Annotated in this window: 49 protein-coding genes and 1 pseudogene (1 of these 50 running past the window's edge); 34 read left to right on the top strand and 16 right to left on the bottom strand. The window is 58.4% G+C overall.

Annotation, left to right across the window (positions count from 1 at the left end; translation table 11 throughout):
* Nucleotides 1–367 precede the first annotated feature (367 nt).
* From BR00_RS10080 to BR00_RS10065, 4 genes are read right to left on the bottom strand one after another with little or no spacing between them, the layout of a single operon-like run.
* The gene (locus BR00_RS10080; protein WP_496477469.1) at nt 368–1,585 is read right to left on the bottom strand and encodes an RtcB family protein; all 1,218 of its coding nucleotides are present in this window, start codon (nt 1,583–1,585) and stop codon (nt 368–370) included.
* A gap of 1 nt (nt 1,586) precedes the next feature.
* Nucleotides 1,587–2,210: a TetR/AcrR family transcriptional regulator gene (locus BR00_RS10075; protein WP_496477468.1), complete on the bottom strand. Its 624-nt coding sequence runs from the start codon at nt 2,208–2,210 to the stop codon at nt 1,587–1,589.
* Complete coding sequence (locus tag BR00_RS10070; RefSeq protein ID WP_496477467.1) at nt 2,207–2,980, bottom strand: exodeoxyribonuclease III; 774 nt, start codon at nt 2,978–2,980, stop codon at nt 2,207–2,209. Before BR00_RS10070 ends, BR00_RS10075 begins: the two co-directional genes overlap by 4 nt.
* Nucleotides 2,977–3,657: a metallophosphoesterase family protein gene (locus tag BR00_RS10065; RefSeq protein WP_496477466.1), complete on the bottom strand. Its 681-nt coding sequence runs from the start codon at nt 3,655–3,657 to the stop codon at nt 2,977–2,979. Before BR00_RS10065 ends, BR00_RS10070 begins: the two co-directional genes overlap by 4 nt.
* Nucleotides 3,658–3,741: 84 nt before the next feature.
* Between BR00_RS10065 and BR00_RS10060 the strand changes: the two genes are divergently transcribed.
* Together BR00_RS10060 and BR00_RS10055 are read left to right on the top strand one after the other, a co-directional pair.
* A complete protein-coding gene (locus BR00_RS10060) occupies nt 3,742–4,401 on the top strand; it encodes a 5-formyltetrahydrofolate cyclo-ligase (protein ID WP_496477465.1) in 660 nt (219 codons plus the stop codon).
* Nucleotides 4,320–5,075 carry a purine nucleoside phosphorylase YfiH/LACC1 family protein gene (locus BR00_RS10055; protein ID WP_496477464.1) on the top strand — a complete coding sequence of 252 codons (756 nt, stop codon included), beginning with the start codon at nt 4,320–4,322 and terminating at the stop codon, nt 5,073–5,075. Before BR00_RS10060 ends, BR00_RS10055 begins: the two co-directional genes overlap by 82 nt.
* 71 nt (nt 5,076–5,146) lie before the next feature.
* Here BR00_RS10055 and amrA read toward each other — a convergent pair whose 3' ends face one another.
* Genes amrA through BR00_RS10035 form a run of 4 tightly spaced genes read right to left on the bottom strand, consistent with a single transcriptional unit; the run spans nt 5,147 to nt 10,605 of the window.
* Complete coding sequence (amrA, locus tag BR00_RS10050; RefSeq protein ID WP_496477463.1) at nt 5,147–5,692, bottom strand: AmmeMemoRadiSam system protein A; 546 nt, start codon at nt 5,690–5,692, stop codon at nt 5,147–5,149.
* 43 nt (nt 5,693–5,735) lie between these two features.
* Nucleotides 5,736–6,422: a phosphoribosylglycinamide formyltransferase gene (gene purN, locus BR00_RS10045; protein WP_496477462.1), complete on the bottom strand. Its 687-nt coding sequence runs from the start codon at nt 6,420–6,422 to the stop codon at nt 5,736–5,738.
* The gene (cobA, locus tag BR00_RS10040; protein WP_496477461.1) at nt 6,419–7,933 is read right to left on the bottom strand and encodes a uroporphyrinogen-III C-methyltransferase; all 1,515 of its coding nucleotides are present in this window, start codon (nt 7,931–7,933) and stop codon (nt 6,419–6,421) included. The genes purN and cobA overlap by 4 nt, the downstream gene beginning before the upstream one ends.
* A complete protein-coding gene (locus BR00_RS10035) occupies nt 7,933–10,605 on the bottom strand; it encodes a valine--tRNA ligase (protein WP_496477460.1) in 2,673 nt (890 codons plus the stop codon). Before BR00_RS10035 ends, cobA begins: the two co-directional genes overlap by 1 nt.
* A 477-nt stretch (nt 10,606–11,082) precedes the next feature.
* On the opposite strand from BR00_RS10035, the gene BR00_RS10030 reads away from it, so the two are divergent.
* The 9 genes from BR00_RS10030 to BR00_RS09990 all read left to right on the top strand — a co-directional run bounded on the left by BR00_RS10030 (nt 11,083) and on the right by BR00_RS09990 (nt 19,096).
* Complete coding sequence (locus BR00_RS10030; RefSeq protein WP_496477459.1) at nt 11,083–11,472, top strand: RidA family protein; 390 nt, start codon at nt 11,083–11,085, stop codon at nt 11,470–11,472.
* 31 nt (nt 11,473–11,503) lie between these two features.
* Nucleotides 11,504–12,505: a D-cysteate sulfo-lyase gene (gene cuyA / locus BR00_RS10025; RefSeq protein WP_496477458.1), complete on the top strand. Its 1,002-nt coding sequence runs from the start codon at nt 11,504–11,506 to the stop codon at nt 12,503–12,505.
* A 104-nt stretch (nt 12,506–12,609) separates the two neighbouring features.
* Nucleotides 12,610–13,608, top strand: a complete 999-nt coding sequence (locus BR00_RS10020; RefSeq protein WP_496477457.1) for a TRAP transporter substrate-binding protein — start codon at nt 12,610–12,612, stop codon at nt 13,606–13,608.
* Between the two features lie 51 nt (nt 13,609–13,659).
* Nucleotides 13,660–14,160 carry a TRAP transporter small permease gene (locus BR00_RS10015; protein WP_496477456.1) on the top strand — a complete coding sequence of 167 codons (501 nt, stop codon included), beginning with the start codon at nt 13,660–13,662 and terminating at the stop codon, nt 14,158–14,160.
* A gap of 14 nt (nt 14,161–14,174) precedes the next feature.
* Nucleotides 14,175–15,455 (top strand): TRAP transporter large permease, encoded by a 1,281-nt coding sequence (locus BR00_RS10010; RefSeq protein WP_496477455.1) that lies wholly within the window; start codon nt 14,175–14,177, stop codon nt 15,453–15,455.
* A 167-nt stretch (nt 15,456–15,622) separates the two neighbouring features.
* On the top strand, nt 15,623–16,744 hold the full coding sequence (locus tag BR00_RS10005; RefSeq protein ID WP_496477454.1) for a hypothetical protein: 1,122 nt from the start codon (nt 15,623–15,625) through the stop codon (nt 16,742–16,744).
* Between the two features lie 101 nt (nt 16,745–16,845).
* A complete protein-coding gene (locus tag BR00_RS10000; RefSeq protein WP_496477453.1) occupies nt 16,846–17,655 on the top strand; it encodes a GntR family transcriptional regulator in 810 nt (269 codons plus the stop codon).
* A gap of 65 nt (nt 17,656–17,720) precedes the next feature.
* Nucleotides 17,721–18,485 (top strand): pseudouridine synthase, encoded by a 765-nt coding sequence (locus BR00_RS09995; RefSeq protein ID WP_496477452.1) that lies wholly within the window; start codon nt 17,721–17,723, stop codon nt 18,483–18,485.
* Nucleotides 18,485–19,096, top strand: a complete 612-nt coding sequence (locus BR00_RS09990; protein WP_496477451.1) for a TlpA family protein disulfide reductase — start codon at nt 18,485–18,487, stop codon at nt 19,094–19,096. Before BR00_RS09995 ends, BR00_RS09990 begins: the two co-directional genes overlap by 1 nt.
* Here BR00_RS09990 and BR00_RS09985 read toward each other — a convergent pair.
* Entirely contained in the window at nt 19,093–19,533 is a 441-nt protein-coding gene (locus tag BR00_RS09985) for an NUDIX domain-containing protein (protein ID WP_496477450.1), read from the bottom strand. The genes BR00_RS09990 and BR00_RS09985 overlap by 4 nt on opposite strands.
* Here BR00_RS09985 and BR00_RS09980 point away from each other — a divergent pair.
* From BR00_RS09980 to BR00_RS09965, 4 genes are read left to right on the top strand one after another with little or no spacing between them, the layout of a single operon-like run.
* Nucleotides 19,532–19,894, top strand: coding sequence for a hypothetical protein (locus tag BR00_RS09980; RefSeq protein ID WP_496477449.1), 363 nt, complete (start codon nt 19,532–19,534; stop codon nt 19,892–19,894). The genes BR00_RS09985 and BR00_RS09980 overlap by 2 nt on opposite strands.
* Nucleotides 19,891–20,379, top strand: coding sequence for an ATP-binding cassette domain-containing protein (locus tag BR00_RS09975; RefSeq protein ID WP_496477448.1), 489 nt, complete (start codon nt 19,891–19,893; stop codon nt 20,377–20,379). Before BR00_RS09980 ends, BR00_RS09975 begins: the two co-directional genes overlap by 4 nt.
* Nucleotides 20,376–20,984, top strand: coding sequence for a hypothetical protein (locus BR00_RS09970; protein ID WP_496477447.1), 609 nt, complete (start codon nt 20,376–20,378; stop codon nt 20,982–20,984). The genes BR00_RS09975 and BR00_RS09970 overlap by 4 nt, the downstream gene beginning before the upstream one ends.
* Entirely contained in the window at nt 20,981–21,505 is a 525-nt protein-coding gene (locus tag BR00_RS09965; protein ID WP_496477446.1) for an ECF transporter S component, read from the top strand. The genes BR00_RS09970 and BR00_RS09965 overlap by 4 nt, the downstream gene beginning before the upstream one ends.
* On the opposite strand, the gene pcnB is transcribed toward BR00_RS09965, so the two are convergent.
* The 7 genes from pcnB to BR00_RS09930 all read right to left on the bottom strand — a co-directional run bounded on the left by pcnB (nt 21,502) and on the right by BR00_RS09930 (nt 31,267).
* Nucleotides 21,502–22,788 carry a polynucleotide adenylyltransferase PcnB gene (pcnB, locus tag BR00_RS09960; protein WP_496477445.1) on the bottom strand — a complete coding sequence of 429 codons (1,287 nt, stop codon included), beginning with the start codon at nt 22,786–22,788 and terminating at the stop codon, nt 21,502–21,504. The genes BR00_RS09965 and pcnB overlap by 4 nt on opposite strands.
* A complete protein-coding gene (locus tag BR00_RS09955; RefSeq protein WP_496477444.1) occupies nt 22,772–23,422 on the bottom strand; it encodes a dual CXXC motif small (seleno)protein in 651 nt (216 codons plus the stop codon). The genes pcnB and BR00_RS09955 overlap by 17 nt, the downstream gene beginning before the upstream one ends.
* Nucleotides 23,422–24,231, bottom strand: coding sequence for a glutamate racemase (gene murI, locus BR00_RS09950; protein ID WP_496477443.1), 810 nt, complete (start codon nt 24,229–24,231; stop codon nt 23,422–23,424). The genes BR00_RS09955 and murI overlap by 1 nt, the downstream gene beginning before the upstream one ends.
* A gap of 12 nt (nt 24,232–24,243) precedes the next feature.
* On the bottom strand, nt 24,244–25,545 hold the full coding sequence (locus tag BR00_RS09945) for a pyridoxal phosphate-dependent aminotransferase (protein ID WP_496477442.1): 1,302 nt from the start codon (nt 25,543–25,545) through the stop codon (nt 24,244–24,246).
* Between the two features lie 109 nt (nt 25,546–25,654).
* Nucleotides 25,655–27,046 carry a sigma-54-dependent transcriptional regulator gene (locus BR00_RS09940; protein ID WP_496477441.1) on the bottom strand — a complete coding sequence of 464 codons (1,392 nt, stop codon included), beginning with the start codon at nt 27,044–27,046 and terminating at the stop codon, nt 25,655–25,657.
* Complete coding sequence (locus BR00_RS09935; protein WP_496477440.1) at nt 27,037–30,366, bottom strand: hybrid sensor histidine kinase/response regulator; 3,330 nt, start codon at nt 30,364–30,366, stop codon at nt 27,037–27,039. The genes BR00_RS09940 and BR00_RS09935 overlap by 10 nt, the downstream gene beginning before the upstream one ends.
* 10 nt (nt 30,367–30,376) lie before the next feature.
* Nucleotides 30,377–31,267, bottom strand: coding sequence for an NAD(P)-dependent oxidoreductase (locus BR00_RS09930; RefSeq protein WP_496477439.1), 891 nt, complete (start codon nt 31,265–31,267; stop codon nt 30,377–30,379).
* 110 nt (nt 31,268–31,377) lie between these two features.
* Here BR00_RS09930 and BR00_RS09925 point away from each other — a divergent pair, with 110 nt between their 5' ends.
* From BR00_RS09925 to BR00_RS09835, 19 genes and pseudogenes are all read left to right on the top strand, one after another.
* Entirely contained in the window at nt 31,378–31,680 is a 303-nt protein-coding gene (locus BR00_RS09925; protein WP_496477438.1) for a YgiT-type zinc finger protein, read from the top strand.
* A gap of 130 nt (nt 31,681–31,810) precedes the next feature.
* Complete coding sequence (locus BR00_RS09920) at nt 31,811–33,355, top strand: alkaline phosphatase (protein WP_496477437.1); 1,545 nt, start codon at nt 31,811–31,813, stop codon at nt 33,353–33,355.
* Nucleotides 33,356–33,410: 55 nt separating this feature from the next.
* Nucleotides 33,411–34,556, top strand: a complete 1,146-nt coding sequence (locus tag BR00_RS09915; protein ID WP_496477436.1) for a YibE/F family protein — start codon at nt 33,411–33,413, stop codon at nt 34,554–34,556.
* Between the two features lie 108 nt (nt 34,557–34,664).
* Nucleotides 34,665–35,525, top strand: a complete 861-nt coding sequence (locus tag BR00_RS09910; RefSeq protein WP_496477435.1) for an HDOD domain-containing protein — start codon at nt 34,665–34,667, stop codon at nt 35,523–35,525.
* 54 nt (nt 35,526–35,579) lie between these two features.
* The gene (gene gmd / locus BR00_RS09905; protein WP_496477434.1) at nt 35,580–36,707 is read left to right on the top strand and encodes a GDP-mannose 4,6-dehydratase; all 1,128 of its coding nucleotides are present in this window, start codon (nt 35,580–35,582) and stop codon (nt 36,705–36,707) included.
* Nucleotides 36,700–37,665: a GDP-L-fucose synthase gene (gene fcl, locus BR00_RS09900; protein ID WP_496477433.1), complete on the top strand. Its 966-nt coding sequence runs from the start codon at nt 36,700–36,702 to the stop codon at nt 37,663–37,665. The genes gmd and fcl overlap by 8 nt, the downstream gene beginning before the upstream one ends.
* Before the next feature lie 133 nt (nt 37,666–37,798).
* Complete coding sequence (gene rfbF / locus BR00_RS09895) at nt 37,799–38,572, top strand: glucose-1-phosphate cytidylyltransferase (protein WP_496477432.1); 774 nt, start codon at nt 37,799–37,801, stop codon at nt 38,570–38,572.
* On the top strand, nt 38,569–39,648 hold the full coding sequence (rfbG, locus tag BR00_RS09890; RefSeq protein WP_496477431.1) for a CDP-glucose 4,6-dehydratase: 1,080 nt from the start codon (nt 38,569–38,571) through the stop codon (nt 39,646–39,648). The genes rfbF and rfbG overlap by 4 nt, the downstream gene beginning before the upstream one ends.
* Nucleotides 39,633–40,196 carry a dTDP-4-dehydrorhamnose 3,5-epimerase gene (gene rfbC / locus BR00_RS09885; RefSeq protein WP_496477430.1) on the top strand — a complete coding sequence of 188 codons (564 nt, stop codon included), beginning with the start codon at nt 39,633–39,635 and terminating at the stop codon, nt 40,194–40,196. The genes rfbG and rfbC overlap by 16 nt, the downstream gene beginning before the upstream one ends.
* Complete coding sequence (locus BR00_RS09880) at nt 40,193–41,419, top strand: methyltransferase domain-containing protein (RefSeq protein WP_496477429.1); 1,227 nt, start codon at nt 40,193–40,195, stop codon at nt 41,417–41,419. Before rfbC ends, BR00_RS09880 begins: the two co-directional genes overlap by 4 nt.
* Nucleotides 41,416–42,255, top strand: coding sequence for an NAD-dependent epimerase/dehydratase family protein (locus tag BR00_RS09875; protein WP_496477428.1), 840 nt, complete (start codon nt 41,416–41,418; stop codon nt 42,253–42,255). Before BR00_RS09880 ends, BR00_RS09875 begins: the two co-directional genes overlap by 4 nt.
* Nucleotides 42,252–43,310: a class I SAM-dependent methyltransferase gene (locus BR00_RS09870; RefSeq protein WP_496477427.1), complete on the top strand. Its 1,059-nt coding sequence runs from the start codon at nt 42,252–42,254 to the stop codon at nt 43,308–43,310. Before BR00_RS09875 ends, BR00_RS09870 begins: the two co-directional genes overlap by 4 nt.
* Entirely contained in the window at nt 43,303–44,073 is a 771-nt protein-coding gene (locus tag BR00_RS09865; protein WP_496477426.1) for a cephalosporin hydroxylase family protein, read from the top strand. The genes BR00_RS09870 and BR00_RS09865 overlap by 8 nt, the downstream gene beginning before the upstream one ends.
* A gap of 29 nt (nt 44,074–44,102) precedes the next feature.
* Nucleotides 44,103–44,792 carry a class I SAM-dependent methyltransferase gene (locus tag BR00_RS09860; protein ID WP_496477425.1) on the top strand — a complete coding sequence of 230 codons (690 nt, stop codon included), beginning with the start codon at nt 44,103–44,105 and terminating at the stop codon, nt 44,790–44,792.
* 19 nt (nt 44,793–44,811) lie between these two features.
* On the top strand, nt 44,812–46,530 hold the full coding sequence (locus BR00_RS09855) for a glycosyltransferase (RefSeq protein ID WP_496477424.1): 1,719 nt from the start codon (nt 44,812–44,814) through the stop codon (nt 46,528–46,530).
* Nucleotides 46,527–48,416 carry a glycosyltransferase gene (locus BR00_RS09850; RefSeq protein ID WP_496477423.1) on the top strand — a complete coding sequence of 630 codons (1,890 nt, stop codon included), beginning with the start codon at nt 46,527–46,529 and terminating at the stop codon, nt 48,414–48,416. Before BR00_RS09855 ends, BR00_RS09850 begins: the two co-directional genes overlap by 4 nt.
* A 6-nt stretch (nt 48,417–48,422) precedes the next feature.
* Nucleotides 48,423–48,974, top strand: a pseudogene (locus tag BR00_RS09845) (glycosyltransferase family 2 protein); the annotation flags it as partial.
* Nucleotides 48,975–49,337: 363 nt separating this feature from the next.
* A complete protein-coding gene (locus BR00_RS09840) occupies nt 49,338–50,699 on the top strand; it encodes a glycosyltransferase family 4 protein (protein WP_496477473.1) in 1,362 nt (453 codons plus the stop codon).
* A gap of 9 nt (nt 50,700–50,708) precedes the next feature.
* A protein-coding gene (locus BR00_RS09835) for a glycosyltransferase family A protein (protein ID WP_496477422.1) crosses the window boundary here: on the top strand, nt 50,709–51,814 show its 5' portion. 484 nt of this gene lie beyond the right edge of the window; 1,106 of the gene's 1,590 nt are visible here — the first part of the coding sequence; its start codon is at nt 50,709–50,711; the stop codon falls past the right edge of the window.

Raw genomic sequence — 51,814 nt, 5'->3', positions numbered from 1 at the left:
TCACCGTGGTCGAAAAGCTTGATGACGAGCTCATGGCGCTGGCGGACGGAGAGGCCTTTGTCCTTGTCCCCGTTGTCACGGGAAAATCTTCGGAAGAACCGGCTTCTGAGGAAAAATCGTTGGCAAGAGGGGCCCAGGAACGGGAGCAGACCTCCCCTGCGGCAGAATCCTCATGGCACTGGTATCTTCACCCTCGTGAACCCATAGCGAGGGCGATTCATAACCCCCAGGAGACAACTCCGGGGACTTGGTAGGGGAACAACAACCATTGGTGGAAACCATGACATTTTTATTGTCCCAAACCGTCCCAAAAAGGTGACATTTTCATTGGCTGTTTACACAACTTTTTTTGCGAAAAACCACTTTTTTACGCCATGCGCACGATACGCGGAAAAAACATCGCCCGGATACGGACCACGTCCCGCTGCGCGGCCATGACTTCCCGGATATCCTTATAGGCGAGGGGGATTTCATCCACGCCCCCACCGAGGAGCAGCACCCCGGCCCGACGCACCACATCGTCCAATTGCCGGCGCGAAAACCGGCGCAGGGCCTCCTTGCGGCCCAAACATCGCCCTGCCCCATGGGACGCGGAACACACCGTCTGTCGCGCACCCAAGCCCTCCACCACGTATGCCGGATGGATCATGGTCCCGGGGATGACGCCGAGCACACCTGACCGCGCCGGGGTCGCCCCTTTGCGGTGCACCACCAGGCGCTCTGCGCCCACGTCTTCCATCCAAGCAAAATTGTGGTGATTTTCCACCACAAAAACGGCCTGCGTCCCCAATGCCGCGGCCACCCGCTGGTGAATGAGTTCGTGATTGGCGGCGCTGTAACAGCCCATGAGTTCCATGGCCGCCCAATATTCCTGCCCTTCCTCACTCATGAGATCCAACCAGGCAAGCTGGGCCACGTGCCCCGGAAGTTCGGGATGCAGGCTGCGGGCAAGGGCCGAATAGAACCGCGCCACCTCGCCGCCCACGCCGCGACTGCCACTATGGGACAAGAGCCCCAAATACCGTCCCGGCGCCAACGGCCCCAAAGGATCGGCGAGCTCCACCACGCCCCACTCCACGAAGTGGTTGCCCGCACCGCTGGTGCCGAGCTGCCGCCAGGCAAGATCCTTGTGCTGTCGAGTGACCGGGGACACACCCCAATCCCGGTCCATGACCGGATGCGCAAGCGGGGGATCCATGTGCGCGCCTACACCAAAGCGGGTGTTCTGGAGGAGGATGCCCGCCAACCGTTCCTGCTCCCGCTCCACAGCCGCCACCGGATAGTCCAATACCGAGAGGCGCATGCGGCAGGCGATGTCCATCCCCACCCCATACGGGATCACCGCCCCGCGCACGGCCAGCACTCCGCCGATGGGAAGCCCGTACCCCACGTGGGCGTCAGGCAGAAGCGCCCCTGTCACTGCCACGGGCAGCGTGCAGGCCGCCTCCATCTGGGCCACGGCCTCGGGGTCCAGGTCGCGGCCCACGGCGCTCCAGGGGGCTGCATGCGGGGCCCACGACTGGGACCCCGCTTTCCTGGGGCGAGGTTTGACGGCCTTTTGCGAGGCACGACGGCGCCGGCCCATATCAGCCCTCCATACGAGCACCTGCAGCGCGCAGGATGAAACTTCGAGTCGCGTCAAAAAAAGCGGCGTCGGCAAATCCGGCCAAAAATACGGTACGCACCGCCCCCACCATGGCCGCGTACACGAAAAGCGCCATGGCGTGGGGATCGGCGTGCGGAACCAGGCTCCCATCGGCCTGGCCCCGGCGCACCAAAGACTCGATCTCGGCGATGAGCTCCTGGAACTTGCGGCCAATGCGCTGGCGATCAAGCCCTGGGTTGTCGTCGCTAAAGGGAGAGCAGCGGATGAGGGTGGGGAAGATGTCGTGGTGCTCTTGGGTAAACGTAAAGTACAGCTCCACAAAACATGCGAGGGCCTCAGCGCCGCTGGCTGCCTGGAGCGAGCGCGCGCGGATGAAGGCGAGCACTTCGTCGATGAGCGCGGCCCCGGCGGCGAGAAAGACGTTTTCCTTGTTGCCGAAATGGTGGGCCACCAGGCCAAAGGCCACCTGCGCCTCGCGGGAGATCATGCGGATGGTGGTCTTCGCATAGCCATGCCGCGCAAAGAGACGCTGGGCAGCGCGGATGATGGCCCGCTTACGCGCCGTCCCCTCCACGGGTGGATCCGGCATCTGCGGTGCGGTCATGACACCTCCACCTCCAAGCCCACCGGACAATGGTCCGAGCCCATGACCTCCGGCTCGATCCAGGCACGACGCACCATGGGCAGCAATTCTTCGGACACGAAGAAATAGTCGATACGCCACCCCGCATTGCGGCGGCGGGCGCCAAAGCGGTAGCTCCACCAGGAGTAGGCGTCCCGGGCGTCAGGATGCAGGGCACGAAAGGTGTCCACATAGCCATGCGCGATGAAGCGATCGATCCAGGCGCGTTCCACGGGCAAAAACCCGGAACGGTCCTCGTTTTGTTTGGGGTTCTTGAGATCGATCTCCTGGTGCGCGGTATTGAAGTCTCCGCAGACGATGACCGGCTTTTTCGCCCGCACCTCCTCCGCGCGGGCCAAAAAGGCATCGTAGTAATCGAGTTTGTACTGCAAGCGTTCCGGGCTCATCTGGCCGTTGGGGAAGTACGCCCCGAAAAGCGTGAACCACGGAAGCTCCAACTCGATGAGACGCCCTTCGTCGCGAAACCTGGGGTCAGGCAGGTCCAAGCGCACCGCGTCCGGCTCGATGCGGGTGTAGCACGCAGTTCCCGAATACCCCTTCCGGGAAGCGGCATTCCAAATGCATTGGTAACCTGGCGTTTGCCAATGGGCATCCGACACTTGTGCTTGGTTCGCCTTGACCTCTTGCAAAAAGACCACGTCCGCGTCCGCCTGGGCGAACCAATCCCAAAACCCCTTGGTGATGACGGAACGAAAGCCATTCACATTCCAGGAATAGAGTTTGAGATTCACGACCGCCTCCCCACCTGCTGCAGCGAAGCCTGGAGCCCTTGCGGGGTACGACGCACGAGCACGTAGCCGCCCTGGCCAAAAGCACCGGGGTTGAGGATATGGCTGGTGCCAATCCAGTCTTCTCCCCGGCCCTCGTGGATATGGCCGGTCACCACCACCTCCGGGGCAAAGGCCTCGATGGCGGCGCGCACCCCGGGGCTGCCCACGGAAACGCCACTGGCCAGACGATCGGTGGCCGTCGCATGCGGCGGGGTGTGGACCACGAAGAGCACGTGGGCAAAACGCGCGGTTGCAGCTTCCAGCGCTTCCCGGGCCCACGCCGCCATGGTCGCCTCATCCACCTCCGAAGGGGTGCCGAAGGGCGTGCGCGTGGAGTATCCAACCCCCACAAGCCCCACGCCTGGGGCCAGTTCCCGCACCTGGCGGTGGATGTTGATTCCCCGGCTGTCGAGCTCCGATGCCACCTGGGAGGTGTCCATATTGCCAATCTGCGCCAAGACCTGGGGGCTTCGACGCGCAAAGACGTCCAGCACCCGGCACGCGGCTTCCTTACCGCCCACATTGGTCAAATCCCCGCTGATAATGACCGCCGCCGCCTGAGGGATCTCAGGGACCGCGTCCACCAAAGCCACGTTCTCATGCACGTCGCCGACCACAATCCACACACACTCTTCCATGCATCCTCCACAGCGGCCCGGACTGGACAGGGAGAGACGCGCTCCCTATCGAAGTCCGCACGACGAATTTTTGAGGGTCTTTGCATGTCCTGTCCGGAGAACGCAAGTCTGCGCACCCAGATACGCCACGCCATGCGCGCGCGGCGCCTCGCCCTTTCCGAGGCCGAACGCCACCAGGCGGGCAGGGATCTGTGCGCACGCCTTCTGGCGCAGCCCCTGCCGTGCGCAGTCGCCGTGTACATCCCGTTTCGCGGCGAGCTGGACACCTGGCCCACCATCCACGCCCTCTGGCAACGCGGCGTCGAAGTCCTCGCCCCCCGCTGCCGCGCCCAGTGCCCCGGGGTCATGGACTGGTTTCGTGTGGCTGCCGCCGAAGACCTCGTCCCCGGAAGCTTCGGCATCCTCGAGCCGGATCCTGGGCGCGCCGAGCCAGCCCCCAACGTCCCGGACTGGGTGCTGGTCCCTGGCCTGGCCTTCGATGTTCGGGGCTTTCGTCTGGGCTACGGCGGCGGCTTCTACGACCGCTACCTGGCCGCGCATCCTCAGGTCTGCAGCATAGGTCTTGCCTATGACTTTCAGGTCGTCGACCTCCTCCCTGCAGCGCCGTGGGACCAGCCCGTACGCCGCATCCTCACCCCTACCCGCACCCTGGAGATCTTCCCATGTCCCCAGTCTTCCTCGACTTCCACTTCCCAGGACTGCCCCATATCGGCGTCGCCTTCACCACCTGCCGTGGGGGAATAAGCCGCCCCCCCTATGCCGAGGCCAATCTCTCGTTCGACGTAGGCGACGACGCCCAAAGTGTGCGCGCCAACCGCTGGGCGCTGCGCAATGCCTTGGGCTTTTCCCGCTGGCAGGAACTCCAACAGGTACACGGCGTCGTGGTCGTGCCCGATGACGGCACGGACGCCACGGAAACCGGCGGCAGCCGCGAAGCCGACGGGCTCATGACCCACGAAGAGGGAGTAGCCCTGGTCATCAAGACCGCGGACTGCCAGCCCATCCTGATGACCGACACCCAAGGTCGCTTCCTCGCGGCCCTGCACTGCGGCTGGCGGGGGAATGCTGCGGCCTTTCCCCTGCACGGGGTGCGCGCCTTTTGCAGCACCTACGGCCTCGATCCCAGCGAGGTCCTGGCCGTACGCGGCCCAAGCCTTGGGCCCGGGGCCAGCGAATTCGTCCACTTCGAAAAGGAGTGGGACCCCATGTTCCGCCGCTACTTCGACCCTGCCACCTGCCGGGTCAACCTCTGGCAGCTCACCCGCGACCAGCTCATGGCCGCCGGCGTCCCTGGACGACAGATCTTCAGCATCGATCTCTGCACCGCCTCCTCTCTCCTCTTCTTTTCCTACCGGCGCGCCCACACCACGGGCCGGCAAGCAGGACTCATCTGGAAAAAGCCCGCAGCCACACGCTGAAGCACGGCTCGACCTTCAAAGCAGCGCGCCCGCCACAACGGCGGGCGCATCAAGCACAAACAGCGGCGCAGTCAAAAGACCACGGCCTCGAACCACCAGAGCTCCACTTTCGGCTTTTTCCAGCACCCGCGCGGAAGCCCGGCCTTGAGGCAGGTGTGATCCAAAAAGGTCTCCCGGTCCCACCCCCATTCCACCGCCACTTGCGGCAGAAGCAATCCCGAATGGAAACCTCGGCGCACGATGAGGCCGTGGCGCCCCACTTCCACCAAGCTGGGGTCCGGGCACAGGGTGATGGGCCCGAGGATGGAGATTTCGATCTCCAAAGACTCCCATTCCGCGGCCTCCAACGGCGCAAAGCGCGGGTCCTCGAAGGCCGCGGCCTGGGCCATGCGCTCGATGGTCTCGACCAGGGGGCCTGCGGCGCTCACGTTGCCGATGCAGCCCCGAAGCTGGCCATGACGCTTCAAAGTCACAAATGCGCCGTACTCCTGGGCAAAAAGCGGCGCGCTGGTATCCGGCCGGGACGCCTCCAAACCCAGGCGCCGGGCAATGGCATAGCGGGCCAGGGCCTTACACGCCGTCTTCTCTGCATCCGTGATTTCCAGATGAAATCCCATAGCATTCCTCCGTCAGCACGTGGATCTCATAGCACGAGGGGCGTCACGAGGCTGCAGCCCAGTCCGCATCAAAGGGCGGCTCCAACGTCGGAACCGTCCAGTACCGCCCGCCTCCAGCGTAGTCTGCCCCGGCGACCTCCACCTGGCGGCCGCGCACCGTGATGCGTCCCGACGCCAACCAGGCCAAGGCCTGCGGATAGATGCGGTGCTCCAAGGCGAGGATCCGCTCACCAAGGCTCTGGGGCGTATCCTGCGGGGTGGCGGGTACTGCGGCCTGAATGATGATGGGGCCGTGATCCATATGCTCATCCACGAAATGCACCGTGCACCCTGCCAGGCGCACGCCATAGTCCGCCTGCTGGCCTTGAGCGTGGACCCCAGGAAAAGCCGGCAGAATGGCGGGATGGATATTGAGCACCCGACCCGCAAAGGCATCCAAGAAGACCGGGGTGAGGATGCGCATGAACCCGGCCAGGGCCACGGTATCCACGCCAGCGTCCACCAGGCGGCGCACCAGCTCCGCATCAAAGTCCTGCCGGGAGGAAAACCCGCGGTGGTCCACACAGGCCGTAGGCACTCCGGCGTTCCGCGCCCGCGTCAATCCGTATGCCGCCGGATCATTGGCAAGCACCAAAGCCACCGTGGTCCCGGGCACGTGGCCTGCCTGCACCCGGTCGAGGATGGCCTGCAGGTTGGAGCCGGAACCGGAAACCAAAACCCCGAGCCTCACGCGGCGTCCTCCACCAATGCCTGCACCAAGGCCGGGATGGTGTAGTCACTCGGCTGCACATGAGCGGAAAATCCAAAGCGCTCCAAGGTGGCCGCAGTCACCGGACCGATGCACGCCAGCCGCAAGCCTTGATCCACGAACGGCCGCAGCACTTCCGGCGCCAGGAGGGCGAAAAAATTCTCCACCGTGGAAGAGCTGGTGAACGTCACATAATGGAGCATGCCTTCGCGCAAGAGTTCCAACGTGGACGCCGCATCCGCCTCAGCCAAATGGGTCTCGTACATGGGGAGCACTTCCACCCGCGCCCCGGCCTGGGAGAGGCCCTGCGGGAGCACGTCCCGCGCCACCCGCGCCCGGGGGATGAGTACGGCCCCAGAGGCTGCGCCGCGGGCAAGCAGCCCTTCCAGGGCCGATTCCGCCACAAAACGCTCGGGCACGAAATCCGGGACAATTCCCCGCTGCGTCAGTTCCTGCGCCGTGGCCGGGCCGATGGCCGCCACCCGACACCCCGCCAAGGCGCGGCTATCGCGGCCGCACGCAGCCAAGGCGTCCCAAAAGGCGCGCACGCCGTTGACCGAAGTGAACACCACCCAGCCAAACTCCGCCAGATGGGCGATGGCCTCCCGGGTCTGCGGGGTATCCCAGCACGGGCGCACCGCGATGGTGGGAAACTCGTGGCAAAAGGCCCCCTGCCGCTGCAATTGCTCCTTGAGGTCGCTGGCCTGCTCCCGCGCCCGAGTGATGACCACTCCCTTGCCAAACAAGGGCTGGCGCTCGAACCAATTAAGGGTGTCCCGCAGGCGCACGACTTCCCCCACCACCAGCATGGACGGGGCTTGGATCTTCTCCCGTGCCGCCACGTCGGCGATCTCGGCCACCGTGGACACCCAGGAGCGATGCCGCGGCGTGGTGCCCCAACGCACCAAGGCCGCCGGCATGTCCGGCCGCATGCCGTGCTTCAGGAGCTGACCGGTGATATAGGGCAGATTTTTGACACCCATGAAAAAGCACAAGGTGCTGGTGCCCGTGGCCAAGGCCTGCCAGTTGTGAGCCGAGTCCGGCTTGGTGGGGTCTTCGTGGCCCGTGATGAAGGACACCGAGGAGGCGTACTTGCGATGCGTAAGCGGGATGCCCGCATACGCAGGGCCCGCCACGGCAGACGTCACCCCAGGCACCACTTCGAATTCAAGGCCTGCGGCCAAAAGCTCCTCCGCCTCTTCCGCGCCGCGGCCAAAAATGTACGGGTCCCCGCCTTTCAGCCGGGCGACGTTCTTGCCTTCCCGCACCTTGGCCACGATGAGGGCATTGATCTCCTCCTGCGGCAGGGTGTGATCCCCGCCCTTCTTGCCCACGTAGATGCACTCGGCATCCTCGCGGCACACGGCCAAAAGCTCGGGACTGGCGAGATAGTCGTAGATGACCACGTCCGCCTCGGCGAGCAGCCGCTGCCCCTTGACCGTAATCAGGCCCGGGTCCCCTGGACCCGCGCCGATGAGATACGCCTTGGCCATCAGCCTTCCTCCTGGGCAAAAGTTTCCAGACGCTGCCGCATGGCCAGCAGGGCTTCCCGCTTGGCGCCCCACTCTGCGGCCTTGGCTTCTTCCTTGGCCACCACTTCTGCCGGGGCATTGGCCCGAAACGCCGCGTTGGCGAGTTTCTTGGTCACGGCAGCGAGCTCTTTTTCCAGCTTGGTGAGTTCCTTGGTCAGACGGGCGATTTCCGCGGCAAAGTCCACCACCCCGGACAAGGGCACGAAGAGCTCACACCCCGCCACCACCGCTGAGGCACATACCTTGGGCGGAACCACGGCGGCGTCCACGGTCACGTCTCGCACCCGGGCCAAGGTCTGGATGGCGCGCTCCTGCGCCTCAATGAGCGCCGCATCCGCGCCCTCCGCCCGGACCAGCACCGAAAGCCAGGCCGCCGGCGCAATGCCCAGTTCCGCCCGGATGGTACGCACTGCAGTGATCACCCCTTGCACCAGGGCCATCTGCTCCTGCGCCTCCGGGTCCACGCACTGGGGCCGGGCCTCGGGATAGGGACGCAGGGCCAAGTCCTCCATGTCGAGCACGGGCAGGGCGCTCCAGATCTCCTGGGTGACAAAGGGGATGACCGGATGCGCCACCATCAAGGTCTCGGAGAGCACCTGCCGGAGACAGGAGCGGGCCACGCCGCGCACGTGCGCGTCGTCGGAATGCAGCTCCGGCTTGATGAGTTCCAGGTACCAATCGCAGAACTCATGCCAGATAAACGTATAGATGCTCTGTGCCGCGTCATTGAACCGGTAGGCATCGATATGCTCGCAAAATTCTTTTTTGAGCACCTCCAGTCGATGCAAAATCCAGCGATGCGGCAAGGAAAGCGACTTGTCCGGGGCAAATTCCGGCTCCGTTCCGTCCACATGCATCAGGGTGAAACGAGCGGCATTCCATATTTTATTGATGAAATGCCGGTAGCCTTCGATGCGTGCTTCGGAAAGCTTGATGTCACGCCCCATGGCCGCAAAAGAGGCCAAAGTGAACCGCAGGGCGTCACACCCGTATTTGTCGATCATCTCCAAGGGATCGATGACGTTCCCCGTGGACTTGGACATCTTTTTGCCATGCTCATCGCGCACCAAGGCATGGATATAGACATCATGGAACGGCACTTCATTCATGAAATGCAGCCCCATCATCATCATGCGCGCCACCCAGAAAAAGAGGATGTCAAAACCGGTCACCAAGATGGACGTCGGGTAGAACGCGGCGAGCTCCGGAGTTTTGTCCGGCCAGCCCATGGTGGTAAACGGCCACAAGGCCGAAGAAAACCACGTGTCGAGCACGTCCTCGTCCTGCTGCAAGTCCGTGCTGCCGCAGCGGCAGGCCGTGGGATCCTCCCGGGACACGATGACCTCGCCGCACGCCGCGCACGTCCATACCGGGATGCGATGTCCCCACCACAATTGGCGCGAGATGCACCAGTCACGAATATTGTCCAGCCAATGAAAATACGTCTTGGTCCAGGACTCGGGAAAGATCTGGGTGCGGCCGTCTTCCACCGCGGCCCGCGCCTTGGCGGCAAGCGGCTTCACCGCCACGAACCATTGCTCGGACACATAGGGCTCGATGACCGTCTTGCACCGATAGCACTGCGATACCTTGTTTTCGTAAGGCTCTTCCGCGGCCACCAGGCCCATGGCCCGCAAGTCTTCCACCACTTGCGACCGGCACTCCTGGGCGGAAAGCCCCTGATAGGCCTCAGGGACACTGGCGTTCATGCGGCCATGATCGTCGATGACGCTCACGATCTCCAGGCCGTGCTTGCGGCCAAGTTCCCAGTCGTTCATGTCATGGCCTGGAGTGACCTTGAGGCACCCGGTCCCGAATTCCGGATCCACGTAGGCGTCGGCGATGATGGGAATCAGGCGGCCCACCAGCGGCAGGCGCACCTTTTTGCCGATCAAGTGCCGGTAACGCTCATCCTCCGGATGCACGGCCACGGCGGTATCGCCGAGCATGGTCTCCGGCCGCACCGTAGCGATGGTCACAAAGCCCTCGCCCTCAGCCAGAGGATAGCGGAGATGGTACAGAGTGGACCGGGCTGGGGCGTATTCCACCTCGTCGTCCGCCAGCGCGGTATGGCAGCGCGGGCACCAATTGACCAAATACTTGCCCCGGTACACCAGACCTTCTTCATAGAGGCGCACGAAGACCTCGCGCACGGCCCGGGAAAGCCCTTCGTCCATGGTGAAGCGCTCCCGCGTCCAGTCCACGCTCGCGCCGAGACGACGGATCTGATTGAGGATGCGGCCGCCGTACTCTTCCTTCCACTGCCACACCCGGCGCACGAACTCCTCTCGCCCCAGATCTTCGCGGCGCACGCCTTCCGCGAGCAGACGTCGTTCCACTACGTTCTGCGTGGCGATGCCGGCGTGGTCCGTGCCGGGGATCCAAAGCACGTTTTTTCCCCGCTGACGCATGTGGCGGCAGAGGATGTCCTGCAGCGTGATATTGAGGGCATGGCCCATATGCAGGGCGCCCGTGACGTTGGGCGGCGGAATCACGATGGAATAATTGGATGCTTTTGCGGAGCCCGCGCGCTCCACGTCCGGAGTAAAGGCGCGCGACTCTTCCCAAAAGGCACGCCAGCGCGCTTCCACGCCGGCGGGCTCGTAGCCCTTGGCAAGCTCTGTGGTGGACATGAAATCATTCTCCTTGATGGGACCAGGATCGCGAGCGCTGCTCCGCCCCCGCCACTGGTCGTCGGATGGCGCGGAGCGATGGCCGCGCGAACCGTATTCGCCTAGCGGCAGGGGGGGGAAAAATCAAGGCAAGACGCCGTGCAGGACCCGGGAGGCAGCGCACGGCTTGATTCCAGGCCGCAAGCCCTACGCCCTGAAAAAAGAGCGATCCCATCGCCACCTGCATCCCCTCTCCAAAAAACCTACGCGAAAAAACACCTCACCCCCCCACAAAATCACGAGGCGCAATCATCCCAAACACGCATTACAAAACTCCAACTATAAAGAAATTTTATACAAATTCAAAAAATTGGGTTTGTAATTTCACCGCAAAAAATCTCTTGACACTGGCTTAAAACGCCGAATACTCAATTTTCAAAATGTCGACATTTATAATATCGACAACAAAACTTCCCATAACCCACAGTAGGAGGACTCATGCGCGACAAAGTCCAGGTCACGTCAGAACGAGCTCCGGCAGCCGTCGGACCGTACTCGCACGCCATCGCCGTGCCCGGTTTGGTTTTCATTAGCGGCCAACTCCCCATCGACAAAGAAACCGGCACGTTTCCTGAGGGGATCGAGGACCAGGCGCATCAAGCGCTCAAAAATCTTCAATCCGTGGCAGAAGCCGCGGGGGCGTCACTGCAAGACGTCGTCAAAACGACTGTTTTTTTGGCAGATATCAATGACTTCAAGGCGGTGAACGCCGTATACGCCACCTACTTCAGCGAGCCGTATCCAGCCCGAAGCGCTTTTGAAGTCGCCAAACTACCCTTGGGCGCCAAAGTCGAAATCGAGGCCATTGTTTATAAACCCTCCAACTAACCCATCACCTTCCATTTATAAGGATACGGACATGAATCTCGCAAAATTTCCGCGCAGAGGCTACGTCACCTCTCCTACCCCCATTGAATCAGCCCCATCCTTTTCCAAGGCTTTAGGGGGAAAAGTGAACATCTTCATCAAACGCGACGATCTTCTGCCTGGGTGCGCTGGCGGCAACAAAACCCGTAAGCTCGACTTTTGCATCGCCGATGCTCTCGAAAAAGGCGCAGATACCATCATCACATGCGGGGCTGTCCAATCTAACCATTGTCGACTGACGCTCTCCTGGGCCGTCAAAGAAGGACTGGATTGCCACCTGGTGCTCGAAGAACGCGTCAAGGGGAGCTACCGTCCCGACGCTTCGGGAAATAACTTCCTCTTCCACCTCTTGGGAGTGAAAAGCATCACCGTAGTTCCTGGCGGCTCTGACATGATGGGTGAAATGCAAAAAGTCGCAGACACCCTGGCTGCTCAGGGCAAAAAACCCTACATCGTTCCCGGAGGGGCTTCCAACCCCATCGGAGCGACAGGGTATGTCGCCTGCGCCCAGGAAACCCTGCAGCAGCTCTTCGACATGGAGCTCAACATCGACCACATGGTCGTCCCCAGTGGAAGTGCGGGCACCCATGCGGGCATCGTCGTAGGCATGGTCGGCTGTAACGCAGGTATCCCGGTAAGTGGGATCAACGTTTCCCGCACTAAAGAAGTTCAGGAAGGCATCGTGCATAGCCTTGCGGAAAAAACCGCGGAACGTGTGGGAGTCGTAACTGGAATTCCAAGGGAAGCAGTGACCTGCTTTGATGGATACGTTGGCCCCGGCTATTCACTGCCCACGGACAGCATGGTCGAGGCGGTGAAGCTACTGGCTCGAACAGAAGGGATCCTGCTGGACCCCGTATATTCCGGCAAAGCCATGGCCGGACTTATCGATCTCGTGCGCTCGGGCTATTTTTCCCCGGGGTCCAATATACTTTTCCTGCACACAGGCGGATCCCCTGCGCTGTACGCGTACTTGGATACTTTTCGTGATTAAAACGAGAATGCCTGCGTCCTTGCGCAGGCATTCTCGTTATGGCTAGAGGCCCAGAACCCAGGTAACGTTCAACGCTATGTTTTTCAAAACCCAAGGAGTCTCGTATGTCCCGCCTCAAAAACATCGCGATTGTTTTCGTGGCCATCGTTGCGCTGAGTGTCTCATCCGCTTTTGCAGAACCCATTATTATCAAGCTGGCACACCCCAACGTGCCGCAACATCCCATGGGCCAAGCGTTCATCAAGTTCAAAGAACTTGTGGAAAGCCGCTCCAATGGCAAGTTTCGGGTCGATATTTACGACAGTTCCAAATTTGGCAACTTCGATAGCGTCGTCCAAGGACTGCAGTTCAACATGCTCCAGATGGGATCCGCATCGACCCCCAATCTTGCCCCGTTCTCCGATGATTTCTTGATCTTCGACCTCCCCTTCTTGTTCCCTGACTACGCCTCTACCGACAAAATCACCGATGGTCCGATTGGAAAGAAAGCCGCCAAGGCGCTTGAAAGCAGTGGTATCGTCGGCCTGGGCTACATCGAAATCGGTTTCCGGAATATTTGGAATAACCAACGCCCGGTAAAGGTCCTTGAAGACGCCAAAAACCTGAAGATCCGCTCCACCGCGTCCAAGGCACACATCGCAACCCTCAAGGCCCTTGGCATGAACCCCACGCCCATTGCTTGGGGTGAAGTCTACACTGCATTGCAGCAGAAGACTGTGGACGGCATCGATATCGACCTCAATCTTGCTTGGTACAACAACTTTCCCGAGGTGAACAACCACCTGACCGTCGTCAACAGCATCTACAGCCCGCACCTGGTGATGATTTCCAAAAAATTCCTGGAAAGCTTGTCTCCTGAGGACCGCAAGCTCATCCTGGACACTTTTGAAGAGTGCAAGCTCTACGAAAGAAAGCTGATCCGTGAAGGCGAAGCCAAGATCCTGGAAGAACTTCCCAAGAAGGGCGTGCAGGTCTACGTACTTCCTCCTGAAGAACGCGCCCGTTGGGCAGAAGCGACCGCTGTCGTCTACAAAGAGTTTGAAGACCGCATTGGCAAGGATTTGATTGAGCAGGCTAAGGCGACCATCGCCGGTAAGCAGTAATGTCTTCGACCGGCCGCTGTTTTCAGCGGCCGGTCTTCCAGGAGTACCCCCATGAGTGTCATCCGACAGAACATGTTCAGTAAAATCGAAGGATACGTTTCTGCGACCTTTTTGGCGGGAATGACCGTAATCATCGCTGTCCAAGTCTTCCGACGCTACGTACTCCAAAGCTCACTGGACTGGAGCGAAGAGCTTGCCCGCTATCTTTTTATCTGGTCCGTATATGTTGGCTGCAGCTACGCTACACAAAAAGACAGGCACTTAGAAGTGACCATCGCACGCAGTATGTTCGGACCTACTGTAGCAAAATACGTAACTATCGCAGCATATATCTGCACAATACTTTTCTGCATCTGCATGGCTGTCTGGGGGACACAAATGGTCTTGTTCCTGGAAAGCACCGGACAGAAAACTCCTGCGCTTGAAGTTCCCATGTCATGGGTATACTTGAGTCTTCCTATTGGGCTTGGATTGATGGCCATCCGAACGTTTCAGCGAATTTTGGCCATTTTTCGCGGAGAAATCGACTTTACCGCCATGGCAGTTAAATAGGAGCTACTTTCCATATGAATACTGCAATTATCCTTATATTTGCCTCGCTTGCGATTTTTCTCCTGCTGAGCGTTCCCATTGGCGTGGCCATTGGCTTGAGTGTTATCTTTGGCGTCTGGGCAGGAGGGATTCTCCCCTACGAGTTCATTGTCCAAAAAATGGTCACCTCTCTTGATGTGTTCCCGCTGATGGCTGTTCCGTTTTTCATTATGGCGGGCGAGATCATGCAAAAGGGAAGCATGGCCCAACGCCTGCTCACGGTCTCCAAGAGCCTTGTCGGCCACATCACCGGAGGAATGGCGCATATCTCTGTGTTGACATGTATGTTTTACGGAGCGCTTTCTGGATCCGCCCCGGCTACTGTAGCCGCAGTGGGCGGCATCATGGTCCCATCCATGGAAAAAGAAGGCTATAGCAAATCTTTTTCCACAGCAGTCAATACTGCAGCAGGGTGTCTTGGAGTCATCATTCCTCCAAGTGTTCCACTTATCATCTATGGGACAACTGCAGGAGTTTCTGTTGGGGATCTCTTCATTGCAGGAATAATTCCTGGAATTTTTATCGGGATCAGCCTTATGATGTGCAGTTACGTCCTTTCCAAGCGCTACGGTTATACCGGAACTGGCAAGCGTGCACCGTTGAAGGAAATTATCATCGCATTTAAAGACGCTATCGTCGCGCTCATGGTCCCTATTATTGTACTTGGAGGAATTTACGGCGGACTAACAACACCTACAGAAGCTGGGGTAATCGCCGTTCTGTACTCGCTTGTGGCAGAGGGCCTTGTGCTGCGCACCTTAACATTTGAAAAAATAGGACAAATTCTCAAAGGAACAGCATTGACTACCGCTTCCATATTCCTTGTCGTAGCCACGGCAACAGCATTAGGACAAATTCTTCTTTTTTATAATGTTCCAGATATGCTCGTCCATTTTCTCGTAAATATTTCAGACAGCAAATACGTCCTTTTGCCTATTATTATCATTTTTCTGCTCATTATGGGCACTTTCATGGACGCGCTAGCAAATATTCTCATCCTGACGCCACTTCTTCTTCCTGTAGTCAAACATTTTGGAATGGATCCAATTCATTTTGGCATTGTCATGATCATTTGTGCATCGATGGGCTTTCTGACCCCGCCGGTTGGGGTCAACCTCTTCGTAGGATGCAGCATTGGAAATATCAGCATTGAAAAATTGAGTATTGCGGTACTTCCTTTCTTGTTCACGATGATTGTTGCTTTGCTGTTCATCGTATTCATACCGCAAATTTCTCTTTGGCTTCCAGGAATTTAAAAAGTATACCCGCTGAACTTAAACCGTCAGCGGGTTTTTCTCCTCTTATGCAGATACATTACTCATCCAGAAAAAGCCTGTTCGCTGTCTCCGGCCATGCTGGAGTCGGGCATGTCCACAGTCATCAAGGATTCGTTCAGGATGATTCCGCCGGGTTCGCGGTCGTCATGGAGCTTCTCAAAACCGCCTTCCCTGCAGATACCACTATCAAAGACGCTTCGGCGAATGTCCAAACCGGAGAGATCCGAGTGTGTACCCAAGGCGGAGGTGTTGGGACTGCAACCGCCCGACGTGGGGTGACCCCATGGGAGGCAGACCTCCTCCTGCGTGAGATCGGACTCGACAGCGTATACAGCCAAGCCACTGCTGTCACCGTTTTCGGTCGCATATACGGCCAGGGGGTTCTCGAGGTTCCCGTAGCGTTTCAAGCGGCCTGTTGTCTGGCCGCTATGGACACCCTCCGCACGGCATACCCGGACCACATCATTTTCGGCGCAGAAGATATGCCTGGAAAAATAGGTGGCTACATCGGCGCTCAAGTGGACATCCAGGGGATTCCCGCATCCGTCATGGCAATCGCCAACGCTAATGCAGGAGGGATCGGGCCGGACGAAGACCTGGAAGGCAACATTATGCTGGGAGAAAAGGCCCGGGTTATGAAAGCCTTGGGCCTCAATCACCTCCCAACCATCGTCGTCGAGAGTAAAGCATACGTTCCTTCCGTGTGCCAGGGCGAGACTCAAGAACGCATATGGATTCGAGCAAACGCGAATGTAGATAACACCATTGTGTATGACGCACTTTCCCTGGGTGCCAAAAAGGCACAGATTCCATTTTTATGCTCTCAATCGGCATATCATCGATATACAGGAGAAATGCGATTTTCTACAAAAAAATTTGGAGATCGCATCATCGAAATAGGAAAAAAAATTACAAAAGAGTCAAGATCTTACAACAAAGTCAAACTTATTGCAGAACTTGCATTATTGGTAAGTCAAGATGCTGGAGGCATCACATATATGAGCGCTGATTTACACGATATCGTCTCCGGAGGCGGTCTCCTGCCTGGAACTTCATCAGTACTATCAATGCTTGTCACAGAAAATTACATTAAAAAGTGGAAGATTCCTTTTTTCACTAAAAAAGATTCACAAAAATATATACAAATTATTGAATTCGCAGCCCAAGAAATTTCCAGAAACTGGATTCGCGCCCAAGAGCAACTTCGTGAACGATTTTGTTTTGAAGAAGCTGACTTCGAATATTTACTCAAAAAAACAACTGAATAAATTTTCACGAAGGAAGGCTATTTCTCAATTGACTCTTAGCGTTTTCAAAATATCCTCTCTAGCGTGCAGCGAATTAAAAAACAACACGAGGATCCCAGTCCATGTCTGCAAACATCAAGACATATAGCCTGCAAATATCTGAATACATAAAACAAGCTATTATCAATGGCGAGCTCAACCCTGGAGACAAAGTCAACGAAGCACTACTCGCATCCAAGCTCTCCATAAGCAGAGCTCCAATTCGAGAAGCACTGCAAATGCTCGTTCAAGAAGGGCTTATCATATCTATTCCTCAAAGAGGAAAATTTATAGCATCTCTTTCCCCAAAAGAAATACAAGACTCTTATTTCATTGGAGGTGTTTTAGAAGGAGCAATTGTAGCATCATCAATTAATTTATTTAACGAGAATGATTTTACAAGATTAAAAAAAATCATTATTAATATGAAACATATTGCTGATACAAACGGAAACAAGGATGAACTCGCTTTACTAGACAATGAATTTCATGACATTTTATTTTCTAAAACAGACAACTCTCTCGTTGTAAAACTCGCCAGGAGATCATGCCGTGGCGTATCCAAGTTTCTCCTTTTTAAGTATTGGCGCGACATATTCACTCCACAAGAGATTTACGAAAGGCACTATACTATTTTTGAAGTCCTTAAAACAAAAAATCCATCAGCAATAGAGCAATGTATCCGAGAACATTATATTGATGCCGGACAAAGAATGCAAAAATATGGAACAAATTCAACCAATATACAAAAAAAACGGAACACAGCAAAACACCGAGAAGGACAAAAAACAGATCACCTTTGGGAACTACCATCCCCTGAAAATGAAAACGTCCATGAAGCTGCGCCGAGCAAGGCCGCTACGCTCACCCCTCCCCGGACAACAACTCATTAACAATGTCTCGGTCTGCCCCTCCTCGGGGACAGCCTTACTTCCGTCCGTGCCTCCACTTGCCCCTCATGCCGCTGCGCCCTATGGCTTCGGCCATGGAAGCACTGCGCCTCAACCGCTTTCTCGCCGCCGCCGGGGCGGCTTCCCGCAGGGGGGCGGACGAGCTCATCTTTGCCGGCCGGGTGATGGTCAACGGCGAGGTCTGCCGCGAGCCGGGCCGCCGGGTTTTGCCCGCCGACACTGTCACCCTCGACGGCCGGCCGTTGGAGCTGCCGCAACAGCACGTGGTCATCATGCTCCACAAGCCCGTGGGGGTGGTCACCACAGCCCGCGACCCCCAGGGCCGTCCCACGGTCCTCGACCTCGTGTCCCCGGAATTCGCTTCCCGCCGCCTCTTTCCCGTGGGCCGGCTGGACGTCATGTCCGAAGGGCTGCTGCTGCTCACCACCGACGGTGATCTGGCCCTGCGCCTCACCCACCCCCGCTTCGAACATCCCAAACACTACGAAGTGCTCGTGCGCGGAAAAGTCCCTGCCGCCGCCCTGGAGACCATGCGCCGCGGCATGCGCCTGGCCGAAGGAGAACGCCTGCGGCCGGTGGAGGTCTCCGCCCGACGCCAAGGCCCCAATACCCTCCTCATCATGACCCTGCGCCAGGGGGTCAACCGCCAGATCCGCCGCATGTGCCGGGACCTTGGGCTTGTCATCCTGCGCCTTCGGCGAGTAGGAGTAGGCGCCGTGCGTCTCGGGGACGTACCGCCCGGCTCCTGGCGCCACCTGAACGCCGACGAAATCACTGCCCTGGTCTCACCCAACAGTTCCACGAGGAAGTAATGGCCATCATCACCAAACATTCGGTTGCCGGTTTTTTGGTCGGTGCCATCACCGTGCTGCTCATCGAGCTCATGGCCGGCTCCTGGTCCGCCCAGACGCTGCGAAACGACGTCGAGGCCCGCCACGAGGCGGCCCAGGAAGCCACCCGCCAGGCCGCGGCCCTCAAGCGCTCGGAGGCTGCCGCCCGCGGGGTCATCGGCCTCAATGTGGCGGACCTCACCTGTCAGTTCCAAGACCTTTCCGGCAAACTCATCTCCTGCGCCGATCTGCGCGGGAAGGTCACGGTACTCAATCTCTTTGCCACGTGGTGCCCACCGTGCCGTGAGGAGATGCCTTCCCTCGAGGCCCTGTGGGACAGCGGGGACGCAGCCGTTTACTGTGTGAGCGAAGAAGACCCTGCGGACATCGCCCGTCACCCCCTGGCCCAAAGCCTGCGCATGCCCCTCTATGGCTTTGTCGGGGACGTGCCGGAGCCGCTCCAGGCCACAACCCTGCCGCTCACGTATATTTTGGATACCAAAGGCCGCATCGTGTACGCGCACGTCGGCGGCGCGGACTGGAATCATCCGGAGGTGCGCCAGATGCTCGCCGCCGTGGGACGCATGCCCTAAGGCGCGTCGGCCAAGCGCTGCGCCGCCAGGCGCACCGCGGCAAAAGTCTGGCGGTAGGAGTCCCAACCCAAATGCCGCGGCACCTCGTCCGGCGCAAACCAGGCGGCCTCCAGGTGTTCGGCGGAGACGCGCACAGAAGTGGCCTTTACTGGCGCCAAGTACACGGGTTTGCGCAGTTCCACCTGGGTCTCGGGGATGCAGAAGCAAAATTCTTCGAGCACTTCGTGCAGAGACTCCGGAGACAAAACCACGCCGGTCTCCTCCTCCACCTCCCGCACGCAGGCGGCCCGGGGGTCTTCATGGGGGAGCCTGCCTCCGGTGACCGGCTGCCAATACTCGCCGTGCACGGATGTGGCAGGACACAAGAGCAGCAAAAACCGTCCCGACCGGGGATGATAGAGCCAGCACTCGATACTATATTTGACGCGACCAGCCATGCCCACCTCCCTGCCTGTACTTTCCTTGGACGCCGACACCTTATGGGTGACGACCACGCTGGGCAACGAAATTCTGCTCTTTGCCCAAGCCCCTGAGGCCGCGGCCGCGGGACTTGCCCTATGGGGAAGACGCTTCGGCATCGAGGTGGACTTGGAGCGTGTTGTGCACAGCTACTCCGGCGGAGAACAGGTGCTCTTGGCTGCAGGGCTTTGGGCGGAAATCTGTCGCAACCGTCCGCCCTTCGTGCTCGACCTGCGCCGCGCCCAAGCCGCCGTGTCCGCCGCCAACCGCGCCCGGCTGCAGGCCGCGTTGGCCGAAGCCCTCCCCCAGGCCACCATCCTCATGGAGGACGCTCCATGAACCTCGGCCCCTGGGAATCTCACGTGGACCCGCCGGGGTTCACCTTCCACGTCCCTTCCATCACTCTGCCCGCGGGAAGCATCGTCCAAGTGCTGGGCGACAACGGTGCGGGCAAGACCGTGTTTTTGGAGCACGTGCTCCTGCCGCGCCTTGAGGAACAAGGACTGCAGGTATTTTTCGTGGCCCAGGATCTTGCCCTCCAGGCCCACGTCCTCGCCGCTGCCCTGGCGGCCCAGGGGACGCCGGCGCCGCGTGCGCGAGGGCCCCTGGTAGAGGCATGGGCCGGCCCTGCAGGTGCAGGCGATGTCCTTGTCCTGGATGAAACCGACCGCCACCTGACTCCCGAAGAGATGCACCGACTGCTCGCCCTGCCCGTGGCTGCGGCTTTTCTGGTCTCTCATCAAGTGCGGTCCTGGCCGGTGACCCATTGTCTCTCCGTCACCCGGCGCGGCCGTGCAGTCACCATCCGGGAGGTGCAGCCATGAGCGGCGCCCCCAAGGTGATGCTCCTGGTCCTCACGGTGGCCGCATACTTTGCCGTGGGGGTATTTGGGCCGTGGTACGATCACCTTGCCTTCCAGGCCGCGATCCTGGCCCTGCTTGCGGCGCTGCGTCTGCGAAGCGGCGGCTGGGCGGGTCTGCGGGCAGACGTGCGTTTTTTGATTCCCTTTGTGGGGATGCTCGTGCTCATGGGCCTGATTTTGGACGCACTGGGCACCGGCGGACGCTCGGACTGGACCCTTGACTCCCTGCGCAAGGCGTTGGTGTTCCCCAACTCGTTTTGGAGCGTGCAATTGGCGGCCGCAGCCGTCCGCCTGCGCGATCTGGTGGCCTTGCCGCTGCCCAAACGCTGGCAACGCCTTCTCATCATCAGCCATGCCCTGTTCCACAAAAGCCGCCCCACCCTGGAACGGTTGTGGTGGCTGACCAGTCACGATCCCCACCTGACGCAAGGCGGCTGGGTCCATCGCCATGGGCAACGGCTCGTGGTGCTTCTCGTGGCGGCCCTGGCCGCCATGTACCAACAAACCGAAACCACCATGCGCGTCTACGATGCCCGCATGGCCTTTTTGGAGGAGGAAGACGTATGACCAATGCCCGTATTCTCACCCTCACGCTGACGATTCTCGTGTGCTTGACCACGCTCTTCGTGCGCGTGCCGCTGCCCAGCCGCGGATACTTCAACGTGGGCGACGTGGCGGTGATCTTCGCCGGATTCGTCTTGGGAACCGTGGCCCGACGGCGGCCGCTTGTGTGGGGGGCGCTGGCCGCAGGCCTCGGATCGGCCGCGGCCGACGTGTTCGGCGGCTTTGCCCTGTTTGCACCCCTCACCCTGATCGCCAAAGGGCTGGAAGGGGCCCTGGCCGCCCTGGCCGCCCGGCAGAGCGGACGCCTGCGCTGGTTCTGGGCGAGCCTTGGCGGCGGCGCCATGGTGGCGACCTATTTTGCGGGAGAAACCTTGATGCCCAGTATCGGGCTCCAAGGGGCGCTAGCGGAAGTCATCCCCAACCTCATCCAGGCCGTGGGAGGCGTGGTCTTGGGCATTCTTGCCTTTGCCTTGGTGGAGCGCACCGGCTGGCTGCGCCCCGACCCCGACGAAGACCGCTCCTAAGCGCCGCGCACTCCTGCCCGGCGAGGACGACGCCCCCGCCGCTTCCGCCGGGCGGGCTTTTCCGGACGCGGGGCAGGCAGATGCGCGCTTTGGGCCATCTCCTGCCAGGCGCGGAGCACTTCCTCTTCCCCGTGCCCGCACCGGGAGGCGACCTCAAAGACGGTCAAGGTCTCCGGAAAAGCGGCCTGGGCCAGGAAGCCGCGCTTGGAAAAGCGTTTGCGCGCCAAGGGATCGAAGCGCTTCTGGTATTGGAGCACCATGACCACCCGATCCTGAAGCCACCGGGGCGCACCCAAACGCACAAGCACCGGAGCGGCCAAGTCGCGCACCAAGGCCGCGTACTGGACGACCTCCCCGGCGCGACGATAGCGCTCTTCCACCCAAGCAATGGCCGGCGCCAAAAGCACCGCCAAGTTCACGGCCGGGGTGCCGCGTTCGGGAGACGCCACCACCGTGGCGTCCAAGGCGGCGAGCCACGCCCACAGCCGCGAATCCTGGCCGTGGTCGTGATCGAGAAAATCCGCGATTTCCGGGATGAGGTCATGGAGCAGCCCGGTCTTGTAGAGCAGGCGGAAGGCCGCCTCAGCACTGCCATAGGCAAAAAGCCGCAAGAGCTCGTCGAAGAGCCGCGGCACCGGCGCTCGAAGGATCTGCTGGTGATGCGTCAGGATGGCATGATAGGTGGCGGGCTCGATATGAAAGCCGAGCCGCGAGGCAAAGCGCACGGCCCGCAGCATCCGCACCGGGTCTTCCTGAAAACGCAGGTTGGGGTCCCCGATGGCGCGCACCACCCGGGCGTGGAGATCCTCCAACCCGCCCACGTGGTCGATGACGCTGAAGTCCTTGATGTTGTAAAAAAGGGCATTGATGGTGAAGTCCCGGCGCAAGGCGTCTTCTTCCGGGGTGCCGAAACAATTGTCCTCCACCAGGCACACGTCCCCGTCCTCATCCACATCTGGAGTGCGCCGAAAGGTAGCGGTCTCCACCACGTGCTCGCCAAAGCGGATGTGCGCGAGCCGAAACCGCCGCCCCACCAGGAAACAGTTCTTGAACAGCCGCTTGACCTGATTGGGCGTGGCATTGGTGCCCACGTCGAAGTCTTTGGGGGGGCGCCCCAAGATCAAGTCCCGCACACTTCCGCCCACCAAATAGGCGAGAAATCCATGATGCACCAGGCGGTACATCACTTTGAGGGCATCAGGATGGATATTTTTGCGGGAGATGGGATGCTCGCTTCGGGGAATGATCCGCGGTTGCGTGAAACTTTCAGATTCGATCTGCATAGGTATTGGCAAGAAATTCTTCAACAGTTTCGTCCATGACGTGAGAGTATTCCGCAAGGGAATAGACGTTATGACACTTGGGACACACCAGCCGCACTTCGCGGCACAGACGCTGCAAGGTAAGGAGCCCCCCACAGTCGCGGCAGGGTATGGACGTTTCCAGATGGCGTTTTCCAAAATACATGGGTTTTTCCTCCGTCGGGGCAATCCCCAAATGGCGCATGGCCCAAATCCCGAGGAGCACGGCCTCTGCGGCGTCGCTGTCCAGCGGGGTACGGTGCGGACGGCCCATGCGCGCCAGGGCCGCTTCCGCCAAACGGCGGGCCGAGGCCTTGGCCTGGCGGCCATCCCGGCACTGCCGGGGCAGGAGCATATCCGCCCGCCAATCCTGGGCATGGCATTGCAGAACGCGCAGCCCCCGGGCGCGACCGGCGTGCGCCCAGATTTCCGCCAACCGACCTCCGCCTTCGAGCGCCAGCCACTCGAGGCCTGTCTCCTGGGTCAGGATGGCGTACACCGCCCGCTTGAGGCGGGTCACATTTCCCAAATTATGGGAACGACACCACAGGACCTCTCCTTGGGCGCTCAGCCGGGCAAGCCCGGTACGCACACCGATGTCCACGGCCAACAGCATCACAGATCCAGGATGGTCACGTCACTTGCGGCGATGTGCTCTCCCAAGAAAAGGCTTCCCACCCGCGCAAAGCGCTCTGCGCCATCGGTGGCAAAAAAGGCAACGGAGCCCGCAGCGGCCCCTGACGCAGCAAGCCCTTGTTCTTCCAAGATCCGAGCCACGAACCGTGCCGTGATCTGGGCCGAATCCACCAAGGTGACCTTCGGCCCGGCCGCGGCGGCAATGGCGTGTGCAAGTACCGGAAAGTGCGTGCACCCCAAAACAATGGTATCCACCGGCGCTTGGGCAAGCAGCGGCCGGATGTACGCCTCGGCGGTGCGCCGGGTCACCTCGCCGTCGAACCACCCTTCCTCCGCCAGGGCCACAAAGAGCTGGCAGGGCTGGCCATACACCCTGGCCTCAGGCCGACGGGCCAAGATCTCCCGCTCATAGCTCTTTCCCCGGATCGTGCCTTCCGTGGCGAGGACCGCAATGTGTCCGGAGCGGCTCGCCCGGCAGGCGGCTTCCGCCCCCGGCCCTACCACCCCCACCACAGGGAGCCCGGGATAAGCGGCCTGGAGGGCGTCCAAGGCCGCGGCCGAGGCGGTGTTGCAGGCCACCACCAAAAGCTTGATACCGCGCTCCCACAGGGCCTGGGTGCTTTGCACCGCGTAGCGCACCACGGAATCCCGGCTCTTGGTGCCATAGGGCAGCCGCGCCGTATCTCCAAGATAGAGGAACGACTCGTAGGGCAGGGCCGTACGCAAGGCGCGCAACACCGTGAGCCCGCCGATGCCGGAGTCGAACACCCCAATGGGTAAATCCGTCATGGGCATTCCGTATCAGGCCGAAGCCACATACTGCACGATGGCGTCCGCGATGGTCCGCCACGTCCAGCGCCGCTTGGCGTCGTCACTCTCCAGCAAGGTCACGCGAAAGCCCTTACGGTTACAGCAGAATCCGGTGAGGGGCACTACGCAAATGCCGGTGGCGCCCAAAAGATAATAGACGAAGCGCTTGTCCGCAGGCACTCCCTGCACAATACGCTCCACGTATTTGCGCACCTCTGCATTGGCAATGGGAAGGGTTTGGCGATCATTGAGCACACCGTCGTCAAACAGCACGGACATGTAGAACGCCCCTTGCGGCTTGATGACCCGTACTCCAGAGACACCTTGAAACGCTTCCCAAGCCTCCTGCGCCCGTGCTGCAAACATCTGGCGGCGGGCTTCCAAGTGGGCGGGATAGCGCGGATCCCCCATGATCTTGGGGATGGAGAGCTGCGGCAGCGTGGTGGAACACACTTCCAGCATCTTCGCATTGAGCAGGCTGCGGATATAGGCCTTGAATTCCGGATTCTTGTCCTTGTTATAGACCTCGATCCAGCCGCAACGCGCCCCAGGCCAGGGGTATTCCTTGGAGATCCCCCGCAAGGCCATGCCCGGCACCTCGCCAATGGCCTGGGAAAGGGCACAGGTCTCCTGACCGGGGTAGACGATGTTGGCGTAGATCTCATCGGCGATCACAAAGATGTCATAGCGCCGGGCGATATCCACGATGCGTTCGATGATGGAACACGGATATACCGCGCCTGTAGGATTATCGGGATTGATAAACAGGATGCCGGCAATGGAGTCGTTGTAGCGGACCTTGTTTTCCAAATCTTGGAGGTCCGGCATCCAGCCGTTGTCCGGGTCGAGCTCGTAGGTGAGGTGGTCGTAACCGGAATGGGCGGCCTCGGCCGAGGAATGGGTGGAATAGGCCGGCGACGGGCCGATGACCCGCGCCTCGCGGCGCAAGAAGCCGAAAATCTTGGCCACGGCGTCGCCCAAGCCATTGAACAGGATGATATCGTCGGCCGTGACCTGGTAGCTGCCGCGCTCGTTGGCCAGTTGGGCGAGAAATTCCCGCGTCTCCAGCACGCCCTGGGTGGCGCAGTAGCCGTAAGAGCGGTCTTCCAAGGCCAGATCCGCGATAGTGGATTTCATCCAATCCGGCAGTCGCTCGCCCTTTTCAATGGGGTCGCCGATGTTTTCCCAGGTAATGGGGACCCCCATGGCCCGCAGTTCCTGGGCCACGGCCACGATGGCCCGAATTTCATACGTCAGCTGCCCCCAGCCCACGTGTTCGATGGTTCGTCGCATGATGGCATCCTCAAAATTCGCATCCTCCGAGCGGGACGTCCCGCTCGGGATGGGGGTTTGTAGGCAAGAGGGGCGCGGTTGTAAACGGCAAACGCCGCGGCGGTGCTGTTTAGGCGGGGGGCAGGTCCAACCCGTGCTTCTTCAACACCGCATAGAGGTGGGAGCGCGACAGCCCGGAGACGGCCTGGAGGCGGCCGATGTCCCGCCCATGGGCCTCAAGCAGGCGCACCAAATAATCGCGCTCGGCGCGGCGCTTCCACTCCTTGAGGGAAGGCAAGCCCTCCGCCCACCCTGACGTCGGGGCCTCCTCCACGGCCGCACGCTCCTGGATGCGGGAGCGGGTCACGCGGATACGCACCGCTGCCGGCAGATGACGGGCGTACACCACGGACTCGCCCCCGGCCATCACAAAGGCCTGCTCCACGGTATTGAAGAGTTCGCGCACGTTGCCGGGCCAATCGTAGCGCAGCAGCATGTCCACGAAGCTCGCGTCCATGGTCTTGAGGGGGACATTGCGTTGCCGACACAAACGCTCCAAATGGTACTGGGCGAGGATGATGACGTCCTCGCCGCGGTGGCGCAGCGGCGGCAAGCTCACATGCACGGTATTGATGCGGTAGAAGAGATCCTGGCGGAACTGTCCCCGCGCCACCATGGTCTCCAGATTGCGGTTGGTGGCGCAGATGAGACGAAAATCGCTGCGCATCTCCTGGGTCGAACCCACCGGCCGGAAGGTGCGCTCCTGGAGCACCCGCAAGAAGACCTTCTGGGCCGACAGGGGAAGTTCGCCGATCTCATCCAGAAACAGCGTGCCCTTGTCCGCCAATTGCACCAGGCCCACCCGGTCCCGCTCCGCGCCGGTAAAGGCGCCCTTGGCGTGCCCAAAGAGGATGCTTTCGAGAAGCGTTTCCGTAAGCGCGGCGCAGTCCACCACCACGAATTGGCCGCTGGCGCGCAGGCTGTTGCGGTGGATGATGCGGGCAAGGAGCTCCTTGCCGGTGCCGGTCTCGCCGGTGATGAGTACCGTGGCATCGGTGCGGCTGGCCTGGGCAACGCAGGCGCAGCTTTCCCGCACCAAGAGGCTTTCGCCCACCAGGCCCGAGAGGTCCAGCTCGGGCGCTGCCTTGGCAAGCTTTTCCTCCCGGTACGCCAGGGCGCGGTTCAGGGAAAGGCGGATCTGCTTGAGCGGCGAGGGTTTGATGAGATAATCCCACACCCCGCTCTGGATGGCCAGCTCCGCGCCGTCCGGGTCGCCCTGACCCGTAAGGATGATGACTTCCGGCGGCTGCGACGCGGCGCGCACATACGCAAGCATGTCCAAACCATTGCCGTCGGGCAGGCACACATCGAGAAACACCACGTCCACCGGGTGGCCTTGCAACGCCTCCCGTCCCTCGGCCAAGGTGGCGGCATGCAGACACGTGTGCCCCATGCGCCGCGCCAGACTGCCGAGGGTCTCGCGCACCTGAATGTCATCGTCGACGATCAACACTACGGCCATGATCTCTCTCGCTCCACAGCCCGCCGGATGGCTCCGGCCAATTGTTCACGGTTGTACGGTTTGGGAAGCACGGTTTCCACGTGCGCAAAGGCCGGGTGTTTTTCTTGAATGCGCCCGGAAATCAAGATGACCGGAAGCCGCAATCCTGCCTCGAAAAGTGAGCGCGCCAGCTCCACCCCCGTCATCTGCGGCATGTCGAAGTCCGTCACCACCACCTGGGCGGAAAGCCCCTGACGCAAGGCGGCAAGGGCGCTCGCCCCGTCGGCAAAGGCATGGACGGTGTAGCCCAATTGCTGGAGCATGCGCGGGATGACGTGGAGCTGGTCTTCGTCGTCCTCCACAAAGACCACGGTCTCCGAGCCCTGGATTTTCTGAGACGGCCGCGCACTCTCCAACAGACACACATCCCCCAGGGAAGGCAAGAATACCGCAAACTCCGTGGCCACATACGGGGTACTCTGCACCTGGATGGCCCCGCGGTGATTGCGCACGATCCCGTGCACCACGGCAAGCCCCAGGCCCGTCCCCTCACCCTTGCCCTTGGTGGTGAAGAAGGGATCGAAGATCTTGTCCACGATCTCCGGCGCAAGCCCCGGACCATCGTCACGCACCCAGAGCACCACATAGGACCCCTCGTCCACTCCCAGCGGGACCGCGGCCGCGGCGTCGAGAAAGCAACGCCGCACGCCCACGGCGATATGCCCTGTCCGGCTGCCGATGGCCTGGTAGGCATTGGTCAGAAGATTCATAACCACCTGGTGCACTCCGGTGGGGTCGGCCAAACACAAGGGGACGTCCTCTTCAAGATGCGATTCCACCGTGATGGTACGCGGCACCGACGCCCGCACCAAAGCCACGCATTCCGCCACCACCTCGCGCACGTCCGTGGGCTCAAACCCCTCCTTGGACGGCCGACTGAAGGCCAAAAGCTGCTTGACCAGCCGGCTGCCCCGCTGCGCGGCGCGTAGGCTCCGCTCCAGATCTTGGGAAACCAAGGAACCGGCAGGCACGTCTTCCAGGGCAAGCTCGGTGGAGTTCATGATGGAGGTAAGAATATTATTGAAATCATGGGCAATACCACCGGCGAGCGTGCCGATGGCCTCCATTTTTTGGGATTGCATGAGCTGGCGCTCCAGCCGGGCCACGGCGGTGACGTCTTCCGCCGTACTGAGCACTCCCACGGTCTGGCCCCGGACATCGTGCAGCGGCACCTTGCTCACCAAAAGGACCACTTCCTCGCCGGCGGCGTTTCGAGTCTGCCGCCGTACCCCGTAGAGCGGCTGACCCGATTCCATGACCTGGCGGTCGAGTTCGTCCACCACTTCCACCCACGAAGGATCCGTAGCCACCTCCCGGTACGTGCGCCCCACGAGTTCGCCCACCTCGGAAAGCCCCATGAATTGGAGAAACCGGCGGTTGGCGCCCAAAAAGCGCAGCGACCGGTCCTTCCAGTCCACCAATTGGGGAATGGTATTGAGCACCAGTTGGAGCATCTCCTCCGAGGCGGCCAAGGCCCGCTCTGCGGCCTTCTTGGCCGTGACGTCCTCGAGGAAGCCTTCGAAGTGGGAAATGGAGCCATCCTCGCGGCGCACGGACCGGGCGTTGAGGTTGGCGATGATGACTTCGCCATGACGGTGGCGGAACTGGATCTCCGCCTCCACCAAGCCGTGGGAGCGCTGGTAGAGTTCCACGATGCGACGGCGGTCTTCCTCGGCCAAATAGAGGGAGGCGATGTTGGGATGATCGAGCATGAGATCTGCCGCCGACGCGTAGCCGAGCATGCGCGCCAAGGCAGGGTTGGCGTCCAGCCAGCGGCCGTCAGGGGTGGTGCGGAAGATGCCCAGGGCCGAGTTCTCGAAGATGCCGCGGTACTTTTCCTCCGCCAGACGCAGGTCGTTTTCCGCGCGTTTGCGCTCGGTGATGTCGTGAATCGCGCCCACAATCCCCAGGTTCGCCGTGGCCGCCGTGGCCTTGTGGAGCACCACCGAATGCGGGGAACCGTCATGGTAAGGGAGCTCGGTTTCGTACGGCGCAAAGCGCGGCTCCGTCAGTTGCTCACGCACGTCCGGCCGCAAGTCCTCGAGATTTGCCGCATCCACCCCGAACCAGGTCTCAAAGGCCGGATTCACCGCCTGAATGGCGCCCTGGGCGTCGGTGATGTAGATGGGAAGCGGCAGGGCCCGCATGAGCGTACCAAGAAAGGCCACCTGCTCACGCAGCCGCCGCTCCGCCTGGCGGCGCTCCAGGATGTTCACCACCAACAGCACCAGAATGAAGAGGAGGGTCACCAAGGAGACGATGATGGTCCAAAATTGGCGGCGATCAATGGAGTAGAATGTCGGCGGCTCGTTGATGAGCTCGCTTTCCGCAGGCAAGCGGTCCGTGCCGATGGCCAGCTCTTGAAGGATGCGGTAGTCGAAGCGGTAGCGGTCCGTGGTACTGGAAACGACCGGGATGCGCGCCGGGCTCTCGCCATCCAAGATCCGCAGGACCATCTGAGCGGCCTGGGCCCCATGGGCAAAGCCATCCAAAAGCTTTCCGCCCACAAGGCCGTAGCCCAGGAGAAAATTCCAGGCGCTGAAAAAGGGAGCCCGTGTCTGCTGCCACACGATGCGCAAAAGGTCCTGGGCAGAATATACCGAATTTCCAATGACTTTGTAAAATGGGATAAAAAAGAACACGCTGTCTGCGGCGCGCAGGCGGATGCGCGCCAGCAGGTCCTCCAGGGTGTATTCCGCCCAGAATTCCACCTCCATGGGAATGGCGTTGCGGGTAAAACCCGCGCGGACCTGGTTGGCAATGGCCACGCCGGTGACACTTTGGTCCCCAATGACCACCAAGCGGTGCCGATCGGGAAAAAGCTCCCGCATGAGGCGCAGATTGGCCTCCATGTCGAATTCTTCGAGCACGCCCGTGGTGCGCTCCCGATGCAGGACCTCCCGGGGGGCGACATCGTTCACCCCGCAAAAGACCACTGGTGTGCCGGGAAAGAGTTCATCGCCGTAGCGCTGGACAAAATCGTAGGCCGCATTGTCGGAAGCGAGGATCACATCAAACGTGATCCCCGCGAACTTGGAGCGGTAATATTGGTACAGCTCTTCCAGATGCCGGGCATCGGCAAAGCGTTTGGTATCCATGAACTCCATCTGGATATAGACATCCTTGCGCGCTGCCAGAAGCGTCTGCCGGGCGCCGTCCATGATGGTGTCCGACCACGTGTATCCACTGTGGTAAGAATTGAGAAACAGGATATTGCGGATATCACTGGCGCGTGCCGGAACACTGCAAACAAGCAGCACCACGATCCATATCCAGCGCATGGGCGTCCTCTTATTTGCCGCCGTCTTCCCGGCGGCCGCTCATGGCGCACAGCACCTTGTACAGCGACTGGGTCCCCAAATGGGCATATCCTTGCGCCATGGCGGCCTGATAGAGCTGTTCCACCAGGGCAAGACCCGGGACGAAAAGCCCCATGCGTCGACATTCCTCCAGGGCAATGCCCATGTCCTTGACAAAATGCTTGACGAAAAACCCGGGATCGAAGTCCCCCCGGGCGATGCGCGGCCCGAGGTTGTTCACGGACCAGCAGCCCGCGGCGCCACTGCCGATGACGGCAATGACATCTTCCATGGAAAGCCCGGCGGATACGGCGTAGAGGAGCGACTCCACCATGCCGATCATGGTCCCGGCGATGAGCATCTGGTTGCACACCTTGGTGTGCTGCCCCGCCCCTGCCGGCCCCATGTGGCGGATGGTGGAACCCATGCAGGACAAGATAGGCCGCACCCGCTCCAGGGCCTGGGCCTCGCCGCCCACCATGATGGAGAGCGTGGCGTTGCGCGCCCCCACATCGCCCCCGGACACCGGGGCGTCCAGGGCGTCGATGCCACGGACGGCTGCCGCGGCCGCGATCTCCTGCGCCAAGGACGGACTTGATGTCGTCATGTCCACCAGCACAGATCCCGGTGCGGCATTGGCCACAATGCCCCCATCTTCCAGGTAAATGGCGCGCACATCGTGGGGGTAGCCCACGATACTCACCACCACCTCGCTCTTTTGGGCCACCTCAGCCGGAGAGGCGCACCAATGCGCGCCCGCGGCCACCAAGCCGTCAGCCGACGCCTTGGTGCGGGTATACACGTACACCTCGTGTCCCGCCCGGAGCACATGGCCGCACATGGAACGCCCCATGACACCGGCGCCAATCCAACCAACGCGCATAATACCTCCAAATATATTGAATTTTATTGTTTCCCACAAGCGGAGCGCTTGCCAAGGCCTACTGCCGGCATTACACAACCATTTCCCATTTTCGCCCAGGAGGAAACGCCATGCAATGCGTCAAATGCGGCCAGGAAATGCACGAAGCCTTGGTCAACCATCAGATGGAATGCCGCAACCAGCTTTTCTGCTTCGAGGAAGTCCCGGCCCTGCAGTGCGAAGCCTGCGGCCACGTCTTCCTGTCGGAAGAGACCATAGAGGTCCTCATCTCCCGTGTCCACCAATTGGCCGCCAAGGCGACCATCTCCTACCATCGCCTGCGCTGGCCCAAGGCCGCCGGCGGAGACCAGCAGCACCCCGAGGTGGTGGCCCAGCTCATGGAAACCATCAACAAGAGCGTGCGCAAATCCTAGCGCGCCCCTGAACCCGGCCCAAGGCCGGGTTTTTTGTTGCACGAACGTCTCCAAACCGCCACCCCGGCGCCACAAGCCTGCCCTTAAGGGGGGGCGGCGTTGTTGCCACCATTTCTTCCAGGAGGTTTCCATGCGTTCTTCCCTCTGGTCCCAGGCAGCCGCCCGCCTCTTCTGCGCCCTGCTGCTCCAGGTGCTGGTGTGCACCGCAGCCATGGCGGGCCAGGCCAAGTATGTGTTCCTTTTCATCGGCGATGGCATGAGCGCCTCGCAAATCAACGTCACCGAGGCCTATAAGGCACTGCTCGCTGGGAAAACCGCGCAACCCGGCATCGAGCAGCTCAACTTCACCCAGTTCCCCGCACAGGGACTGACCACCACCTACTCCAGCGAAAGCCTCATCACCGACTCCGCGGCTGCGGCCACGGCCATGGCCTGTGGCGTGAAAACCTACAACGCCGGCCTCGGGGTGGACCCGGAGGGCAAGCCTGTGCGCACCTTCGCCGAGATGGCCAAGGCGGCCGGCTTCAAGGTGGGCATCGTCTCCACCGTCTCTCTGGACCACGCGACTCCAGCCGCCTTCTACGCCCATCAGCCAAGCCGCAAGAACTATTACGAAATCGGCCTGGAACTCGCCCAAAGCGGCTTCGACTACTTTGCCGGCGGCGGCCTGCTGGACCCCGAAGGCAAGAAGGCCAAGGGCGACGGCCCCAAAGCAAACGTCTTCGATGCCATCGCCAAGGCGGGATACGCCATCGTGCGCGACCGTCAGGGATTTGCAGCCCTCACACCCGGTACCAAGGCGGTGGTGATCGCACCGCGCCTGCAGGACGAGGCGGCCATGCCCTACAGCATCGACACGAAGCCCGAAGATCTCACCCTGGCGGATCTCACCGCCAAGGGGATCGCAATGCTCGACAATCCCAAGGGCTTTTTCCTGATGGTGGAAAGCGGCAAGGTGGACTGGGCCTGCCATGCCAACGACGCCGCCAGCGCCATCCACGACATGCTCGCCTTCGAAAAGGCCGTGGACAAGGCCCTGGAATTCGCCGCCAAACACCCCAAGGAAACTCTCATCGTGGTCACCGGCGACCACGAGACCGGCGGCATGTCCATTGGCTTTGCGGGCACCAAGTACGCCACCTATCTCAAGAACCTCACCCAACAGAAGGTCTCGTACGTGGCCTTCGACGAAATTTTCGACGCCTGGCGCAAGGCGCATCCCCAAGGGAGCTTCGAGGAAGCAGCGGAGCTCATCACCGCCCACTTCGGCCTCAAAGTGCCCACGGCCGCAGAGATGGCGGACATAACCAAGGCGGCCTCGGACAAGGAATACGCCAAGCAGGTCAAAGGCAAGTACGACCTCTACCTCAAGGACTACGAACTCGCCGACCTCAAGGCCGCCTTTGCCCGCAGCATGCAGAACCAGAAGGCAGAGACCGGCACCCGCGACTATCTGCTCTACGGCAGCTATGAGCCCTTCACCGTGACCCTCACCCATATCCTCAACGCCAAGGCCGGCATCGGCTGGACCTCGTATTCGCACACCGGGGTACCGGTCATCACCGCTGCCACGGGCGTCGGCGCCGAGGCTTTTGCCGGCTACTACGACAACACCGCCTTCTTCGACAAATTCACCCGCGCCCTTGGCCTCTCCAAGGCCGTGGCCACCCGCTAACACCCCTATGCCGCGGGCCCGGAAACCCGCCCATTCCGGGCCCGCCTTCCACCCCATGCGCTCCACCCGCCGCGACCGCCTGTTCTGTCTGGTCATCGCCCTGGCAACCTTGGTGCTCCACCTCCTGCCCACGGGGTTCGACTCCCGCGGCCCGACCCGAAGCGCCCGCTGCCAAGGCAAGGTCATCGCCACCGACGACAGCCGGGTCCGCACTCTCGGGCCCGTGACCATAGGCATCCAGTCCGTGACCGTGGAGCTTCTGGACGGCCCCTTTGCCGGCCGCACGGTCACCGCGCATAACGAAATCCTCGGCAAGCTGGAGCTCGACAAGCGCTTCCACGTGGGTGACCGCGTCCTGACGGTGCTCACCCTCGATGACCAGGGCGACATCAGTGTGGCCGTGGCCCACGACTTCTACCGCCTGGACGTGGAACTTGCGCTCTTTGGCCTCTTTGCCCTGGCGCTCCTTGCCTTTGCCGGCTGGACCGGGGCCAAGGCGCTCCTTTCCTTCGTATTTTCCGCCTATGCCCTCTGGAAACTCCTGGTGCCGGCACTGCTTTCCGGCTGGGACCCCGTTTTCGTGACCCTCTTGGTCACCACGGTACTCCTGGCGGCCATCATCTTCCTCGTGGCCGGGCTTTCCCGCCGGGGGGCTGTAGCCTTTCTCGGATCGCTTTTGGGGATCCTGGCCACCTGCGCCATGGCGCTCTTTTTTGGCGCCGCCTTCCGGGTGCACGGCAGCGTGCTTCCTTTCTCCGAGACCTTGCTGCACATGGGCTTGGGGCACCTCGACCTCACCCAAATCTTCCTTGCCGCCATCTTTCTGGCCTGTTCCGGCGCGGTCATGGACCTGGCCATGGACGTGGCCACCAGCATGGCCGAGGTGGCTGCCGTCAACCCCTCCCTCACCTTCGGCCAGCTCTTGCGCTCCGGGCTGCGCGTGGGGCAAGCCGTGGTGGGAACCATGACCACCACCCTGCTTCTTGCCTATTCCGGCACGGCCACGGCCCTGCTCATGCTGCTCATGACCCAAGGCATCCCCCTGCCGGTCATCATGAACAGCGCCTACGTGGCGGCCGAGGTCCTGCGCACCGTGGTCGGAAGCTTCGGCATGGTGCTCGTGGCCCCGTGCACCGCCCTGGTGGGGGCCACACTTCTGGCACGGCGCCCGCGATTCCATCCCCCTGCACCGCAGCATTGATTTTTCCCGCAATTGCCGCCAAGACTCTACACGGCAGCGTCGCCAAAGCGTACCATTTCCCCTCTGACACCAGAGGAACGCCTTGTTCATCAGCCTTGGAGCACGGCCATGAGTATCCTCATCCCTGCCGCCCTGGATTTGCACCTGCCGGCCATGCGCCCAACGGCCCTGGAACTCATCCAGGCCCTGGGCCGCGAGGACAGTGAAATTGCGGAGATCGCCGCCATCGTCCGCCTCGACCCGGTGCTCACCGCCCGCGTGCTCGCCTATGCCAACTCCCCGTTCCTCATGCCCCTGCGCCCCATCACCGATGTGCAGGACGCCATCATCCGCATGGGGCGCAAAGAATTCCAAAAGATTTTCTACTTTACGGTGCTGCACGACGCCTTCTCAAGTCCAAACCCCGAGCACGAAACCATCCTCCACCAGCTGTGGGCCCAAAGCCTGGGGACATCCGTGGCGGTGGAACTGCTGCAGATGCACCTTGGCCCATACTTCCGCCTCACCCAAGAGGAATTCGCCGTACTGACGCCGCTGGCGGCGCTCCATACCATCGGCTTTCTCGTCCTGCTGCACAATTTTCCCGACGCCTTCGGCCAGATGCTCACCCCGCCGCCCGCCTCCATGCCCGAACTCATGGAGCGCCAGCAGCAGCTCTTTGGCGGATGGGATCACACCCTGGCTGGGGCAAACCTCCTGCGGGCCTGGTACTTTCCCGAACTCGCCGTGCACTGCACGGAAAACCTCCTCTCCCCACCGCCGGACGCAGACCACGTGCGCATGCTCCTGCGCCTCGGCACCTATATGGCCATCCAGGCAGGCCTGAGCTTCTTTCCCGACGCACCCCCGGACTTCTGGACCACGCCGCTGCCCAAAGGCTTCGACCCCAGCCTCCTCCTGGACCTCATCCCCCAGGTGACTTCCACTGTGGAAGTATACGGAGGGATCTGGGACGAAAACGGCCTGTGACCCTGAACGTGGCTCGCCACTTGCAAAAGGGGCTGCGAACCTAAGGAAGGGATCATGAAACGAGCACTCATCACCGGCATCACCGGCCAAGACGGCGCCTATCTCGCCGAGTTTTTGCTGGAAAAAGGCTACGAGGTCCACGGCATCAAGCGCCGGGCATCCCTCTTCAACACCGACCGCGTGGACCATCTCTACCAGGACCCCCACGCCCCGGATCGCCGCTTCATCCTCCACTACGGCGACCTCACCGACGCCACCAACCTCATCCGCGTCATTCAAGAGGTCCAACCGCACGAAATCTACAACCTCGGCGCCCAGTCGCACGTCCAGGTATCCTTCGAGACCCCGGAATACACGGCCAATGCCGATGCGCTGGGTACCCTCCGACTGCTGGAAGCGCTGCGCATCCTGAATCTCAAGGACCACACCCGCTTCTACCAGGCGTCCACCAGCGAGCTCTTTGGCAAGGTGCGCCAGACCCCGCAAACGGAAACCACCCCGTTCTATCCGCGCAGCCCCTACGGTGTGGCCAAGCTCTACGCCTACTGGATCACCGTCAATTACCGCGAGGCCTATGGCATGTATGCCGTCAACGGCATCCTCTTCAACCACGAGTCCCCCATCCGCGGCGAAACCTTCGTCACCCGCAAAATCACCCGCGCCGCCACCCGCATCGCCTTGGGGCTGCAAGACTGTCTCTATTTGGGGAACCTCGATGCCCGGCGCGACTGGGGACACGCCAAAGACTTCGTGCGCATGCAATGGATGATGCTCCAGCAAGAACAGCCCGACGACTACATCATCGCCACTGGAGAGCAGCACTCGGTGCGGGAGTTCGTAGAACGGGCCTTTGCGGTATTGGGCATGGAGATTCACTGGCAAGGAAGCGGTATCGACGAGCAAGGCACCATCGCCCGCCTGCACCCCATCGATGCCCCATGGCACGGGCTCCGTCCCGCCGTAGGGACTTGTGTGGTGGCCGTGGATCCACGCTATTTCCGGCCCACCGAGGTGGATACCCTGCTCGGCGACCCTTCCAAGGCCAAAGAGCAACTCGGCTGGACCCCGCAAATCTCCTTCGAGGAATTGGTCACCGAGATGGTGCAGGCGGATCTGGAGCTCGCCCTCAAGGACAAACTGTGCATGGATTCAGGTTTTCAGGTGTTATGCCGCCATGAGTAGCCAACGCATCTACGTAGCCGGACATCGGGGGATGGTCGGCGCGGCCATCGTTCGCGAACTTGAGTCCCATGGAGATTGCGAGATCATCACCCGCACCCATGCCGATCTCGATCTTACGGACCAGAGTGCAGTCCGCGCCTTTTTTGCCCACGAGCGCATTGACCAGATCTATCTCGCTGCAGCCAAGGTGGGAGGCATCCTCGCCAATAGTACGTACCCGGCACAGTTCATCTATGAAAATCTGATGATCCAATGCAACGTCATCCATGCCGCCCACATGGCCGACGTGCAACAGCTCCTTTTTTTGGGCTCCTCGTGCATCTACCCGAAGTTCGCCCCCCAACCCATCCCCGAAGAGGCCCTCCTCTCCGGCCCCCTGGAAGCCACCAACGAACCCTACGCCGTGGCCAAGATCGCAGGCATCACGCTCTGCGAAAGCTATAACCGTCAGTACGGCCGGGATTACCGCTGCCTCATGCCCACCAACCTCTACGGGCCAGGAGACAATTTCCATCCCCAAGACGCCCACGTCATCCCCGCCCTCATGCGCCGCTTCCACGAGGCCGCACGCGCCGGAGCCCCCACGGTGACCATCTGGGGAAGCGGGACCCCGCGACGGGAATTTCTCCACGTGGACGACCTGGCCGCCGCCTGCCGCTTTGTCATGGAACTGCCGGCAGCCACCTGGCAGGCCCATATCCCGCCCGGAAAATGCCATCTCAACGTGGGGACCGGCAAAGATTGCCCCATCCAGGAGTTGGCGCAAATGCTGGCCCGCATCACCGGATTTGATGGCCGTCTGATTTTTGACACCTCCAAACCAGACGGCACCCCGCGCAAACTCCTCGATATTTCGCGCATCACCGCCCTAGGCTGGCGCCCCGCCATTGGCTTTGAAGAAGGACTCCAAAAGACCTACGCGTGGTTCGTGGCCCATCAAGGAACGTGGCGGGGGTGAAAAAACGAAGACATGTGGTCGCCTGCAACGCCCAGCGGCTTCGCTGTCCAAACGTTCTTGCGATGGCACTTCGCTTGCTATGCGTTCAGATATCATGCTCACAGGCACCCCAGCGCACGGAGGGACAAGCATCATGAAAGCCGTTATCCTCGCCGGTGGTCTTGGCACCCGTATCTCCGAAGAAACCCATCTGCGCCCCAAGCCGATGATCGAAATCGGCGGCAAGCCGATCCTGTGGCATATCATGAAGATCTACTCTGCCCATGGCGTGAACGACTTCATCGTCTGCCTGGGATATAAAGGCTACGTCATCAAAGAATACTTTGCCAACTACTTTCTTCACATGTCTGATGTCACTTTTGACATGTGCACCAATTCCATGATCGTACACGAGCACAAAGCCGAACCATGGAAAGTCACTCTCGTCGACACCGGCGAACACTCCATGACCGGAGGTCGACTCAAACGGGTAGCTCCCTATCTGTATGGTGAATCTGCATTTTGTTTCACCTACGGCGATGGTGTCGCCGATATCGATATCTCTGCAGAAATCGCCTATCACAAAAACCATGGGAAGCTGGCAACTGTTACGGCAGTGCAGCCGCCCGGACGTTATGGAGCCCTGATTCTGGAAGATTGTACCGTGCGCGGCTTTCAAGAAAAACCTCCAGGGGATGGGGCCTGGATCAATGGGGGTTTTTTTGTCCTGTCACCCAAGGTCATCGACCTGATTGCGAACGATGCCACTTCCTTTGAAGGGGATACCCTCCCTCGACTTGCGGCCCTAGGAGAGTTGCAATCCTTCGAACATGACGGCTTCTGGCAGGCCATGGATACGCTACGGGACAAAAACCATCTCGAAGAGTTGTGGCGCAGCGGCCAAGCGCCGTGGAAATGCTGGGAATGAAACCGTTCAGTAATATCTACCATGGCAAGTGTGTCCTCGTGACTGGGCATACCGGATTCAAGGGCAGTTGGCTGACGTTATGGCTCACAGAGTTGGGCGCACGCGTAGTTGGCCTTGCGCTTGATCCCGAGACGAATCCCTCCCATTGGGAGCTACTTGAGCTTTCGATCGACGACCGACGCGCTGACATTCGGGATGCAGTAGCCATGACTCGGCTCATTGCAGAAACACAACCAGAAATTGTGTTTCACCTCGCTGCGCAGCCCTTAGTTCGGCGCTCATACTGCGAGCCTCTCACAACATGGGCTACTAACGTCATGGGAACAGCAAATCTCCTGGAAGCGTGCCGACACACCCCGAGCGTGCGTGCCATCGTCGTCATTACTTCTGACAAATGCTATGAAAATCGAGAGTGGACTTGGGGTTACCGTGAAATTGACCCTTTGGGCGGCCATGATCCCTATAGCGCTTCCAAGGCTGGTGCAGAACTCGTAGCTGCCAGTTACCGTGCTTCCTTCTTCAATGAGGATACCACGGTGCTGCTTGCCACCGCGCGTGCGGGCAATGTCATCGGCGGGGGTGACTGGTCCGAGGATCGCCTGATTCCCGATCTGATCCGCGCAGTAACCAAGAGAGAGCACTTGCAAATTCGCTCGCCGCAAGCCACGCGCCCCTGGCAGCACGTGCTGGAATCCTTGAGTGGCTACCTGGTGTTGGGACAACAGTTGCTTGCCGGTAACAGAGCCTTTGCCGAAGCCTGGAACTTTGGCCCCGAACCTGAAGGCAATCGCACAGTGGCTGAGGTACTCGGCAAGCTGACGGGTCATTGGCCTGCTCTACGCTGGCAGATTACGGAAAACCCACAGCTTCACGAGGCTACACTGCTCTATCTCTACAGCAGCAAAGCACGTAGTCGGTTGAAGTGGCAACCAGTGTGGAATTTCGATACGGCACTGGCGAAGACAGTTGAGTGGTATCGCACCTGGATGGAGACCGGCCAAATCATCAGTGGGGCACAACTGGCAGAGTATATTGCTACAGCAGTAGAACGAGGTCTCCCATGGGCACAAGCATGACCATCCGTCCTACCCCGATAGCAAATCTCATGGTGGTTGAGAGTACACCGCACATTGACCCGCGCGGCGCATTCACCCGCTTCTATTGCGATCGCGAACTCGCAGAAGTCATGGGCGATCGCCGCATCGTCCAGATCAACCACTCTCGTACTCAGCGGGTAGGTGATGTGCGTGGTTTGCACTTCCAGTATCCGCCCCATGCCGAGATGAAGCTGGTGCGCTGTCTCAGAGGGCGCGTGTGGGATGTTGCCGTTGATCTGCGGGCCAACTCCCCTACCTTTCTTCACTGGCACGCCGAGGAGCTGACGCCCGAAAACGGCCGTATGATAGTTATTCCTGAAGGCTTTGCTCATGGCTTTCAGGTGTTGGAGGCAGCAAGCGAACTGCTCTACCTGCATACCGCTTTTTATGCGCCAACCGCAGAAGCGGGGATTCGCTGCGACGATCCACACCTTGCCATTCCATGGCCCCTTCCCGTCTCCGATCTCTCCGTCCGGGATGCTAACCATCCGCTGCTCACGCCCGACTTTTCCGGAATCCTCTTATGAATTGCCGCCACTGCAAAAGGCCGCTCACCCATAAGTTTATCGATCTTGGCTTTGCGCCGCCGTCGAATGCCTATTTGACCGAAGCAGATCTGTACCGACCGGAAAAATATTTTCCCCTCCGTGTTATGGTCTGTGACGCCTGCTGGCTGGTACAGACCGAGGACTATGCGCAGGCAGACGAACTCTTCAGCGCTGACTATGCCTATTTTTCCAGCACCTCGGCCAGTTGGCTGGCACACGCCGCCCGCTATGCGACTAAAATGATCGACAGGCTCAAGCTCGACCAAAACAGCTTCGTGTTGGAGATTGCGGCGAACGATGGCTACCTGCTCAAGAATTTCGTCGCTGCTGGCATTCCCTGCCTGGGCATCGAACCTACTGCCAGCACTGCCGCCGCTGCCGAAAAGCTAGGGATCCCAATCCTGCGCGAATTTTTTGGCGAAGCGCTGGGCAAGCGCCTAGCGGCAGAGGGCAAACAGGCCGACCTGATCGTCGGCAATAATGTCTACGCCCATGTACCCGACATCAACGACTTCACGCGTGGGCTCAAGGCCGCGCTCAAACCAGGCGGCACGATCACGCTCGAGTTTCCCCACCTGATGCAGCTCATCGAACATTGTCAGTTCGACACCATCTACCACGAGCACTTTTCCTACTTATCGCTCTTTACCGTGAAGCGCATCTTCGAAAGTGCGGGTTTGCGGATTTTCGATGTCGAGCAGCTACCCACCCACGGCGGCAGTCTGCGCATCTATGGATGCCATGCCGACGATGGGCGCAAGGAATCGCAAGCAGTGGCTACTCTTTTGGCCGAAGAGGCCCGCCGTGGGTTGCAAACTCTTGAACCCTATCAAAATTTTCAGGCCCGTGCGGAGCGGATCAAAGATGATCTTCTTGAGTTTCTCATCGAACAAAAGCGCGCCGGCAAAAAAGTCGCTGCCTACGGCGCTGCTGCTAAGGGAAATACGTTACTCAACTATGCCGGTGTCAAGCCTGATCTGTTGCCTTTCGTCTGCGATGCCGCTCCGGCGAAGCAAGGCAAGTTTTTACCAGGCAGCCACATTCCGATCCTCCCTCCGAGCGCTTTACGGGATTTCGCGCCAGACTATGTACTCATCCTACCGTGGAACCTACGCGAAGAAGTGACGAAGCAAATGACCTACGCGCAAAACTGGGGTGCGCGATTCGTTATCGCTGTGCCTGCGCTCAGGGTGATTCCATGAGAATAGCTGTTACGGGTGCCTCGGGATTCATCGGCCGCGCTGTGCTCACCGAGCTGGCGCGCCGAGGTATTTCTGCGGTGGCATCCTCCCGTTCCGGAATTGGTATTCCGCTGGGTTCCGCCCACAAGTCCGTTGTGTTAGATATTCACGAGAATGCCGCTGACGCCTACGAGCGCCTCGGCCGACCGGAGACGGTCATCCACCTTGCCTGGAGTGGGCTACCCCATTACCATTCGTTGCACCATTTTGAGACAGAGCTGCCGGTCCAGTACCGCTTCCTCAAGAGCCTCATCGTATCAGGCACACAGAACCTTATTGTTGCCGGCACCTGCTTCGAATACGGCATGCAATCTGGTCCCCTCAACGAGGACTTGCCGACGAAACCAGCAAACGCCTATGGCTTTGCCAAGGATGCACTGCGCCGCAAGCTGGAATTCCTCAAGACCTCGCGGCCCTTCGCCCTGACTTGGGCGCGGCTGTTCTACCTCTATGGGGAGGGCCAAGCCAGCACCTCGCTCCTATCTCAGCTGCGTCAGGCCGTGGCGCGCGGAGACAAAACCTTCAATATGTCCGGTGGCGAGCAGTTGCGCGACTACCTGGCCGTTGAAGAGGCCGCCCGCCTGCTCGTTTCTCTGGCGCTTGCCCGCTGCGATGCAGGTGTGGTCAACGTCTGCTCGGGCCGACCGATCTCCGTACGCCGTTTAGTTGAAGGCTGGATCCGCGATAATGGCTGGGCGATCGATCTCAACCTGGGTCATTACCCCTACCCCGACTACGAGCCAATGGCCTTCTGGGGCGATCGGCGCAAGCTGGACAGTATTCTGGAGAGGCAATGAACAGGGAGCTCTATCGCGCGGAACAGTTGCCGGTCTTTCAGAACCGCATCTATCGCACTGCTGAGGCGGCGCGGAATTGCGTGCGCGGTGATCTGGTCCTGGTACAAGACCCGCGCACAGGACTTGTGTACAACGCAGCGTTCCAGCCGGAGCTGATCGAATACGATGCCCACTACCAGAACGAGCAGGCAGCGAGTTCGGTGTTCCGCACGCATCTGGATGAAATCACGGCGATCATCGAACGGCATTTTCGTGGGAAAAGTTTGCTTGAAGTGGGCTGCGGCAAGGGCTATTTCCTCGAGCACCTGCTGGCAAAGGGCTTTGATGTCACCGGTGTCGACCCGGCCTACGATGGTGCCAACCCCCGGGTGATCAAGAGGCGCTTCAGCTGCGATGCGGGTCTGCGCGGGGAGGGCCTCGTGCTGCGCCACGTGCTGGAACACATCCCGCACCCGGTGGCCTTCCTCGCTGAGCTGCGCGAAGCGAACGACGGAGAGGGCACGATCTTCATCGAAGTGCCTTGCCTAGACTGGATCTGTCGTCACCGTGCTTGGTTCGACGTCTTCTACGAGCACGTGAACTATTTCCGGCTCGACGATTTCCGGCGTATGTTCGGGCGCATTCTGGAAGCCGGCCACGTCTTCGGTGGGCAGTACCTTTACGTCGTTGCAGACCTTGCTTCTCTGCGCGATCCAGTTCAGGATCGGGGCATGCCGTTCGCGCTTCCAGACGACTTTACCGCCTCTATCAACCAGTTCGCCGAACGTATTCGTGCCCGCGGTGCGGCTGTGGTATGGGGCGGTGCCTCGAAGGGGGTGATCTTCTCCCTCTTCATGCAGCGCGCGGGAGCCAGGATCGATTGCGTCGTCGACATCAATCCCGCCAAGCAGGGATGTTACCTCCCGGCCACCGGACTACGCATTTCCTCGCCGGAGGAAATGCTAGAGCGGACGGCGCCTGGTACCGACATCTACGTGATGAACGGCAACTATCTCGAAGAGATCCGAGAAATGACTCGCAATAGATTTCATTACATAACGGTGGATCATGAGTGATTTTCAGCAGGAAGTAAAAGACCGGATTGCCGCTCATGCGCAGGACGCAGACCTAAAGTCCAATGCGGCAGCCTTCATGCACTCGTCCCTTGCGGGCAAGTATTCCTACAATTTTTCTTGGCTGGGCCGCCCTATCATTCAGTACCCCCAGGACATCGTCGCGATGCAGGAACTCATCTGGCAGATCAAACCAGACCTGATCATCGAAACCGGCATTGCTCACGGTGGTTCGCTGATTTTTAGTGCCTCCATGCTCGCGCTACTTGACCTATGCGAAGCGATTGAGACTGGCACCATCTTTGACCCTAGACAATCCAAGCGCAAGGTGCTGGGCATCGATATCGACATTCGCCCGCACAACCGTGCCGCCATCGAGGCCCATCCGATGGCTTCGCGTATTCAGATGATTCAGGGTTCCAGCATTGCGCCGGAGATCATCGAGCAGGTCAAGCAGGCAGCGCAGGGCTATCAGCGTGTGCTGGTCTGTCTCGATTCCAACCACACCCATGCCCATGTGCTGGCCGAACTGCAGGCCTATGCGCCGCTCGTCAGTGTTGGCAGCTATTGCGTGGTGTTCGATACCATCGTCGAAGACATGCCCAAGGAAATGTTTCCCGACCGCCCCTGGGGGCCCGGTAACAATCCGAAAACAGCAGTGCGGGAATACCTGAAAACCCATCCAGAATTCGAAATCGACAAAAGCATCCAGCACAAGCTGTTGATCACCGTCGCGCCAGATGGCTATTTAAAGCGGATTGAATAAAAAGCGGATTGAATAAAAAAGGAGATAATATGAACAAACGTGTAGATTGGCAAAGCGCGCAAAAATATGAACTCGCTGAAGCATTCAACTACATGAATAACAATAATAATTTTAAAAAATTACTAAAACAAGTCAACACAGGAGAAATAAATGTTTCAAAAGGATATTATGATAATCTTATTATCAGTGAATTTTTTTCAAATGATTTGAATGAATGGAAAAAATTTCTCAATCATATTCATAAAAAAACAGTTCTTGAAATAGGTCCTTGCTTAATATCTGTAGTTTCTACATGGGATATTGCACAAAAAAGAATAGTCATTGAACCCCTTTTAAATGAGATCAAAAAATATCAAAATAATATTTTTCATATGGATGGATTCCCAAATACTGTTGGATATTCTTTACCAGCAGAAAAATTAATAGAAGAACTTGTGGGGAAGATCGATGGAGCAATACTCATAAGAAACTGTCTTGATCATACACCATACTGGCCATTTATACTGAGCAATATATCGGATTATTTAATAAGCGGAGGATATTTGCTTCTATGGAACGATCTTTTACATCCCAAAAGCTACGAAGATGGTCATTACGACATCATAGACAACATTGATTCCTTTAAAAGATTGATTGTTAAATTTGGATTTGAAATTATATCAGAATATCAAGAAAAAGATCGACACCTCAATTATGGATGTCGGGCAATAAAAAAATAAATAATATAGGATATATTCCATGCACAAACCTCTTGTTACCATTGGAATTCCAACTCATAACAGACCTCATGAACTACGAAGAGCAATATTAAGCGTTCTTCATCAAACATATAAAAATATAGAAATCATAATTTCAGAAAATCCTTCGAGAGTGGATTCTTTCAAAGCAATTGAAGATATTTTAGATAAAAGAACACTTTTTTTTAAACAAAATAAAAATATAGGTCCAATAAAAAATTTTGAATTTCTTCTTAAAAAGGCATCTGGGGATTATTTTATGTGGCTCTCCGATGATGATATCATCAAAGAGGATTTTATAGAGAAATGTGTTTATACATTTTCTCAAAACAAAGATGCTATAGCTGTAACAACAAGGCTCCAATATTTCTCTGAAAATGAATTATTTGGATTCTTCGAAGAAAATACCATAGATTTTAGCAAAATAAACAAAAAAAAAGAAAACATACTCTCAATACTAGATCACAATTATGGGAACCTTATTTATAGTCTTTATAGACGAGAAAAACTCTTCTTTAATGGAAAATCTATATTAGAAATAATCAAAATGGATTCTGGGAATGAAATTCCTTTTTTTGTTTTTTTAGGATCTCAAGGCAAGTTCTTTGTTTTAAATGGAGTTCATTTCTTCAAAAGAACAAATTTAAACACATATCTCCAGGCACGATGGGAAAAACAAGGAGGAATGATACCAAATTGGCAAAAAATTCTAGAAGATAAAAACAGCATCAAAAATTATCATATAAAAACACTTTTAGAAATAAAAGATAGCATAAAAAAATTAGATTTTTCAGATCAATGGAAGTCAGAAATAAAAGAAAAAGCAAACAAATTAATCATAAAACACTATAAAAAAATGATTGAGTCTGCAGAAGATCCTCAAAACAAAGAAAAAATATTTATAGGAATGCCTGTATACAATGGAGAACGTTTTATTCATGGAGCGATAAATAGCATCATCAATCAAACATATACAAATTGGATACTTTTTATATCAGATAACAACTCTGAAGACAAAACATTTGAAATAGCCCAATATTTTTCTAACAAAGACCCAAGAATTGTCTGTGTTAAAAAATGGAATAATATTGGTGCAATAAAAAATTTTGAATTTACACTCAAGTCTTCATATTGCAATTACTTTAAATGGATGGCTCATGATGATATATTGGAAGATACATTTTTAGAAAAATGTATTTATGAGCTCAGAAAGGACAAAGACATTATGTTTGCATGTACAGGCATTAGAAACATCGATTCATTCAACAGAACTATCCGGAACTACCCAGGATTTCACACATTAGCTACGAATTCAATCACAAAAAATGTAAAAAAATTTTTATTGCAACCTGAAATTCTTGGGAAGGCAAACTTGATTTATAGTGTTTTTAGAACAGAATTTTGTAAAGATATATGGGATGTCATACAATTACCAGAATGTTGGGGAGGCGATATGGTTTTTATGCTTGCTGCCATAGCAAGAGGAAAATACAAAATAATTCCAGATGTACTCTTTAATAAGAGATACTGCAGAGAAACAGATTCTCCAGAACGAATAGACACAATAACAATTAATGATCCTGAAAATCATATTTTTCCTTTAGAGAAATATGAAGAATATAAAAATGCTCTTCTTAGGGCTACTCTAAATACAAAATATTATTTTTTGACAGAAAAAATAATGGAAAAACGATACCAAAAAGCACTTTCCAGACAATGAAAATTCAAGCCATATTTTTCAGCAAGGACAGAACGCTCCAACTCCACGGTGCGTTCAGTTCATTTTATCGTTGCTGTCTTGATTCTGAGGATATTGTCGTCCGGGTCCTGTATCAGGCATCTACGGATCGCCACCATCGCCAATACCAAATCCTTGGGAGCGAGTTTCCTCAAGTTCAATATATCCGGGAAACCCATTTTCGCCATCAATTGCTCGCTCTTGTCGCTGATGCGCCATGGATTCTCTTCGCCGTAGACGACGTCCTTTTTTACCGTCCTTTCTCCCTGCATGAATGTATTACATCCATGGAAATGTGTCCGGAGGTGCTGTCGGCGAACCTTCTTTTAGGAAAAAATACTGTATATTGTTATCCCCAAAATGCCTCACAGGAAATTCCTCTGCTCGAGCCTATACCCAAATCTACAATGTTACGTTTTCGCTGGGACAATGCAGAGTATGATTTTGGATATCCTTTAGAAATTTCTGGTTCTCTTTACCGGGCGTCGACCATTATCAGCCTTCTGCAACATATTGCTTTCGATAACCCGAACACTCTCGAAGCAGCACTCAGTCAACATACCCATCTCGTTGCCCACATGCCATGGCGCATCATATATCCGCAATCCGTTGGATTCTGCAATCCACTCAACCGAGTACAGCAAGTTTATGACAACCGTGTTGCAGCGCACTCCATCGATGCGGAGACTCTCTCCCGATATTTTGACGCAGGCCAGCGCATTGATAGCGACGCCTATGCCTCTCTCGTCCCCAATGCCGTTCATTTCGAGGCTCCGCTCCATCTCCGCCCAACCCGCATCCAAATCCAGCCAGGCAACACCCCTCCCTCCATCACAGCGGTCATTCCTGTCTTCAATGGCGCGGCCTTCCTGCCCCAGGCTGTGGCAAGCCTGGTGGCCCAGCAATATGGGCCTCTGGAAATCATTATCGTCAACGATGGGAGCACCGACGACTCTTCAGCCGTGGCCCACCGCTTGGCACACACCCACGCCCCTCTGCCCATCCACGTCATCGACAAACCCAACGGCGGCCTGGCCGATGCCCGCAATGCCGGAATCGCCCGCGCCCGTGGTGATTGGATTTTGCCCCTGGATTGCGACGACTGCTTTGCCCCGGGCTTTCTCCACCACGCTGCGGACATCATTGCCAAACATCCTGAAATCAATCTCATCTTTTCCAATGTGCAGGAATTCGGGGCGCGCAACAATGTCTGGACCCCACCGGAATACTCTTGGGAGGAAATCCTCGAGCGCAACACATTCCCTTATGCATCGCTGTACCGCAAAGACTTATGGACCATGAGCCAGGGTTACGACCCCAGCATCCCGTGGGGAGCAGAAGACTGGAACTTTTGGATACAATGTACTCCACTCGGCATAAAGCCGTACCGCATCCAACAATGTTTTTTCCATTACCGGATTCACGCCCATGGGTCCATGTATACGAGCATGATGGCCCATTGGCCGGAAGTGGTGGCATGCCTGCATACGCTGCATCCATACATGTATCCTGTAAGTAGTCTGCTCGAAGAGCATCAAGTCATTGCCAATATGCACCCAGATACTGCAACGCGCATCGAAGAGATCATCGCCAAGCATCCAGACCGCCCCATGCCGTACTTCTGGCGAGGTCTGCGGCAAGAGGCAGCAGGCCGACTCCCCGAGGCCATCGCTGACTACATCAGAGCAGCCAATCTGGCGCCGTACAACCAATGGCAGCCCTACTACCGCCTCTACTGCGTTAACACCACGTTAGGACGCGTCATTGCTGCCCGAGACGCAGCAGAAGAATGTGTCAAACGGCAACCCCAATGGGAATCTCTTTTAGGGGTTACCAACGTCTTTTGCGCTCAACCAACCGCTCCATAGTCTTTTATGAAAAATCCACTAATCTCTGTTATCATTCCATGCTTCAATTACGGAGCATACCTTCAAAAATGCCTGCAAAGCGTTTTTATAAGCGCACAAAACATCCCCAAAGAAATCATCGTTGTCGACGATGGATCGACAGACAATACGCGGGAGATCGCCAGTCAATTCCAAGAGCACATCACCTATATCTTCCAAGAAAATACTGGCCTTTCCGCGGCAAGAAACACGGGCATGCAACACGCGACGGGAAAATACCTTCTCTTTCTCGACGCGGACGACCTTTTGGCTCCGAATACCATTCCCGTACAAACATCCATCCTCGAAACCCAGCCAGATGTGGATATCGCCATCTGCCAAACCCGCGAAGTCCTCTCCATGGGGCCAGACGGACCAATGGCGCCCATAGGATTTTGGTGGTTGGTGCGAGACTCTATTCCTCTGCACCTCTGCCATTTCAACATTGCCCCCCCACACGCCTATATCATCCGCCGCCATCGCGCACTTGAAAATGGATTTTTCGACACGACACTGCGAGCATGCGAAGATTATGATTTTTGGTTTCGGTGCGCAGTACGCGACATGCAATTTTGCTCTCATGCTCAAACATATGTTTTATACAGAAAACACTCCAAGAGCATGAGCGCCAACAAAAAAAATCAGATTAAGCATGATATAATCATGCATTATAGAATATTCAACACAATGAAAAGCTGGAAATTTGCGCAAAGTTCTTATAAAACATGGATTGCTCATACACTGGGATGCGCAGTGACCGCTCTACGATGCGCACAAGAAAATCAAAAAGACAGTATAGCCAAAATAACAAGACTTCTCCTCGCATCTCTACAAAATGCGTCTCAAAGAATACATTTTTTTGATGATTCATGCAACATCATTCAATATTATCTTGTAAAGCTGATGCAGCATCTTTTGTTGCTCAAATTGCTTCGGGATCCATCCATTAAATCAGCCATCCATATCATCCAAAGCCTGCACCCGGACCTTCCGCAAGACGCGAGCGCCCTCGCCAAGATTGAAGCCACCTGCATGCCCCTGGTGCACCACCCCCAATCCTACACACCGCCCCCTGCAGTGGTGGCTGTGCAACCGCACCGTAAACGTATCCTCTTGGGGAGCGACTTTTTCTGGCCATCACTGGGAGGCTGCGAGATCTTTCTCCAAGACCTCGGCGCCCAATTGCTCCGTGAAGGCTATGAAGTCCATGTAGTTACCCGCCAGATTGCTGAGCGCCAAACCTTCCAGCATCACGGCATGCACATCCTGCAATGGCAGTGCAGTGGACGGTTCCAAGACAGACACTTGGGGGACCAGTATGCGGCTTATGCACATTTCATCGAACACGCCGACTACCATGCGGCATTCTTCCTCGGGCAGCCGGACTCCTGGATACATGCCCCCATCCTTTCTAGCTCTCCCCAAACCCCAATACACCTCATCCCGGTCATCAATCCTGAACTCGTGCAGGGCTGGATAGCGCATAAACAGGAGACGCTGATCGCAGCAGTACTCCATCGTGCCCGTTCCTGCATGTCCCTCACCCCAGGGGGGTTAGACGCGCAATTCTTGCGTGCCGCTGGCGTGCCTCCCATATTCGTTCCCCACGCCCTCACCCCCTTTGCGCCCAACCCAGGGTTTCGGCAGCGCCATAACCTGGCGGCAGACCTCCCCCTGCTCGTTCATGTGGGTAATTTCTGGCCCGTCAAAAACCAGCTCGGACTCATCGAGGTCCTCTCCAAGACACCAGGTGCCTGGCAAATGGTCTTCATCGGCGCCGCACTCCCGTGGCCCCACGAGCAGCACTATTTCGCCGCAGCAAAGAAATTGGCGGCCCAGGATCCCCGCATCCGCATCCTCGGGCCCCTTCCTGCGCACGAAGCGGACGCCGCCATCGCCGAGGCGGACATCCTGCTCCTTTCCTCCCATGCCGAATGTCGGCCACTGGTCATCCTCCAGGCAATGCACCACGGCACCCCCTGGATCGCCACGCCGCAGTGCAATAGCGTCCACTGGGACGCCGGGGGCGTGGTCTGCCCGCTGGAACAATTCCCCCGCGCCATCCACCGGCTTCTGGAGCGTCCAGCCCTGCGCAAGGCCTTGGGTGTCCTGGGCACCGAACTTTGGACTGCCTGTTTTTCCTGGGAAAAAGTGCTGCCGCTGTTTCTGCAGATCATTGAAGAAGGCCGCCCGCAAGCAGAAATCACGCTTCCTGCGGACATACTGGCCGCCACCCAAACCATGGCGCAAAAGATCCTTGGATAACGGAGCGTTATGCACTTCTTCCTTCGCTTCCGCGGCACGTTGGAAACAGCACCGGCCCTATGGGCAGCACAGCAGATCCTTGAGGGCGTGCCCTCCCCCGCGCAGATGGAACTCGCTCACGCGCTCCTGCGCCATGCCCTGGCCCTGGAGCCCTGGGACCGCGAGCTTGCGACACTGGCCAACTCTTTGGCCGCGGCCATGGGACGCCCCCCCTTGCCCCTTCCGGACGCCCCTCCCCGCGCCGCCATCGACACCATCGTGGAACGCCACCGCGACGACCCTCTGGCCCTGCTCCGCACCGACCTTCCTGCTCCGGTCCGGCACCGGATCCTGCTTTCCCTCTGGGCAACGGGGCAGCACCCTGAAATCTTTGCCGAAGAAGCCCACATGTGGGCACGCACTGCGCCTGGAAGTCCCAACCTGGGACTTTTCGCTTGGGCGGCCCACGGCTTGGGCGCCACCGAACTACGGGACCTGCTCCTGGAACGCGCTGCTTCCACCTGCTTCTGGGCAGAAAACCTGCGCGCCGCTATCGCCACGCTGCATAGCGACGCCGAAACCGCGCGCCGCCACCTCGTGGCAAGCCTATGTCTTGAGCCCGCCCAGCCGCACGCCGTGGAGCAACTGGTCTTGCTCGGTGAAGGCTTTCCAGCGCTTCCTCAAGCCGATGCCTCGGTGCATATCCTCTTCTACACCTTCAACAAGCTGGAAACCACGCTCCGCACCCTGGAGAGTCTACTGGCCACCGATATTGGCGATGCGGCCATCACCCTCCTCAATAACGGATCCACGACCTTTTCCCCGGCAGACCTCGATGCGGGCATTGCCCGCGTGGCCCAAGGTCGACCGGTGCGCTGCATCCATCTACCGATCAATATCGGTGCGCCTGCGGCACGCAATTGGCTCTGGCATCTGCCGGAGGTCCAGCAGGCGCGCTACGTGGCCTTCCTGGACGACGATGTACTTCTGCCGCGCCATTGGCTCTCCCGCTTTCTCGCCGATTTGGAAGCCCATCCCCAATACTGCGCCGTGGGCGGCAAAGTGGTGAATCCCAACCCCTTCCACACCATCCAATACGTGTACCGCTACTTCCAAGAAGTCGGAGAACAGCACAT

The sequence above is a fragment of the Thermodesulfomicrobium thermophilum DSM 16697 genome, assembly GCF_059568695.1.
The sequence above is the reverse complement of the archived record's forward strand: the minus strand, read 5'-3'. Positions and strand labels throughout refer to the sequence as shown.

Coding starts and splice junctions, on each gene's coding strand:
- BR00_RS10065 (WP_496477466.1), bottom strand. CDS start 3,657: ATGGAAGAGTGTGTGTGGATTGTGGTCGGCGACGTGCATGAGAACGTG.
- cobA (WP_496477461.1), bottom strand. CDS start 7,933: ATGGCCAAGGCGTATCTCATCGGCGCGGGTCCAGGGGACCCGGGCCTG.
- BR00_RS10080 (WP_496477469.1), bottom strand. CDS start 1,585: ATGGGCCGGCGCCGTCGTGCCTCGCAAAAGGCCGTCAAACCTCGCCCC.
- BR00_RS10020 (WP_496477457.1), top strand. CDS start 12,610: ATGTCCCGCCTCAAAAACATCGCGATTGTTTTCGTGGCCATCGTTGCG.
- rfbF (WP_496477432.1), top strand. CDS start 37,799: ATGAAAGCCGTTATCCTCGCCGGTGGTCTTGGCACCCGTATCTCCGAA.
- BR00_RS09955 (WP_496477444.1), bottom strand. CDS start 23,422: ATGCTGTTGGCCGTGGACATCGGTGTGCGTACCGGGCTTGCCCGGCTG.
- rfbG (WP_496477431.1), top strand. CDS start 38,569: ATGAAACCGTTCAGTAATATCTACCATGGCAAGTGTGTCCTCGTGACT.
- BR00_RS10075 (WP_496477468.1), bottom strand. CDS start 2,210: ATGACCGCACCGCAGATGCCGGATCCACCCGTGGAGGGGACGGCGCGT.
- BR00_RS09920 (WP_496477437.1), top strand. CDS start 31,811: ATGCGTTCTTCCCTCTGGTCCCAGGCAGCCGCCCGCCTCTTCTGCGCC.
- BR00_RS09940 (WP_496477441.1), bottom strand. CDS start 27,046: ATGGCCGTAGTGTTGATCGTCGACGATGACATTCAGGTGCGCGAGACC.
- BR00_RS10030 (WP_496477459.1), top strand. CDS start 11,083: ATGCGCGACAAAGTCCAGGTCACGTCAGAACGAGCTCCGGCAGCCGTC.
- BR00_RS09925 (WP_496477438.1), top strand. CDS start 31,378: ATGCAATGCGTCAAATGCGGCCAGGAAATGCACGAAGCCTTGGTCAAC.
- BR00_RS09965 (WP_496477446.1), top strand. CDS start 20,981: ATGACCAATGCCCGTATTCTCACCCTCACGCTGACGATTCTCGTGTGC.
- BR00_RS09985 (WP_496477450.1), bottom strand. CDS start 19,533: ATGGCTGGTCGCGTCAAATATAGTATCGAGTGCTGGCTCTATCATCCC.
- BR00_RS09915 (WP_496477436.1), top strand. CDS start 33,411: ATGCGCTCCACCCGCCGCGACCGCCTGTTCTGTCTGGTCATCGCCCTG.
- BR00_RS10015 (WP_496477456.1), top strand. CDS start 13,660: ATGAGTGTCATCCGACAGAACATGTTCAGTAAAATCGAAGGATACGTT.
- BR00_RS09870 (WP_496477427.1), top strand. CDS start 42,252: ATGAACAGGGAGCTCTATCGCGCGGAACAGTTGCCGGTCTTTCAGAAC.
- BR00_RS09875 (WP_496477428.1), top strand. CDS start 41,416: ATGAGAATAGCTGTTACGGGTGCCTCGGGATTCATCGGCCGCGCTGTG.
- BR00_RS09865 (WP_496477426.1), top strand. CDS start 43,303: ATGAGTGATTTTCAGCAGGAAGTAAAAGACCGGATTGCCGCTCATGCG.
- BR00_RS09930 (WP_496477439.1), bottom strand. CDS start 31,267: ATGCGCGTTGGTTGGATTGGCGCCGGTGTCATGGGGCGTTCCATGTGC.
- BR00_RS09855 (WP_496477424.1), top strand. CDS start 44,812: ATGCACAAACCTCTTGTTACCATTGGAATTCCAACTCATAACAGACCT.
- BR00_RS09880 (WP_496477429.1), top strand. CDS start 40,193: ATGAATTGCCGCCACTGCAAAAGGCCGCTCACCCATAAGTTTATCGAT.
- BR00_RS09910 (WP_496477435.1), top strand. CDS start 34,665: ATGAGTATCCTCATCCCTGCCGCCCTGGATTTGCACCTGCCGGCCATG.
- BR00_RS09840 (WP_496477473.1), top strand. CDS start 49,338: ATGCAGCATCTTTTGTTGCTCAAATTGCTTCGGGATCCATCCATTAAA.
- amrA (WP_496477463.1), bottom strand. CDS start 5,692: ATGGGATTTCATCTGGAAATCACGGATGCAGAGAAGACGGCGTGTAAG.
- BR00_RS09990 (WP_496477451.1), top strand. CDS start 18,485: ATGGCCATCATCACCAAACATTCGGTTGCCGGTTTTTTGGTCGGTGCC.
- cuyA (WP_496477458.1), top strand. CDS start 11,504: ATGAATCTCGCAAAATTTCCGCGCAGAGGCTACGTCACCTCTCCTACC.
- BR00_RS10010 (WP_496477455.1), top strand. CDS start 14,175: ATGAATACTGCAATTATCCTTATATTTGCCTCGCTTGCGATTTTTCTC.
- murI (WP_496477443.1), bottom strand. CDS start 24,231: ATGACGGATTTACCCATTGGGGTGTTCGACTCCGGCATCGGCGGGCTC.
- rfbC (WP_496477430.1), top strand. CDS start 39,633: ATGGGCACAAGCATGACCATCCGTCCTACCCCGATAGCAAATCTCATG.
- fcl (WP_496477433.1), top strand. CDS start 36,700: ATGAGTAGCCAACGCATCTACGTAGCCGGACATCGGGGGATGGTCGGC.
- BR00_RS10055 (WP_496477464.1), top strand. CDS start 4,320: ATGTCCCCAGTCTTCCTCGACTTCCACTTCCCAGGACTGCCCCATATC.
- BR00_RS09945 (WP_496477442.1), bottom strand. CDS start 25,545: ATGCGACGAACCATCGAACACGTGGGCTGGGGGCAGCTGACGTATGAA.
- BR00_RS09970 (WP_496477447.1), top strand. CDS start 20,376: ATGAGCGGCGCCCCCAAGGTGATGCTCCTGGTCCTCACGGTGGCCGCA.
- BR00_RS09975 (WP_496477448.1), top strand. CDS start 19,891: ATGAACCTCGGCCCCTGGGAATCTCACGTGGACCCGCCGGGGTTCACC.
- BR00_RS09935 (WP_496477440.1), bottom strand. CDS start 30,366: ATGCGCTGGATATGGATCGTGGTGCTGCTTGTTTGCAGTGTTCCGGCA.
- BR00_RS09980 (WP_496477449.1), top strand. CDS start 19,532: ATGCCCACCTCCCTGCCTGTACTTTCCTTGGACGCCGACACCTTATGG.
- BR00_RS10000 (WP_496477453.1), top strand. CDS start 16,846: ATGTCTGCAAACATCAAGACATATAGCCTGCAAATATCTGAATACATA.
- pcnB (WP_496477445.1), bottom strand. CDS start 22,788: ATGCAGATCGAATCTGAAAGTTTCACGCAACCGCGGATCATTCCCCGA.
- BR00_RS09850 (WP_496477423.1), top strand. CDS start 46,527: ATGAAAATTCAAGCCATATTTTTCAGCAAGGACAGAACGCTCCAACTC.
- BR00_RS10060 (WP_496477465.1), top strand. CDS start 3,742: ATGTCCTGTCCGGAGAACGCAAGTCTGCGCACCCAGATACGCCACGCC.
- BR00_RS09860 (WP_496477425.1), top strand. CDS start 44,103: ATGAACAAACGTGTAGATTGGCAAAGCGCGCAAAAATATGAACTCGCT.
- gmd (WP_496477434.1), top strand. CDS start 35,580: ATGAAACGAGCACTCATCACCGGCATCACCGGCCAAGACGGCGCCTAT.
- BR00_RS09995 (WP_496477452.1), top strand. CDS start 17,721: ATGCCGCTGCGCCCTATGGCTTCGGCCATGGAAGCACTGCGCCTCAAC.
- BR00_RS10035 (WP_496477460.1), bottom strand. CDS start 10,605: ATGTCCACCACAGAGCTTGCCAAGGGCTACGAGCCCGCCGGCGTGGAA.
- BR00_RS10005 (WP_496477454.1), top strand. CDS start 15,623: ATGGAGCTTCTCAAAACCGCCTTCCCTGCAGATACCACTATCAAAGAC.